The organism is Enterobacter sp. JBIWA003 (genome assembly GCF_019968825.1).
Classification (GTDB): domain Bacteria; phylum Pseudomonadota; class Gammaproteobacteria; order Enterobacterales; family Enterobacteriaceae; genus Enterobacter; species Enterobacter quasiroggenkampii.
Genome location: NZ_CP074170.1, coordinates 3,084,850 through 3,142,520, shown reverse-complemented (window position 1 = coordinate 3,142,520; position 57,671 = coordinate 3,084,850). Strand labels below are relative to the sequence as shown.

Here is a 57,671-nt window from a genome sequence, read left to right as displayed (position 1 = left end):
CTGAATGGTTTACAGTAATAATGACCGCCGCGTGAGTTAAGCTGAGGGAATAACGATGCAACGCACCTTTTCGGCATTCTGGATGATTCTGTTTTTATTCGTCGCACCGCTTCAGGCCGAGCCCAACGTCTATGGCGAGCAACGCATCAGCGGCTGGTGGAATGCGTTGACGGAAGACATTTCGCAAACCTGGGCGCAGCCTCAGCGTTACGATCTGTACCTGCCGTTTCTGAGCTGGCACGCTCGCTTTATGTACGACAAAGAAAAAACCGACAAGTACAACGAAATGCCGTGGGGAGGTGGGCTGGGCGTTTCCCGCTATAACGAAGAGGGTAACTGGAGCGCGCTTTTCGCGATGATGTTCAAGGACTCGCACAACGAATGGCAGCCCGCGATGGGCTATGGCTGGGAGAAGGGCTGGTATCTGGATAATGCCAGAGATTTCCGCCTTGGGCTTGGTGCCGCCGCGGGCATCACGGCGCGAGATGATTTTGCGAACTATGTCCCGCTACCGTTCATCTTCCCGCTTTTTTCGGCCAGCTATCAGCGCGTTACCGTCCAGTTCACCTATATTCCCGGGACTTATAACAACGGCAACGTGCTCTTTGCCTGGCTGCGCTTAGGCTTTTAAAGGGTGATCACCTTTTTTGCCACGGCGTTAGACAATACCAGCATGGAGAAGAGAACAGAGGTGACGAACGTAAGTACAATCAACGCCAGCTTCATACCGAGCGACGTCACCGGTATCAGCGCCGTCAGCAGATGAAACACCGAGTAGTGCACAATATATACGCCAGTCATCGTTTTGCTGATGGCGGCCAGTATGGACTCCTTAAACTCAGCATTGCGGCGAAAGCGCACGCCGTTCGCCGCAATCACCAGGGCAATAATCAGGATGTAGATCTGCGAGCCGGTGAGGATAAAGGCGTTTCTGTCGGCCTTAAACAGGGCAAAAAAGAAGTGGCGCTCGTAAAACCAGGTGAAGAGATAGATAAACGGGATGGCGATAACCGCCGCCCGGACTACATTTTTGCGGCTTATCCACTCGGCGATTTTAGGATCGCAGAAGAGTTGCCCCGTCAGATAAAACAGCAGCCACGTCCACAGCCGATACTGCGGTGAAAGAGAAAGAACGTGCGTTTCAGGATAAAGCGCCGATAACAGATCGTATCCGTAGGAAAAGAACAGCAGGGCAGCAATCGCGCCGCAGAACAGCGATCTCCGCTGGCTAAGCCACTCTACCGCCGGGTGGAAGGTGTAAATCACGACAAAGGCGAACACGAACCAGGGCTGGATTAAATACCCGCGCTGATAAGGCTCCCACAGGTAGTAGATCGTTACCCAGAACAGAAAAACAATCACAATACTTTTAATTTTACCCAGCTGCCAGCGCGTGCCGTGCCGGGATTGTCCGTCGAGATAGCCCGACACCACAAAAAACAGCGGTGTAGCGATCGTCGAGATAAAGGTTAAAAACCCCAGGATCCAGTGATAGTCATAATCATAATGATCCCAGGTATTGTAGATGGTGAAGAAGGTCACCGCCGTCATACAGCCCAGCGTCTTGATAATGTTCAGCCCTGTCGCATTCATTGTTGTTTGGCTTCGTCCTTACGATGGAAACACGCATAGATCACGGGGAGTACCAGTAGCGTCAGGATTGTAGCAAACCCCAGTCCAAACATAATTACAACGGCCATGCTCTGGAAGAAAACATCCAGCAGTAGCGGAGCCAGGCCAAGTACGGTCGTGAACGCGGTGAGCAGGATAGGGCGCAGGCGCGAGGTGGCGGCATAAACGATCGCGCTGTGCTGATCCTTTTGCGTTTTCTGCTGTTCGATCTCTTCCACCAGCACGATGCCGTTGCGGATGAGCATTCCGCTCAGGCTCAGCAGACCAATCAGCGCCATAAAGCCAAAGGGAATGCCGGTAATTAAAAATCCTGGTGTGACGCCAATCAACGCCAGCGGTACGGTCAGCCAGATTGCGACGGCATTTTTTACCGAGCTGAACATCAGCACCGTAATGACAAACATCACCAGATACCCGAGAGGCAGCGTTGTGAACAGCCCTTGCTGCGCTTCACTGGAGTTTTCCGCATCGCCCCCCCACTCGATGCTGTAGCCGTGTGGCAGGGGAAGGGCATCTACCTGCGGCTTCACGCGGGCGAGAATATCGCCGGAGGTTTGCTGGGTCAGCGGATCCGGGTCCGTCTGAACCGTCAGTACCCGCGAGCGGTCGCGTCGAAGAATGAGCGGATCTTCCCACTCCAGAGAGAAGCGACTGACGACGTTACTCAGCGGGATATACTGCTGCCGCGCCTGGCTCCACACCAGCACGTTGTTCAGGTGGCTGGCATCCAGCCTTTCGCTTTCCGGGGGCCTCACCACCACGGGCAGCAGGTCGCTGCCTTCCCGATACAACCCCGCCCGGCTGCCGGAGAAATTCATCTCCAGCGCGTTGTCGACATCCTGTTTATCCACGCCAAGCTCGCGTCCCAGCGCGGCGACGTACTGCGGGCGGATCACTTTGCTGCGGTTTTGCCAGTCGTTTCGGACGCTCCCCGTAGCCGGATCGCGCGCCAGAATATCGTCCACCTGGCTGGCAATCAGACGCAGCCTGTCAGGATCCGGGCCTTTAATGCGCACTTCAATGGCGCTGTCGCCGGAAGGGCCAAACATCACCCGTTTCGTGCTGGCGTTCACCTGCGGGTAGTTTCGCGCGATGTACTCGTCAACGTGGCGGGTCAAGGGGGAAATGTTACGCTGGTCATCCATGCGCACCATGATCTGCGCATAGTTGCTGTACTGCCGCTGTCCGCTGTAGGTCAGAATAAACCGCATGCTTCCCTGACCGATGGTGGATACGGTGGTTTCCACGCCGGGCTGGCCCTTGATGGTTTTCTCAATATCACCGGTCATTTTCTCGGTCCATTTGATATCGGTCCCGTAGGGTAACCACAGGTCGACAAAGAAAATCGGCGTATTGGACGACGGGAAAAAGTTTTGCCGCACCGCGCCAAACCCCCAGACAGACGCGGCCAGCAGGGCGGCCATCACTACCAGCGTCGGTGCCTTATGGTGCAGCAGCGTGTTAAGCAGGTGCTGATAGAGGCGGTAGAGACGTTTGTCGTAAGGATCTGACTCGTCAGTGATGTCCGGCGCGCTGTCGTTTTTAAACAACCACCACTTAATCATCACCGGGGTGAGGGTGAGCGCCGAGAACCAGCTCAGCATCAGGGAAATCAGCAGCACCTGGAAGAGGGATTTACAGTATTCCCCGGTGGAATCCTGCGACAGCCCGATAGGCGCAAACGCAAGGATAGCGATCACCGTCGCCCCCAGCAGCGGCAGGGCGGAGCGACGGATGATCGTGTTAACGGCGGTTAATAGCGGGGAGCCCTGCTGTCGGGCAATCAACACCCCTTCGACAATGACGATGGCGTTATCCACCAGCATGCTAAGGGCGATAATCAGCGCCCCAAGCGAGATGCGCTGTAGCTCAATGCCCCAGAGATACATAATCAGCAGCGTGCCCAGCACGTTAAGCGCGAGGGAAAACGCGATGATGATCCCGCTGCGTACGCCCATAAAGATCAGCAGCACGCCGATGACAATCGCCAGCGCCATCAGGAAGTTAATAATAAAACCGTTAACAGAATGGCCCACTTCGGCTGCCTGATCGTAAAACAGATCTATCTGTATGCCTGCCGGTTTTTCCGCCGACATCTGGTTTAGCTTCGCCTCCAGCGCGTGGCCCACGTCGATCACGTTCACGCCGGGAATAAACGAGACGCCCATGGTGACGGCTTTTTTGCCGTTGGCATGGTAGATACTGGCTGGCGATTCGTTCAGCCCGCGCGACAGCGTGGCGATATCCCGCAGACGCGTCGCCGCCCCGGTGCCGGAAGGCGTGATGATGAGATCCGCCAGTTCATCCAGATTCTCGAACTCACCGGTCGGGTGCAGACGAATGGATTCGCTGCCGGAGGTGATTTCTCCGGCGCTGGAAACGACGTTAAGCCTGCTGAGCAGGGCGGAAAGCTGGTTCAGGGTAATGCCGCGCGCGGCCATTTTGGTCAGGGAAATATCGATATTGACCTGTTGGCTTATCGCTCCGCCGATGGCAACCTTCGCGACCCCGGGGACCAGAATCAACTCGCGGCGCAGCTGCTCCGCGTACCTCACCAGTTCAGGATTACTGAATTCATCCCCGGAAATGGCGAAGAAGAAGCCGAAAACGTCGCCGAAATCGTCATTCACAAAGGGCGTGACGACGCCGGGCGGGAACTGACGCGAGGCGTCGCCCACACGGCGGCGCAGTTCATCCCAAATCTGCGGCAGTTCGTTTGAGTGATAGCGTGACGCGATGTTAACGGTGATTTGTGACAAACCGTTTGAAGAGATGGAGCTCACGTTGTCCAGATAAGGCAGCTGCTGAAGGGCATTCTCCAGCGGCAGCGTCACCTCTTCTTCGACCTGCTGAGCGGATGCGCCGGGGTAGTGAGTGACCACCACTGCGGTTTTGATGGTAAAGGCGGGATCTTCCAGCCTGCCGATATTCAACAGCGCGAAAATACCCCCGATGCCCAGCAGCAGAATCGTTAGCCAGACGCGAACAGGGTTATTAATAAATTGACGAGAGATATCCATTACAGTCCCCGTTCACGCGTCCAGATACGCACCGGCTGGTTAGCATGCAGCTCCCCAACGCCTGCGGCTACCACGCGCTCACCCGCCTTAAGCCCGCTGGTGATCACCACGCCTTCGGTAATCACTTGCCCCACGCTGACCTTGCGGTCTTCAAGATGGAGCGTGTCGCCTTCTCCTGCCACAACCCAGACGTGCGGCTCATTGCGCGGGCTGTTGTCCGGGTTAAAGACTGCCTCAACCGGTACGACCAGCGCCTGAGTGCCCGCGCCAGCCGGGAGGTTAGTTAAATTAATGGTAACCGTACCGCTTACGCCACCGACGGCGGGAAAATCATCTGGCCGCGGCATGGTCAGTATTACCTGCCAGGTCAGGGTATTACTGTCGCTGCTGCCCGAGTGTTCTTTATAAACGGCGGTAAATTCCCGATCCGGAATGGCGTTAATTCTCACTACCGGGCGATACTGCGCGTTGCGAATATCAAAGGTCTTAAACAGGTTTTCAGGGATGCTGAACACCACGTCAAGCAGATCGGTGCGGGTTAACGTCGCGATGGGCTGACCGGCAGACACTACCTGATGGTTTCGGACATGTACGCTGGCCGCCGTCCCGCTGAAGGGGGCGACAAGCGTCATTTGATTCAACTCTTCTCGGGCGATCTGTAGCGCCGCATTCGCCGAATCGCGGTTCGCACGCTGCACGTCCATTTCGGCTTTCGAAATCGCCTGGCGGCCCGCCAGCGTCTGGAAGCGATCGAATTGCCTCTGGGCCAGCGTCGCCGCCGTTTGTCTGTCATTAACCCGCTGCTGGGCTTCACGGGCATTCAATCTTGCAAGCTGTTGACCCTGCTTGATGACTGCGCCCTGACGCACATCGAGCGCTTCAATTTGACCTGCGCGCTTGAAGGAAAGGTCTGTGGCATCGCCCGATTCAATGCGGGCGGGAAAAACGCGCTGCTGGGCGTTACCGGGAACCGTCACCTCCGCTACTTTTACCATTCTGGGCAGGGGGGAGACGTCTTTGGGTTTCGGGTCGCACGCTGTGAGCGTTAATAAAACGAACGGTAAAAGAGAGAGGTAGCGGTTCACTGTATTCCCCTAATAAATAACTGTTTTATTTATTCCATAACCTGGACAGGGGTGACACTATTCTGCCAGAACAGTGACGACCATATAGGTAAATAAACCAATCGCCGTGCTGGCGATAATGGCAAGCGCAATAAACATACCCAGTCGGATCAGGCTTATACCATACATACATTCCTCCATGAGCCGGAAGCGGTGGCTAACTATGAGCATAGTCGGCGAAAAGATAAATGTTAAATAACCATTAGCAGTGGGGAAGCGCTAAACCTGATATTCCTGTGCTACGTTTAATATTATTCATCTCTTTTTACCGTAACTGGCATTAAGGGCAACCCCCTGCATTTAATGCGTTTTTATGCTTCATTCACTCTCATGTTGGTTATAAAAAGGATGCTCGATATGTATAAAAACATTCTCGTTCCGGTGGACGTCTACGAGACAAGCCTGGCGGATAAAGCGTTGCAACATGCACAGTTTCTGGCGCAAAGCGCATCGGGTGACATTCATTTGCTGCACGTCATGCCCAAATTTTCAGCCGAACTGACGCGCGGTTTTATTTCAGATGCGCGCAAGATGGATGAATATATGATTAATAATTCGAAAGAAAAACTGTCTGACCTGGTCAAAAAATTGAATCTGCCAGAAGAGCGGGTTCATCTCCATGTTCGTAGCGGAAATGTTCGTGATGAGGTTATTAAGCTGGCGGATGAACTTGCTGCTGGCGCGATTATTGTCGGCTCTCGAAATCCAAATATTCAAACCCATTTGTTAGGATCGGAGGCGGCAAGTATTGTCCGTTACGCCCATGTTCCTGTTTTCGTTATTCGTTAATTACATGAAAGCAAGGTGATTTCTGAATAGAACCTGAGGAAGGAACGATGAAAACAGGAAAATCTGAACGTCCATATTATCAACAAACCGTTGACGAAACCCTGTCGAATATCCACTCCACTCTGGAAGGACTTAGCGGCACTGAGGCATCAGCCCGACTTCAGCAGCATGGTGAGAATGCATTGCCGCAAAAAAAGGGCAAACCCGCCTGGCTGCGCTTCCTGGCGCATTTTAACGATGTATTGATTTACGTTCTGCTGGTGGCCGCGTTGCTTAAGCTCTTTATGGGCCACTGGGTAGATATGTTCGTGATCCTGGGGGTTGCCATCATTAACGCGCTGATTGGCCATATCCAGGAGAGCAATGCTGAAAAATCGTTGCAGAGTATTCGCAATATGCTCTCCAGCGAAGCCGTGGTGGTACGACAGGGGAATCATGAAACGATCCCCACCACGTCGCTGGTCCCGGGGGATATCGTGGTGATCCGCGCCGGGGATCGTATTCCTGCGGACCTGCGTGTGATTGAAGCGCATAACCTTCGCGTGGAGGAGGCCATCCTGACCGGCGAATCCACCGTTGTTGAAAAAAACAGCGATGCGTTAAGCGGAGAACTGCCTTTAGGTGACCGGTATAATCTGCTTTACTCAGGCACCACCGTCAGCTCCGGCGGCGGTAAAGGCGTGGTGGTGGCAACCGGGGGCGAAACCGAGCTTGGCCACATCAATCAGATGATGTCCGACATTGAAAAGCACCGCACGCCGCTGATGGTGCAGATGGATAAGCTCGGTAAAACCATCTTCATTACTATCCTGGTCATGATGGTGGCGCTGTTTGTTTTCAGCCTCTTGTTCCGGGATATGCCGGTTTCTGAACTGGTGCTGTCGCTTATCAGCCTCGCCGTTGCCGCCGTGCCGGAAGGCCTGCCGGCCATCATTTCCATCATCCTTTCGCTTGGCGTACAGGCCATGGCGCGTCGCAAGGCCATCATTCGTAAGTTGCCCACGGTGGAAACCCTGGGCGCAATGACGGTCATCTGCTCGGATAAAACCGGCACCCTGACGATGAATGAAATGACGGTCAAAGCGGTGATTACCGCTGAGACGACCTATCGCGTGGAGGGCGACAGCTACGAACCGGTGGGGAATATTCACCCCGTAGATGACCCGACGCCCGTCAGCGTGACGCAGGGTTCCCTGCTGGAACGCTACCTGCGCACCATTGACCTCTGTAATGACAGCCAGCTGATCAAAGACGAGCAGGGGCTGTGGAAAATCACCGGGGGGCCGACCGAGGGCGCCCTGAAGGTGCTGGCGGCGAAAATCCCGCTCCCTGCGCTTGATACCGAAATGCGCAGTAAAATCCCGTTTGATTCGCAGTATAAATACATGTCCACGCTATACCGGCTGGGTGAAGAAGAAGTGATTTTAATCACTGGCGCGCCGGACGTCCTGTTCCGCCTCTGTCAGTACCAGCAGACGAATAACGAACTGCAGCCGTTCGATCAACCTTACTGGGAAGGCAAGATCGAAGAGTATGCCCGGGAAGGTTTGCGTATGGTGGCTGCGGCCTGGAAACCTGCCCGCGAGGGACAGCGCGAGCTGGATCACCCGGACCTGCGTGATGGCGTGATCCTGCTGGGTATTGCGGGAATGATGGATCCGCCGCGTCCGGAGGCCATTACCGCGATTGCCGACTGTCTGCAGGCCGGGATTCGCGTGAAAATGATCACCGGCGACCACCCGCAAACGGCCATGAGCATTGGGCAAATGCTGGGGATTGGTAACGCTGCAAGCGCTATCACCGGACGCGAGCTGGAGGCGATGGATGACCGTCAGCTGAGCGACGCCGCGCAGCAGTACGATATTTTCGCCCGAACCAGCCCGGAGGATAAATTCCGCCTCGTGCAGGCCCTGCAAAGTAAACAGGAAGTGGTGGGCATGACCGGGGATGGCGTAAATGATGCCCCGGCGCTCAAGCGGGCGGATGTGGGTATCGCCATGGGGATTAAGGGGACAGAGGTCACCAAGGAAGCCGCCGACATGGTGTTAACGGATGACAACTTTGCCACCATTGCCAGTGCGGTGCACGAGGGGCGTCGTGTTTACGATAACCTGAAAAAAACGATTCTCTTCGTTATCCCGAGCAACATTGCGCAGGCCCTGTTAATCATCATCGCGCTGCTGGCGGGGAACCTGATCCCGCTGACGCCGGTGCTGATCCTGTGGATGAACATGGCGACGTCGGCAACGCTGTCGTTTGGCCTGGCGTTTGAAGCGGGTGAGAAGGACATCATGAACCGGCCACCGCGTAAGGCGAATCTGCATGTGATGGACGGCTATGCCATCTGGCGCGTGGTGTTTGTCGGTCTGATGATTGCCATCAGCGCTTTCGTGCTGGAAGCCTGGCTACAGCCGCGCGGTTACTCAGCGGAATTTATCCGCACCGTGCTGCTGCAAACCCTGGTGACCGCGCAGTGGTTTTACATGCTTAACTGCCGCGTTAATGACGGCTTCTCGCTGAGCAAAGGCTTGCTGGCGAATAAAGGGATTTGGATCGTGAGCGGTGTACTGCTGGCGCTACAACTTCTTATCATTTACGCACCGTTCATGCAGATGCTGTTTGGCACCGAAGCACTGCCGTTCCGCTACTGGGTCATCACCTTCCTGATTGGTTTTGTGATGTTCCTTATTGTCGAGGCGGAAAAAGTGCTGACGCGCAGATGGCGCAAAACCGAGGCGTAATAGCGTAAACTGAGAAAGCCTGCCTGAGTCGAGGCTTTCTCTTTTTTGAGCACAGGAAATTATGATGCGATTTACCTGGTTCGTCCTTACGCTGTGTGCCGCTGTACCCGGCGCGTTTGCCGTAACCTATACCTTACCGCCGGAAGGCAGTCGTCTGGTGGGAACCCCGATTATCATCACCGTTCCCGAGCGCAATACGTTACCGCTTGAGGCCTTTGCCGCGCAGTACGGGCAGGGGCTAAGCAATATGCTGGAAGCGAACCCGGGGGTGGATCCTTTCTTGCCCAAATCCGGCACCCGGCTGGTGATTCCCCAGCAGCTGATTTTGCCCGATACCGTCCGCGAGGGGATTGTCGTTAACGTGGCGGAAATGCGTCTCTACTATTATCCACCGGGCAGCAATACCGTTGAAGTGCTGCCCATCGGCATCGGTCAGGCCGGGCGCGAAACCCCGCGTAACTGGGTAACGGCGGTTGAACGTAAGCAGGTGGGGCCAACCTGGTCTCCGACGCCGAATACGCGCCGTGCCTATGCGGCAGAGGGAAAAACGCTGCCAGCCTTCGTGCCCGCCGGACCGGATAATCCGATGGGGCTGTATGCGATCTATATTGGCAGGCTGTATGCCATACACGGCACAAACTCGAATTTCGGCATCGGACTGCGGGTGAGCCAGGGCTGTATTCGTCTGCGCAATAACGACATCAAATACCTTTTCGATAATGTCCCCGTTGGAACCCGCGTACAGCTTATCGATCGGCCCGTTAAAGTCACCACGGAACCGGACGGCAGCCGCTGGGTGGAGGTTCACGAGCCATTATCACGTAACCGTGCGGAGTTTGAATCGACCCGGAAAGTGCCTCTGCCAATGTCAGCCGCGCAGCGGACGCAGTTGATAAACGAGGGGGCGGGAGCCGAACTGGAACGGCGGTCAGGGATGCCGGTGAAGCTTGCTTATTGAGGCTGTGTTGCCCTGAGGCGCTGCGCTTACCGGGCCTACAGTCCTGTAGGTCGGGTAAGGCGAAGCCGCCACCCGACAATTTTACCCGACGCAGAAAAGCAAAAAGCCTGCTTTAAAAGCAGGCTTTTCAAATTTGGCTCCTCTGACTGGACTCGAACCAGTGACATACGGATTAACAGTCCGCCGTTCTACCGACTGAACTACAGAGGAATCGTGTGAACGGGGCGCATATTATCGACCTGCGTTCACCTTGTCAAAGGGTGGATCGCCGCCTTTTGATCGTTTGCTGACAAAATCGGCAAAGTGATGTTTTTGACAGCGGAATGCACCGCTTTGGTGCGGGTATACCTCTAATGGGGCAGATCATAAACTGCTGTTTCGGTAATAAAACCCCCCTCCATGATTAGGTTTCCTTATTTTCAGGCGCTTAGCGCCCAATTCAGACCGCCTGGTAAAAGTGGCATTCATATTGCAAAACCTGTTCAACAACGACAGCCGGTTCCGGCACAGCATTTCGAACAGGGGGCAAAATGAACTTAAGACGACTGAAATACTTCGTAAAAATCGTCGATATCGGCAGCCTGACTCAAGCGGCAGAAGTGCTGCATATCGCGCAGCCTGCGCTGAGCCAGCAGGTGGCTACTCTGGAAGGCGAGATGGATCAGCAGCTGTTGATCCGCACCAAACGCGGCGTCACGCCAACTGAAGCCGGTAAGATCCTGTATACCCATGCGCGCACCATTCTTCGCCAGTGTGAACAGGCGCAACTGGCGGTAAATAACGTGGGGCAGACCCTGAGCGGGCACGTGTCCATCGGGCTGGCGCCGGGAACGGCGGCATCGTCCATTACCATGCCGCTGCTGCAGGCCGTCCGCGCTGAGCTGCCTGAAGTGCTGGTCTATCTGCACGAAAACAACGGTTCTGTCCTGAATGATAAACTGCTCAGTGGCCAGCTGGACATGGCGGTCCTTTACGATCGCTCCCCGGTTGCCGGGATCACCAGCCAGCCGCTGCTGAAAGAAGATCTCTACCTCGTGGGCACCCGCGACTGCCCGGGCCAGAGCGTCGACCTTACCGCCGTGGCAGAAATGAACCTCTATCTGCCGCGCGACTACAGCGCCGTGCGCGTGCGCGTGGACGAAGCGTTCTCCCTGCGCCGCCTGACGGCCAAAATCATCGGCGAAATCGACTCGATCTCCACGCTGACCGCAGCCATTGCCAGCGGCATGGGGGTGACCGTTCTGCCGGAGTCCGCAGCACGCTCGCTGTGCAGTGCGGCAAACGGCTGGATGGCGCGGATCACCACGCCTTCCATGAGCCTGCCGCTGTCGCTGAACATGTCCGCACGCGGTTCGCTGTCGCCACAGGCGCAGGCGGTAAAAGAGATTTTGATGTCGCTGGTCAGCAAGCCATCGCTTGAGAACCGTGAACTCCAGCTCGTGAGTTGATATTCCATAAAAGCATAAGATGCTGGTTTTTATTATTTGTTCTGCAGCACGGCTGACTCTAACAATAGAGCTATGTCAGATGCGCCGGAGTGAATCGTGAATTTCCAGCAACTTAAAATTATCCGTGAGGCGGCCAGGCGGGACTACAACCTGACCGAGGTCGCCAATATGCTTTATACCTCCCAGTCCGGCGTCAGCCGCCATATCCGCGAGCTGGAAGAGGAACTGGGCATAGAGATCTTTATCCGTCGCGGCAAGCGGCTGCTCGGCATGACGGAGCCGGGTAAGGCTTTGCTCACCATCGCTGAGCGGATCCTCAACGAGGCCAGCAACGTGCGTCGCCTGGCGGATCTCTTCACCAATGACGCCTCGGGCGTGCTTACCATTGCCACTACCCACACCCAGGCGCGCTACAGCCTGCCGCCGGTGATTAAAGCGTTCCGCGAACTTTTCCCTGACGTCCGTCTGGAGCTTATCCAGGGCACGCCGCAGGAAATTGAAGTGCTGCTGCAAAACGGTGGGGCGGATATCGGCATTGCCAGCGAACGCCTGAGCAACGACCCGCTGCTGGTGGCTTTCCCCTGGTTCCGCTGGTACCACAGCTTATTACTTCCGGTCGATCATCCGCTGAATCAGGTTTCTCCCCTGACGCTGGAAGACATTGCTAAATGGCCACTCATTACCTACCGCCAGGGGATCACCGGACGCTCGCGTATTGATGAAGCCTTCAACCGCAAAGGGTTAACGCCGGACATCGTGCTGAGCGCGCAGGATTCTGACGTGATCAAAACCTACGTTGAGCTGGGGCTGGGCATTGGGCTGGTGGCGGAACAGTCCAGTGGAGAACGCGAAGACGGGAACCTGGTGCGTCTAGACACGCGTCATCTGTTTGACGCCAACACCGTATGGCTTGGCCTGAAGCGTGGACAGCTGCAGCGTAACTATGTGTGGCGCTTTATCGAGCTCTGCAACGCCGGGCTGTCCGTCGATGAGATTAAACGCCAGGTGATGGAGCCGGAAGAAGTGGCGATTGATTATCAGATTTAGGTGCGGTTTTGCCCGGTGGCGAGTGCTTACCGGGCTCATTGACTGAATAAACGTGCCGATAACCGTACTGGTGACGGCAACCCGATCGGGAGCGTAGGTGGTCGGACGCGTCTTTAGCAGCGCATTCCATTCCCTGCAGGCCGCCAGCAGCTGGACTGTAATGCGATCGACCCAGCCACCGTGCTGCTTTTCTTCCGGGCGTAGGTTGTGCTCATACACATTTTGTACCCCTTTCACTGCGCCGTATCCCTGGCCTTACTGGCTGGTGACATCGCAGTTAACGGAGGCGAAGCCGGAGGTGGCTCTCTTTGTCGAGTGGCTGGATGAGGAAGTGGCGGCCTGGCGTCAGCTCACGGAGTTCTGAACTCTTTTTTACGGTACTGCTCGCAATGCGGTGAATGCCTGACGGGTGATTCATCGAAATACTCCTGCACGTCTTCAGCTTTCGCGTAAAAACACATGAATCATGCACATTCTCTCAGGATAATTGCTGCTATAGCTTTACTGCTATATAGCTTTTGATCTATATTTCACGGAGGAAGTGTGTGGACAATTAACACGACGGACAGGTTTGATTGCTGGTTTCGTTCACTTGACGATACTGACCGGGCCTGCGTGCTGGCAGCACTGCTTGTTTTGCGAGAAAAGGGGCCGGCTTTGTCGAGACCCTATGCCGATACGCTTAAAGGCTCTCGTCACAGTAACATGAAAGAGCTGCGCATTCAGAGTAAGGGCGATCCGTTGCGGGCATTTTTCGCGTTTGACCCAAATCGAACCGGCATTGTGCTTTGTGCTGGCAACAAGGCAGGCAACGAAAGACGATTTTACGATGAGATGCTTCTGGTGGCTGACCGGGAATTCACTCACTGGTTGAATACATTAAAAGAGAGGACGTTGCGCGATGGGCAGAAACCTTGAGCAGCTTATAGCGGATGAAAAACCGGATGTTGTTGCCAGCGCTCAGGCAATGGCGGCCGACATTTTGCTTAACATTCACCTGGCAGAGCTACGTGAAAAGGTGCAAAAAACGCAGGTTGAAATGGCGCAGGCGCTGGGCATCAAGCAGCCCACCGTCGCGATTATGGAAAAGCCAGGGCGCGATCTGAAACTCTCTTCACTTAAGCGCTACGTTGAGGCAGCGGGTGGAAAGCTTAAGCTTGACGTTGAGCTGCCGGATGGCTCGCACTATGAGTTTGTGCTGTAGGGCAAAAGCAGCTTTTTCAAATTTAGCTCCTCTGACCGGGAGCGCCTTTGCCAGTAACGGGCGAATAAATAAGCTAAATCTCATTTCCCTTTCTATTGGTGTTGGGGACATGCTGCTGCATCAATTCAACGATCCAATCAATAAAAACGCGCAGCCTGGCGTTGACATGGCGGTTAGGCGGAAATGCCAGGTACAGGGGCATTGGGTTAATACGCCAGTCTTCAAATAGCGGAATCAAAGAGCCAGCAGCCTGATGCGCTGCCGCCATATAGACCGGCAGCGCAATCACGCCTATCCCGGCTAACCCAGCTTCGAGGTAAGCATTGCCATCATCCACGGCAAGCACATAGCTGCCCTTGATTTCAATATGTTCACTCTCTCTGTGCAGTACCAGAGGATCAATCTTACCGGTGCGTGAGGACAAGAATCCCACTATGCGATGGTCGGTGTTTTCCAGCTCACGCGGATGCGCAGGGGAGCCAAGGCGTTCCACATAGCTCGGTGCGACGTAAACACCGATTTGCAAATCGCCGACATGACGTGCGATCAGGGACTGGTCGTTGATTTCGCCACCGCGCAGGACGCAATCCACGTTGTCGCCGATCAGATCCACCACCCGGTCACTCACGCCCATGTCGAACTGGATATCAGGATAGCGTGCGTGAAAAGCTGGCAGCGCGGGCACCAGCACCAGGCGGGCGAGAGGAGTGGGCACATCTATCCGCAGGCGTCCCCTGGGGAGCATCGTCGCACTGGAAAGGCTGTTTTCAGCATCTTCCATGTCCGCCAGCAGGCGGATGACGCGCTCGTAGTAGATCGCGCCATCGGGAGTGACGCCGAGCCTGCGGGTGGTGCGATGGAGCAGCTTGACGCGCAGGCGCGCTTCCAGCTGCTGAATGAGCTGCGTCACCGTGGTTTTGCTCATATGAAGCGTTTGGGCAGCCTTTGTGAAACTGCCTGCCTCCACCACGCGAGCAAAGGCGCGCATCGCATCGAAACGATCCATCACTTGTCCTCTCTTTTCACCGATTGTTTGGATATTACAAACAATAATGAACAAAGTCGCTTGTTTATCCGCCCGATCTGGCGCCTGTAAAGTGTCTGTATGTTCACCGGGCAGATTTCGCCCCATTACAAAGGTACAAACATGACAGCACGCGAAGCAGTTTTCCCCTCCGGTCGGCAGGCGCTCTATGAGCGCAATCGGTATTCACCCGCCATCAAATCCAACGGTTTCTTGTTCGTTTCGGGGCAGGTGGGTAGTCGCGAGGATGGTTCGCCTGAGCCCGATCTGAAAACGCAGGTCAGGCTGGCCTTCGATAATCTTAATGCTGTCCTCGCGGCTGCGGGCTGCACGTTCAGTGACGTGGTTGACGTGACCCTCTTTGTCGTCGACCCCGAGTCAAACCTCGACGCTATCTGGAGTATCCTGCCAGAATATTGGGGGGAAGCGCCTTACCCTACGTTGACGGGGATCGGCGTGACGTGGCTGTACGGATTCCAGTTTGAGATAAAGGTGATTGCCCGGCTGCCCTGAGCGTTATGAGCTTTCCGCCAGTCGAAAATAAGACAGAGGAAAAATGATGAAAGCAGCGGTTTATTGCCCGGTGGCGCTGCGCTTACCGTGCCTGCGGTCCCGTAGGTCGGGTAAGGCGAAGCCGCCACCCGACAATTTTACCCGACGCAGAAAAGCAAAAAGCCTGCTTCAAAAGCAGGCTTTTCAAATTTGGCTCCTCTGACTGGACTCGAACCAGTGACATACGGATTAACAGTCCGCCGTTCTACCGACTGAACTACAGAGGAATCGTGTGAACGAGGCGCATAGTAGCGACCTCACTACGCCTTGTCAAAGGGTGAAAACGCACTTTTCGTTCGTTTGCCGACAATTTCAGCAAATCGCTGATTTTATAGTAAATTTGCTTCGAAATTACACAGCAAATTGCGCCGCCCGCAGGCGGCGCGCAGGATTAGAACAGAACGGAGTAGTTCAGACCAAACGTCCGTCCACGGCCTTTGTAGGTATACAGACCTGGTGCACCGTAGGTTGGGCTATACAGCCCCGGCGCGCGCTGACCCCAGGCGGTGGTGTAGTCTTTGTCCAGCAGGTTTTCCACGCTGAAGCTGACTTTACCCACCGGCAGGGCGTAGCTGCCCAGGAAGTCGACCGTGTTGTAGCCATCGATCTTCTTGCCGTCGGCGTCAGAGACGTCAAAGGTCTGCGTGCTCTGTACGCGCAGGGTCCAGTCGCCCGGCGCCCAGTTGACCCACGCGCTGGCTTTTGACGGGCTGGCGCTGTCAACCGTCAGCTTCTCCCATTTCCCGTTTTCGCGGGTTTCAGACTTAATGGCGTTAAAGTTCGCCCCGGTGCTCCAGTCGCTGTCGGTGAAGAAATAGTCCACCTGACCTTCCACCCCGTAGATACGACGCTTGTCGTCTTCCAGGTTGATGGTCATGTCCGTCTTGTTGATGGTGATGGTTTTATCCGAGAGCGAGTAATACGCCGCAACCTGCGTGCGCAGGTTATCCCCGGTGTAGCGCCAGCCCAGCTCATAAGCGTTGACCTTGATACCGTCCAGCTTCGAGTCGTTCACGTTGACGCTGTTCAGCAGGCGATAGTGACCATTGCTGAGCTGATAGGTCCCGGAGCCGTAGTACTTCGCCAGGTCCGGAATTTCGAAGCCCTGAGAGAAGTTAAACCACACCTGCTGCTGTTCGGTCAGGCGACCAAGGATCCCGGCGTTAAACAGGAAGTTGTTGTAATCGGTTTTCCCACCCGGCACCGCGTCGGCGGAGGTGGCTTTCCCGGTAGCGATGGCCTGCTGCTGGGTGTAACCGACAAAATCGTCTACCTTGTTCTCGGTGTACTGGTAGCGCACGCCGCCGCTCAGGGTGATGGCGTCAATATCGTAGCTGGCCTGCAGGAACGGGGCGAGGTTGGTGATGCTGTAGCCCGGGTAGCGGCCCACGTTGTAGGCGTTATCCAGCTCCATGCCGCCGCTCGCTGCAGCTTTGCTCAGGTTAAAGAACTGCTGGTTGGCGTCGAAGGTTTCGTGGTCGGCATCCATACCCCAGGTCAGCGTTAAATCGTCCACCGGCTTGCTGTTCAGCGTCAGCTTGCCGCCGTAGAAATCAGTTTTCTGCTGCGACGCGCCGATGCTGCTGACCACGCCTTTGGTCAGGGTCGGGAACGGATAGTAGGTCAGGCTCTCGTCGCGATAGTAAATCTGCGCGACCAGATCCTGGCCCCAGAAATCGGTATTGGAGTACTGCAGGTTGATCAGATGGCGCTCGGTACCCGGCACGCGGTCAGAATCGAGGTTACCTTTGTTGTACGCGGTCGCATCCCCCGTGACCGCCGAGAAGTTCTTCCCGAGATAGAGACCATGCTTGCCGTCGGACTCGCTCTTGTAGTACTGAGTGGTCAGCTGCAGCTGCTGGTGATCGTCAATATTGAGGGTGCCTGTGCCCATCACATCGATACGGTCGGAATACTGTAAGCCGGTCTGGGTGTTATCAATGATCACCTCGTCGCCGTTGCCGTCATACCAGCCGCCGTAGCGCTGATACGACACCGACAGACGACCGGAAGCGTTATCGTTGCCGCCGCTGACCGCTGCCGATACGTTCTCATCATGGTCGTTGTGGCTGTTAAACCCGCTTTTAGCACCTGTCTGGAACTCGACTTCAGTCTCAGGCTGGCCCTTTTTGGTAACGATGTTCACCAGACCACCGGTGCTGCCACCGCCGTAGAGTGACGTGGCGCCGGAGATAACTTCGATACGGTCAATGTTGAACGGATCGATAGAGTCGAGCTGGCGGCTGTCGCTGCGGGACGAGTTCAGGCGCACGCCGTCCACCATCACCATCATGGAGCGGCCGCGCAGGTTCATGCCGTAATTGGTACGCCCCTGGCTGCTGACGTCCATACCCGGGATCAGCTGTGCCAGCACTTCTTTAATCTCTTTCCCGCCCTGAACCTGCTGCTCAATTTCAGCCCGTTCAATGACCCAGGTGGTCTGTGCCATCTCCGCCACGCTGCGGTGCGCACGACTGGCGGAGACCACGATATTTTCTTCCTTTTGTTCTTCCGCCCACGCAGAGGTAGAAAGCATTGCAAGCAAGCAAGGATTTAAAACCCAAAGATGAGAACGTTTCATTGTTATGTTGACCCTGATTGTGTGTGTCAGTACTCGGTGGTTTTTGCTAATGATTTAAAAACCTGACTGTTCTCCGGGCTGGTGGTGCTTCGCCAGTGGATAACGCCAGGCGTGGTAGCCAGCTCAAACGGCTCGTCAGCGTGCGCGCGATTCAGAATGCGCGCCGCGCGCCAGGCCATCAGGCTGAGCTGGGGTTCGGCAATGCCGAGACGGTGCATCCCGGCATTCACGGCGAACAGGCGGTTGCTCTGCGGACCGTCCCATTCGAGGGTGAAATCGTTGTTGATGCAGAAGGCTTCGTCCGTATCCAGATGCAGGCGGTGAGACAGCGGCGCCAGGAACGCAGGCTGCACGGCGCGATAGCCGGTGGCAAAGATCGTCACGTCGCTCTCCAGCTGCTCTCGGCCGCCGTCAAGGTGATGCTGTATGCTCAGGCGCTGGCCGTTTTCCAGGCGCGTCAGGGCTGTCACCGAGCGGGACGGCATCAGGTGCGCCCAGGGTTTTTCACGCAGTACTTCGAAGCGGTGATACATCGCGCGGTAAATCGCCAGCAGTGACTCGGTGGTGATGCCGTCGGAGGTCATCTTCTGCTCGTGCAGCATCTGCCGACGCGCCTCTTCACCGAGCGTGGAGAAGCTGTCCACGTACTCCGGCGTGAAATACTCGTTAGCAAAGGCGGCTTCATCCAGCGCGTTGTAGTTGTTGCGGCGCGAGACCCAGTTCAGGCTCAGCGGCTGGCCCCATTCGCCACGGAAAATATTCAGGAACAGGTCGGCGCCGCTCTGGCCGCCGCCGACGACGGTGACTCGCTTGCCCGTAAGATCCGGCGTGCGCAGCATCATCTCGCTGGCGTGGAAGCAGGTATCGTCCTGCACGGTGACGCAGTCCGGCAGGTTGATCTGCTTACCGATCCCTACGCAGACGTGGCGCGCCAGGAAGCGGTCGCGCTGGGTCACCACCTCAAACAGGCCGCTTTTCTCATCAAAGCTCACCTGCTGCACCTGCTGGCTAAAGGACAGGTTGGTGAGGTTGTCCGCCGCCCAGCACAGGTAATCGGCAAATTCTTCCCGCGAAACGGTGCGCTGTTCGGTGGTCAGGAAGCGGTAGAACTTTTTACGCTGCACCAGGTAGTTCAGGAAGCTGTGGCGGTTGGTCGGCTCCACGGCGCTGACCAGATCCTTCAGGAAGCTGGTCTGCATGTGGCAGTCCGGCACCATCATCCCCGGGTGCCAGGAAAAGTGCGGTTTACGCTCAAGAAACAGCGAGCTAAAACCGTCCAGCCCTTCTGCGAGGGCGGCGATGCTGAGGTTAAACGGGCCAATACCAATGCCGATGAAATCATAGGTTTTCATTGCGCTGACTCCCGGGAGGCCAGAAAAAGAGGGTTATCAAGGTCGGTGACGTAGTTCGGCAGCATGCGGCTGCCGCCGTCGTGTTCGGAGAAGGTCAGTTTGACCGGGTTGAGGATCACGCGAATAATCTGCGGCTTAAACAGGTCGAACTTCGCGAAGCGATCGGCAAGCTCGGGGTGAGCGGCCATATAGCGGTGAAGAACCCCGGCGAGGATCTGATAGAAACGCGTTTCGCTGACGCCGCTTTGCAGCGTGAGGCGTGAGATAAAACGCAGCACCGTCACAAAGTTGCCGGTTTGCAGATCGTGAATGATGTAATCCGCGCTCAGGCGTGCCGTAACGGCCTTCACCTGTTCCGGCAGGCTCTGGGCCTGCGGGAAATCTTCATCCACCAGGCGCATATCGCCCTGAAAATCCTTCAGCAGGATGCGCTGCGGGATAGAGTCCTTCATCACCAGCGTCACGTTCTGGCCGTGGGCGATCAGCGCCACGCCGTAGCGGCAGAGCAGGTGATAGAACGGGATCACCGATGCCTCAAACAGCTTTTCCAGCCATGCCTCGGCGCTTAACCCGGAGCGGCTGATCCACGCGTCGATCAGCGCACACCCGGCGTTGTCGGTTTCCATTAGCGCCGCCAGCAGCAACGCCTGTTCGCCGTCCTGCAGATAGCAGGACGGGTTCTCGCGCCAGATCACGCCCAGCATCTCCTGATAGCGATAGGGCGCTTTCGGCAGCGCCGCATAGCCCGGGTGCGACAGGTATCCAGCAGCGGGCTCACCCAGCACCTGCGCTCCAGAGCGGGCAAGCGTGGCGTCGCTGGCGAACTGCTGCTGCAGCCAGCGCGAGGCCAGCGGCCCGGCGGCAATGTATTTGCCCGGAATACCGCGATAGCAGGAGGTGTTGTAGATTGTCAGCGGGAGCTTGATGTCAAACGGCGCGCGACGGCTGGCGTTGGTGAGCGTGCGCAGGGACTGCTGCGCCAGGTACTCATCGCCAAACTCGCCCAGCTCAACCATCTCACCGCGTGCCAGTTGCGCCAGGAAATGAATGGCGATCTTCTGCTGCCACTGCCACGGGTGCAGCGGCACCGGCAGCCAGCTCTCGTCGAGACCCAGCGCCTGCCAGCGGGCGTCAAAGCGGGCGCGCTCGGCGTTGTCCATGGCGCTGGCCAGCAGGGCGCTGATATCGCAATCGACGTCGCTGCTCCAGACCAGATGCTCCCGCTGAACGGCAACCCAGTGCAGACGAAAACGTCCGCGATACTCCGGTGCGTACTGACGCAGCGCGTCCAGGCCCCAGCCGCGGCGGCCTTTGTTGAAAATAAACTTCGGGTGACCGCGCATCAGGCACTGTAATTCGTCCGGATCGAGGTGGATCAGCGCGTCCGCGTCCAGCGCTTCACGCGCCTGCAGCAGCTGCATGTCGCCGCGCAGCGTGGCGTAGAGATCTTCCATGTGCTCCGCCGTCTGCGCGTCGCTCATCTCCAGCACCTTCGCCAGCTGCAGCAGCGCGCTCTCCGCCTCCACGGCGGCACCGCTGGCGGTGGTCAGGCTGTCCGGGTCGATATGCAACCAGCCCCAGATCCCGCGCGTGGCGCAAAACTGCCAGGACTCGTTGCCCATGGTGATGCGCCAGGCGTCAGACGCAAGCGGCTCGGCGCGCAGGGTGCGTTCATACTCCAGCTCGGCGAGGATCTTCGCCACCATCTCGCGGTTCACTTTTTCCCACTGCGCGTTCACAGGCCCACCTCGCTGAAGAAGCGGTGACGCTGGCTCATAATGAGGCGCGAGCGTTTATGCGGGAAGTCGAACTCTTTCACCGTGTCGAAACCGGCAGAGTCCAGATGGCGGAACAGGCGCTGGTTATCGAAGCGCGGCTCGGCGACAATCCGCGTGGTGCGCGGTTCATCCAGATACAGGTAGTGGCTCAGACCGCGCAGCCAGCTGCGGATATACTGCGCACCGCGCCAGTTTTCTTCGCCCACCAGCATGTGTAGCCCGCGGTCAAACGGCTGCCAGCGGTAGTGGCGGCCAATACGGTCTTCCGCCGCCCAGTAGAGTTCAAAATAGCCGAACGGCTGGTCGTCGAAGCAGCCGATAACCGGGTAGCAGTAGGTCGAGTCGAGCTGACGGCGCAGGTAGTTTTCCTGCTCGGCCTGCGGGCCCGCCATCTCCCAGAAGGCGTTCACGCGCGGGTTGTTCATCCAGCGGGTAAAACGTTCGCCGTCCAGCGCGACGTCGGCCACGCGGAAGCTGAGGGTGCGTTTAATTTGCGGATCGTAACGGCGATACACTTCGCCCCGCGGGCGGTGAGGGCGCAGCGGGAAGTACAGTTGACGGCTCTCGTCAAACTGCATTCCGCCGCTCGCCTGATGCCGTTCGCCTTTCAGCCACAGCGGCAACTGCCAGAAGGCATTGCGCGCCAGATAATCACCGTGGGCCAGGCCAAACAGCGCCTGCGCCTGGGGTTCATCCTGCCAGTCCGCCCACGGTAACGTAATGCCGGTCAGCGCGGGGGCGGCCACAAACAGCTGATCCAGAGCTTCCATCAACCAGCCGTCCGGGATCCCCTTCAGACGCTCCAGCACCGCGCTGCCGTCGAGACCCAACGCCAGCGGCAGGGGGCGATCCGTTGCGGTGCAGTGAAAGCCGTAGCCGGAATGGACGATATTCGCGATAGCCATCACGCCTTCTCCTTGTAGAACGGGTTGCTAAAGTCGAAATAGATCACCGCCGGATCGGCGATGGTGTTTTCATTGCGATCGTGCAGGTAGCAGAAGAAGTTGCCTTTGCAGTTCCAGGTCGGGCTGTCGAGCACGTAGTCGAGGCAGCGGGTCTGCTTCGCCGTGCGGCGCAGTTCTGCCAGCGCGTCGCGCACCCGGGACATCAGGCTCTCTTCGCTGTCAAATCCGGCGGCGGCAAGGGCGGCGGTAACGGCAAGGGTAGAGTTCAGCAGCAGGTAGTAAGGGAAGTAGCGCAGCAGCTGGCTCTCGCCAAAGCGGTTTTCCACCTCAGTTTCGCCAGCTTCTTTCAGCCACGCGTCGGCGCTTTCGGTCCACGCGCTGCCCTGGCAGTCGCGATAGATCAGCCCGACCGGGAAATCCTGCTGCATCTCAACGAGGATATTTTGCTGGTGCGCCAACAGGACCAGACCGTAGTCCGCTTCGGCGCTGAACAGCGGAAGCAATACGCGGTCGCAGTAGGCGTCCAGCCAGCAGCGGGCGGCCTGAGCGAGCGGTAAATCAAGACGCTGGCTCAGACGGCGCACCGCCGCAGCGAGCAGGCTGTCACCGCCGTCCGGCGCGGCCTGCGTCAGGCTCACCAGCACGTTGGTCTGGATGTCTGGCGTATCGAACAACAGATTAACGCGCAGGGCCATCAGGCTCTCTTCCTGAACGACGCCGTTGTCATCGCGCAGTCCCGCCCAGCCGTCTTCCTGCATCACGCGCATGGTCGGGTAGCGCGCCTGTAATTCCTGCCAGCGTTTCGTTTTTGCCAGACGCGCCAGGCGCATGCCGCGCTTCACCTCTTTCACCGACAGCGTGCGCACGGAGTTGGTCAGGCGCACGCTGAGGGAGAACTTAATCATGTCGCTGTTGGTCTCGCTGTACAGCGAGCGGGAGGAGCTGGTGGGCAGCCACTGTGCGCCTGCTTCACCCAGATCCTGCAGTGAACCGTCTTCCGCCAGACGCTGGCACCAGTCCTGCTCCAGCAGATAGTCGGCCTGCCACGGGTGCATCGGCAGCAGCCAACGGGTGTCGGTGAAGTGGCCGAGCAGCTCGGGCGCGCTCTGGGCCGCAAAGCGCAGCAGACGTTCACGCAGGGAGACGTTCAGGCTGTCGCCGGCAACGAGTGTGCTCTCAACGGCAAACCAGCGCAGCGGGAAGCGGGAAGCGAAATCAGGCAGGTAGCGACGCGCCTCGGTTTCGTTGAACGGCTCGTGCGACTTCGGTGCCGGATGAAACGCATGGCCGACCAGCAGCGCCTGTTCCGCGTCGGCAAACGTCAGCGGCTTATCGCGCAGGGTTGCCCAGCCGTGGCGTAAATCAATCGCCTGCCAGGTGTGGGCATGGCTTTCGAGAACGCGCTGCTTAAAACGCGCCAGCGTATCGGCATCCAGCGAGCCTTTTACGGACGGTTTTTCAAGAATTAAATCAACCAGTTGAGAGAATGTGACAGCGTCACTGCGGTCGCTCTTGCTCTGAATAAGCGTTGCCGGGAAGCGGTACTGATGATGCTGGGTGGGAGAGAAATAGCGTACCGGCACCCGAAGCGCCTGGGTTTGGGAAAGCGGGATATGGATCTCAGATAGCGCATCCGCATCGGTAGCGGAGTGATAACGCCAGTCCTTCGTTTCGCGCAACAGGGCGTTTAAAAAACACTGGGCTGCAACGTCTGTACCGGCGGCGCGGAGCAGAGCACGCATAGATGTACCTCATTCCATGATTGATAATAATTCTCGTTATGATATTCATTCTGTTTACAGTCGCAACCATTTTTGCAATATTTGTTTTCATAAACTTCATAATTTCCACACATTTATTGACACTATGTTCACATTCTCATGCGCGCTGACTCTGAAATCTTGACGGAAAACGTCACCTCAAAAGCTAACTGGCCCCTGGCGCTATCTGCGGGTTTACTGGGCATCGGGCAAAACGGTTTACTGGTGATGCTCCCGCAGCTGGTCACCCTGACCGGGCTGTCACTCTCAGTCTGGGCCGGGCTGCTGATGTTTGGATCCATGCTCTTTTTACCGGCATCGCCCTGGTGGGGGCGTCAGAGCGAGCGGAAGGGGTGTAAGTCCGTCATGCTGGCCTCACTAAGCGGCTATCTGGCCAGTTTTGTTGTGATGGCGCTGGTGGTCTGGGCGATGGCGGCCGGAAGGCTGGATACGGTCTGGGGGCTGGCGGGGCTTATATTCTCGCGCCTGCTCTACGGACTGACGGTCTCGGGGCTGGTGCCTGCGGCCCAGACGTGGGCGATTCAGCGTGCGGGACTGGAGAAAAGAATGGCGGCGCTGGCGACGATCAGCTCCGGCCTCAGCTGCGGGCGTTTGCTCGGCCCACCGCTGGCGGCGCTGATGCTCAGCGTTAATCCGGTAGCACCGCTCTGGCTGATGGCGGTTGCACCGCTTCTCGCTCTGATGCTGGTGCTTCGCGAAGTCGCTGACCCGCCGCTGCCGCCGGTAGCCCTCCAGGCAACCCGCCTGCAGGCCTCCATGCTGCCGTTCCTGCTGCTGGCGCTGCTGCTGGCGGCGCTGGTGAGCCTGATGCAGATTGGCCTGTCACCGCATCTTAGCCCGCTGCTGGACGGTAACGCCCGGGAGATCAGCCATCATGTCGCGCTCCTGCTGAGCCTGGCCGCGCTGGCCACGCTCGCGGCACAGTTTCTGGTGGTACGCCCGCAGCATTTCAGCCCGGTGACATTGCTCTGTATCGCGGCGGTGCTGATGGTGGCAGGGCTTGGGCTGATGTCTGTTGCCGGTTTAATGTTGTTCTACGTGGGGATTGTTATCACGTCACTCGGGGCGGCGATGGCCACGCCGGGCTACCAGCTTCTGCTGAACGATCGGCTGACGACGGGGAAAGGCGCGGGCGTCATCGCCACTAGCCACACGTTAGGCTACGGCGTCAGCGCACTGCTGGTGCCGGTCGTGACGCGCTTTTACGGGGAGCAGGCTTTAATGGTGGCCGCATGGGGAATGGCAGTGCTGTTTTTAGCCCTGAGCATAGGGGTATGGTCAACTGAGCGTACCCCTGCTGAAAAAGCTTAATGGACCTGGCGGGAGGAATGCCCGCCAGACCCCTCATTCTGCCGCAGGCGCTGGAGCGGATCCTGCTGATAAAACTGGCAGAAACGTTGCCACAGAGCCGGGAAACGGGGCGCGAAGAGCTCTGGCGCGCTGAAGAAATACTCGGAGAGCACCGCAAAGCACTCAGCGGGGTCGGTTGCCGCATAGGCGTCAATGCTGGCCGCGCTCTCGCCCACAAGGTCTATTTCATCCTGGATGTTATCCATCGCCGCGTGCAGGTCGTGCTCCCAGCCCGCGACCTCGCGAAGCGGGATCAGCGGAACGCCGCTGGCGCGATCGCCGTTGCGGGTATCCAGTTTGTGCGCCACCTCATGGATAATCAGATTAAAACCGGAGGCGTCGAACGAGTCCTGAATATCGAGCCAGTTGAGGATTATCGGCCCTTGCTGCCAGCTTTGTCCGGATTGCACCACGCGCTGGTTATGCACCAGCCCGATGTCGTCCTGCCATTCGTCATCCACCACGAACGGCGCGGGATAGATAAGCACTTCGTGGAAACCGTCCAGCCACTCAATGCCGAGTGCAAGCACCGGCAGACAGAACAGCAGGGCGATGCGGGCGTTTTTCAGGGGATCGAGTTCAAACCCCTGCAGTGGCACCAGGCGTTTTTGCTGCAAAAAACGATCCGCCAGTTGAACCAGCTTCGATTGTTCATCCGGGGTTAGATTAGCCAGAACAGGGATCGTCAGCGCGTCATCCCATGGCAGCGCCACATCCCGGCCAGCCTCATTCGTTTTCCAGGGCCACTTTATCATCGCTTTGCTCGCAAACTCGTCATTTGAACAAAAATGGGAAAGTCAGGTTCGGTTAAGATGCCAGAAAATCGCTCACTGCGACAAATCCAGCCTGAATAAACTATCATTTCGTACGTAGCGGTGGGTAGCGGTTTGCGGGCATCACCTTCATTTTGTGAAGTCTGTCGTGGCCTTTATCCGCAGGTGGGGTGAATTAATCAGTGCGGTATTGAAAAGATGAGCGATTTCAAAGGTAACAAGCAGGACCTGCCCAGTCGACTGTGTGTGCACTGCCAGCGGCCCATGACGTGGCGCAAGAAATGGGCGAAATGCTGGAATGAGGTTAAATACTGTTCTGAGCGTTGCCGCAGGAGCCACCGTTGACCGAGCTGCGTCTGATCCTGGGCGATCAGCTTAATCCGCATCACAGCTGGTTTGATACCTGCAGTCCGAACGTCATTTACGTGATGCTGGAACTCCGGGCAGAAACCGCCTACGTGCTTCATCACGCCCAGAAAGTTATCGCTATCTTCGCCGCCATGCGCGCGTTTGCCTCTGCATTAAAAGAGAAGGGGCATCGGGTGAGGTATGTCCGACTCTCCGATGGCTCAAACCGCGGCGCGCTGGAAGACAATCTCAACGCGCTTGTCGCGCATTACCGCGCGGACAGGGTGATATGGCAGGAGCCCGACGAATGGCGTCTTGATACGCAGCTGCAGGCGTGGGCGAAGACGGTCTCCGTTGAAACGGCCTGCGTCAGTAGTGAGCATTTTTTCACCACTCGGGAACAGGTCAGCGCGTTCTTTGCGTCACGCAAAAGCTGGCGAATGGAGTACTTTTATCGGGAAATGCGTCGTCAGCACGGCGTCCTGTTAACCGCTGAAGGCGAGCCGGAAGGGGGGAAATGGAATTTCGATGCTGAAAACCGCAAGCGCTGGTCCGGCGAGCCTCCCGCGCCGGTGGACGCGCGTCCCTGCCACGATCGTTCCGCCTTATGGGCGGAGATCCAACGCTGCGGCGTAAAGACCTTCGGCGAACCGCAGGCCGACAATTTTCGCTGGCCGCTCAACCGTGCGGAAGCCAAAGCCAGGCTGGATGATTTTATCGCGCACGTGCTCCCGCAGTTTGGAAACTGGCAGGACGCGATGCACGCGGAGGAACCTTTTCTTTTCCACTCGTTAATTTCATTCGCGCTGAACGCTAAAATGCTTAATCCGCGGGAAGTGGTCGCGGCCGCCCAGCAGGCGTGGCGTTCGGGCCACGCGCCGCTGCCTGCCGTTGAAGGGTTTATCCGACAAATTCTCGGCTGGCGGGAGTATGTGCGCGGGATCTACTGGTCGCAGATGCCGGGCTATCGGGAGCTGAATGCCTTAGACCAGCACGCCCCGCTGCCGGACTGGTTCTGGACCGGCAAGACGCAGATGCGCTGCCTGGCGCATGCCGTTGGGCAGTCGCTCACCGAGGCTTACGCCCACCATATCCAGCGCCTGATGGTCATTGGAAACTTTAGCCTGCTCAGCGGCCTGTCGCCGCAGGCGGTCCATGAATGGTATCTGGGCGTCTATATTGACGCCTTTGAGTGGGTGGAACTGCCCAATACCCTCGGCATGAGCCAGTTTGGCGATGGCGGGTTGCTGGCCAGTAAGCCCTACGTCTCAAGCGCGTCATATATTCATAAGATGAGTAATTACTGTCAGGGGTGCCGGTATCAACACAACCAGCGTACCGGCGAACAGGCGTGCCCCTTCAATGCCCTTTACTGGGACTTCTTTGCGCGCAATAAGGCGCGTCTCGGTAACAATCCCCGCCTGGGCATTGTCTTTAAACAGCTAGCGGACATGACGGAAGAGGATCGGCAGGCCATAGCGGACCGCGCCGGGTACGTCCGCCTGCATCTCAACGACCTCTGATCGGTATTTCAACGCCTGGGCGGTTGCGGCAGGTCAATAAGACGCTATTATTTTTGACTTTGTTGCGTATTCCCTGACAGGACATCCAGACGCTATGCCCGTGAATTTTGACCTTAACGATCTTTATGCTTTCAGAGCGTTAGTGGAATACGGTAACTTCCGTGTCGCCGCTGAATCTATCTGTTTATCCCAGTCGGCGCTGAGCCGCAGGATTGAAAAGCTGGAAGCCGCGCTGGGAAACAGGCTGTTCGATCGCACCACCCGCCGCGTGGCGCTGACGCTCTACGGACAAAACTTTGCCGAGCGCTCCGCACAGTTGCTCGACAGCGTTGAGTCAATGCTCGCGGATGTCGATAAGGCCAGTGAAGAGCGGACGGGGCTGATCACGGTTGCCACGGTACCTTCCGCGGCCTGTTACTTTATGCCTGACGTGATCCGGCGTTTTCAGTCTCGCTATCCGCGTGTTCGCATTAAGCTCATCGACAGCAGCGCGGGCAATGTGATTGACGCCGTGGCCCGCAGCCAGGCGGATTTTGGTATCTGCTTTGCAGGAAACCTGCCGTCTGAAATCGAATTTTTCCCGCTGGTGGAGGATGTCTACGTTGCGGCGTGCAGAAAGGATCATCCTCTGGCGCAGAAGAGTCACCTGACGTGGAAGACGTTTTACCAGCAGGATTATATCTCCCTCGATAAAACGTCAGGCAACCGCAATCTGCTCGACCGGATGCTGGGGGATATCGTTCCCGAGCGGCCCAGCGTCTGCGAAACACGTCACGTTACCACGATGCTCGGTATGGTTGAGGCGGGGATCGGCATCGCTGCCGTTCCCGCCATGTCAATGCCGACCTCAGAGCACACGCTGTTGACGCATCTGCCGCTGATGGCGCCGGAAGTGAAACGTACCGTGGGGCTTATCCGGCGCCGGGGGCGCATCCAGTCTTATATTGCGGCTGAACTGGAAAAGCAGATCACCGAGCAGTATCGCCGGACGTAACGGGGATCATCCCCGTCTCCGTAATGACGGCCCTTGAGGGCGGTGAGGCGAGATAGGTCAACAGCGCTTTCCCCTCCCCGGGATGTTCTGCATGGCGGGTAACCGCGCCCGCGAAGCGCGTGATGTATTGCACATTGTCAGGGATTTTCCCGACAAAGGTGACGCCCTGAACCGGCAACAGCTCGCTAACCTGCTGGAAACCGAGGGTGTATTTTCCATTTGCCACTTCTGAGGCGACCGGAATACGCTCGACTTTTGTCGCTTTACCGGCCACCTCTTTTTCTATTCCCAGCTTTTTGAATAACGCCTGGCTGACGTACCTGCCGCTGGCGCTGTCAGAGTAGGCGATGGAGCTGGCCTGCAGCAGCGTTTCACGCAGTTTCGCGTCGCTGCTGATATCCGGTACTTTCGCTCCTTTTTTTACCACCATGCCAACGGGAGAATCCGCGAGTTCCGTTCGCGAACCCGGCTGGGTCTGGCTGGCCTTTTCGAGCTTCTCCAGCGCATCGCCCACCATAATCACCACGTCGGCCTTCTCGCCGCGCGCCAGTCGGTTTGGGATCGCCTGCGGCGTATTGCCCATTGAGGGACCGGGGATGATCACAATTTTATCCCCGGTCCGTTGTTCATATTCCGGGGCCAGCTTTTCAAGGGCGGCTTTAAAACCGCCTGAGATCATCACCTTCACGTCCTGGGCAAAGGCATTGACGCTCAGGAACGTCAGCACCAGCGCGCTGGTGGTATAGCGATAAGTGCGTTTCATACTGCCCCCTCTGACTTGACGGTGTTTTGCAGCGATACCGCGCGGCGGCGGTAGAGGTAGAGCGTCGCCAGCAGGGCACATACCGCGGCGAAGCTCATCCAGTAGCCCGGCGAGGCTTTGTCGCCGGTGTATTCAATAAGCGCGGTGGACATGACCGGGGTAAAGCCGCCAAAGACCGCCGTTGCCAGGCTGTAAGCCAGCGAGAAGCCCGCCACGCGCACTTCAGCCGGCATAATTTCCGTCAGAGCCGGGATCATTGCGCCGTTATAGAGGCCGTAGAGGAAGGAGAGCCACAGCAGCACGCTCAGCATCATCGAGAAGCTGGGCGCGCTCGCCAGCAGCGTCAGGGCCGGGTAGCTGGTCGCCAGCGCCAGCAGGGTCATGGCAATCAGCACCGGCTTGCGCCCGAAACGGTCCGACAGGGCACCGCCCACCGGCAGCCAGATAAAGTTAGAGATCGCCACCAGCAGCGTGACCAGCAGGCTGTCCGACGCACTCAGCATCAGCACCTTTTTGCCAAAGGTGGGTGCGTAGACGGTGATCAGATAGAACGCGGTGGTGGTCATCGCCACCATCAGCATGCCCGCGACCACCACCTGCCAGTTGCCAAGCAGCGTTTTAAAGACCTGACGCATCTCCAGATGATGGCGACGCGCGCTGAACTCTTCCGTCTCTTCCAGCTTGCGGCGCAGGAAGAAGATAAACGGCACGATTAAACAGCCGAACAGGAACGGGATGCGCCAGCCCCATTCGCGGATGGCGCTCTCTTCCAGCATCGCGTTCAGCGCAAAGCCCATTGCGGCGGCGACCATAATGGCGACCTGCTGGCTACCGGACTGCCAGCTGGTGTAAAAACCCTTGCGGCCCGGCGTGGCGATTTCAGCCAGATAGACCGACACGCCCCCAAGCTCCGCGCCGGCGGAAAAGCCCTGCAGCAGACGGCCCGTCAGCACCAGCAGCGGTGCCCATAGACCGATGCTTTGATAAGACGGAATAAGCACGATCAGGAAGGTCCCCGCCGCCATGATGGACAGCGTGACAATCAGCCCCTTTCTGCGCCCCACCTTGTCGATATACGCGCCAAGCACAATTGCCCCTATTGGACGCATCAAAAAGCCCGCGCCGAAGACGGCGAAGGTCATCATCAGCGACGCAAATTCACTGCTCGCCGGGAAGAACGTGTGGGCGATGTAGGTGGCATAGAAGCCGAACAGAAAGAAATCGAATTGCTCAAGAAAGTTGCCGGACGTGACGCGGAGTATCGCGCCCGCTTTCGACCGTACGGTTGCAGGTGAGGTTGAGGAAAACATGGTTATCTCCAGTTTATTGTTGACGTTTTACGCGTCTGTTTCTGAAAACTGGATCAGGATGAGGAATTAGATAAGCGCAAATGCCGCATCGACTGATGCATTTCTTGCATGAATATAAGTCGGTTGTTAAATACAATTAATGGCAACAATAACTTAACAAACCGTTGGCTTTTTATTCACCAATATTCTGTAAGTCTCTGATATTGCGATTTTGTGATGTGGCGCAGAGGCCCCCGTTTCACAATGCGCCGGGTAACCGCTTCATTACCCGGCGGATGCATTTTAGCGCAGCGCCCTGGCAATCGCGCTAAACATAAGAGAAGCTTCCAGCGGCTGGGCGCTGAAGGACGGCTCCGCCTGCGGCCAGGTAGACCACTGGACGATGACCAGATTTTCCTTCGGGTTCACCACGATCATCTGCCCAAAAATGCCCAGCGCCCAGAGCGAACCTTTCAGCGAATCCTGTGCCGTCGGCTCTACGCCCGTGGCGTTCGCGGGCACTTCATTGTTCCACCACTGATAGCCGTACAGCCCCTCGGGATGGGCGTCTGATACCGAGCCTTTGGCCTTCGTCCAGTCTGACGACTGCCGGATCCAGTTTTCCGGCAGGATGGTCTTACCGTTCGGCAGCGTACCGTTGTTCAGGATAAATTGCCCGAAGCGTCCCCAGTCCTCCAGCGTGGCGTTAAAGCCGTGCGCGCCGACGTCGTGCTGGCCTTTGCTGTAGGCATGCCACACGCCGTCGCTCGCCATGCCGTAAGGCTGCCAGATGCTTTTCTCCAGATAGGCTGCGAGCGTCATGCCGGTGGCCCGCTCCAGCACGTCACCCAGCAGCCAGGCGCCACCCGAAGAGTAAGACCAGCTCTCTCCGGCCGGATGCGCTCTGCGTAACCCCTTCACCAGCTTGCGCACGCAGTCATAGGTACCCGGCTTCGCCTCGCACTCGGTGAGCTGCGCAAAGTCGGAGTGGGGGTTGGTGTAATCCTCGTTCCAGGCCACGCCGGAGGTATGGGTGATCAGCTGTCTGAGCGTCACGCCATCCCACGCGGTGCCTTTCAGGTCGGGTTCATACCGCGTGATCCGATCGTCAAGCGAGTGGATCTTTCCCTCTTTGAGGGCCACGCCCACCAGCGCCGATACCACCGATTTCCCAACCGAGCGTGAGGTCCAGAGCGTCGAGTCGGTATTGCCCTCTCCAAGATACTTCCAGGCGATTTTGCCGTCCTTCAGTACCAGCATGCCGCTGACGTTCTGGCGCTGGAGGTACTCCTGAAGGCCGTAGCGCCTGCCGTTGACCTGATAGTGTGCGTCCGTGAGCGGCTTGTCCGACATTTCCAGCGGCACAGAGTTACCGTGGCGGAAAACATCCCCGGCGTAGTTGCGGTAGTCATTGCGAAAGCCCACCACCCGATCGGCCTGACTCCAGGTGAGCATCTTATGGGTGTCAGGCAGCGTGGTGTCGAAGGGGGCAGGGCAGGCGCTGAGGTCGGTGCCTTTACAGGCCGCCACTGCCGCAGGGGAGATCAGGGTGCTGAAGACAAGGCCCGCCAGCAGGGCATGGTTTACTTTTCTGTTTTTCATATCCGTCTCTTACAGGTTAGGAACGGCTTCAGTTTAAAAACCCCGGGGCTATAATAAAAAACGCGTAGCGGGGGAAAATCCCCCTAAAAAACAGAAGGAGCGTAGCGTGGCGGGACTGATTTACTCTTTTGCACAGCTCGAGGCATTTACCGCCGTGGCCGAGAACGGGAGCCTGAGTAAAGCCGCGGTGGCGCTGAAGAAGGACCGAACGACGCTTCGCGATCTGGTTGATTTTCTTGAGGATGGGTTAGGCTACGCGCTGTTTATTCGCGACGGCCGCACCCTGCGACTCACGCCCGAAGGGGAACAGCTTCAGCGCCAGGCGCACCTGCTGATGCGGCAGGTAAAAGCCTTTGAGGCGTTTGCCAGAGAGGTGCCGCACGGTGCCACGCAGGACCTGACGCTGGTCTACGATCCTTTTACGCCCAGAGCCTTTCTGCACGGGGTGATTGCTGAAATGGCGGTGCGAAAAATCCGCCTGAGCCTTATTTGCGCCTCGCGGGATGAATCGGAACGGCTGCTGGCGAACAACGACGCGGATCTCGCCATCTGCCAGGCACGCAACCGCAGCGTGGGCAATGATATGGAGTGGCGCGCCCTGGGTGCCATCGATATGGATTTTTATGCCGCCAGCGGGCTGTTTGCTGACCGTTCTTCGCCTCTGTCGCTGCTCGATCTCTCCCTGGTGCCCCAGGTCGTCATGCACCCCGCCTCGGACGAGCCGGTGGCGCGCCGCCTGCAGATTTCCGGGCATACCCTCTTTACCAATGAACCGGAGATGCTGCGCGGTTTGCTGGAGCGCGGCTGCGGCTGGGGATTCTTACCGACGCATTTTCACGCCGGGCAGTGGCAAAACGTAAAAAGGCTGCACACCGAAGTGGGCAGCCAGGGGATTGGTCAGACGATGGTCACCATCTGGAAGCCGGGAAGCGACAAGCGCAGCACGATCGCTGAAACGCTGTCGCTCTTGCCGGACGTATGGAAGCACTCAGCGCTGTGAACAGCCTTTACACTGCTGGTTCTGGATCTGCTGGAAGAAATCGTTGCCTTTGTCATCCACCAGGATAAACGCCGGGAAGTTCTCGACTTCAATTTTCCAGATGGCTTCCATGCCCAGCTCAGGATACGCGACGCACTCCAGGCTCTTAATGCTGTTTTGCGCCAGCACCGCCGCCGGGCCGCCGATGCTGCCCAGGTAGAAGCCGCCGTGCTTATGGCAGGCGTCCGTCACCTGCTGGCTGCGGTTGCCTTTTGCCAGCATGATCATGCTCGCGCCGTGGGACTGCAGTAAGTCCACATACGAATCCATGCGCCCTGCGGTGGTTGGACCGAGTGAGCCAGACGCGTAGCCTTCCGGCGTTTTGGCCGGGCCTGCGTAGTAAATCGGATGATCTTTGACGTACTGCGGCAGTTCTTCACCGTTGTCGATCAGCTCTTTCAGCTTCGCGTGGGCGATGTCGCGCGCCACGATGATGGTCCCGTTCAGCGACAGGCGGGTAGAGACCGGGTGCGCGGAAAGCTGCGCCAGGATCTCATTCATCGGCTTGTTCAGGTTGATGCTGACCACGTCGCCTTCGCCCTGCTGGCGCAGCGATTCAGGAATGTACTGGCCCGGGTTGTGCTCCAGCTTCTCAATCCAGATCCCGTCGCGGTTGATTTTCGCTTTGATGTTGCGGTCCGCGGAGCAGGAAACTCCCATGCCAATAGGGCAGGACGCGCCGTGGCGCGGCAGGCGGATCACGCGGATGTCGTGGGCGAAGTATTTACCGCCAAACTGCGCGCCGAGGCCGAGGTTCTGTGCTTCCTGGAGCAGTTCCTGTTCCAGCTGAACATCGCGGAACGCCTGGCCGTGTTCGTTGCCTTCCGTTGGCAGCGCGTCGTAGTAGCGCGTGGAAGCCAGCTTCACGGTTTTCAGCGTGGCTTCCGCCGAGGTTCCGCCGATAACAAAGGCAATGTGGTACGGCGGGCAGGCTGCCGTCCCCAGGGTACGCATCTTCTCAACCAGGTAATTTTTCAGCTTAGCCGGGGTGATCAGCGCTTTGGTTTCCTGGTAGAGATAGGTTTTGTTGGCAGAGCCGCCGCCTTTCGCCATGCACAGGAATTTGTACTCATCGCCGTCCACGCTGTAGAGATCGATCTGCGCGGGCAGGTTGGTACCGGTATTCACCTCTTTATACATGTCCAGCGCCGCATTCTGGGAGTAGCGCAGGTTGTCTTCAATGTAGGTGTTATACACGCCCTGGCTCAGGGCCGCTTCGTCACCGCCGCCGGTCCAGACGCGCTGGCCTTTTTTACCCATGATGATCGCGGTGCCGGTATCCTGGCAGGTCGGCAGCACGCCTTTGGCCGCGATTTCGGAGTTGCGCAGGAACTGCAGGGCAACGTACTTATCGTTCTGGCTGGATTCCGGGTCGTTAAGGATGGCGGCAACCTGCTGCTGGTGGGAAGGACGCAGCATAAATGCGGCGTCGTGGAAGGCCTGCTGCGCCAGCAGGGTCAGCGCTTCCGGCTCCACTTTCAGGATTTCCTGGCCTTCGAACTCGGCAACGGAGACGTGCTCTTTGGTCAGCAGGTAGTATTCGGTGTCGTCATGCGAAAGAGGGAAGGGGTTCTGGTAGATAAACGGTTTGTTTGACATAGCTTGCTCCACAAAAATAAAACCGCCGGAGGAAGGCCCCGGCGGTCAGAAATCAGAACATCATGGACATCCACGGATAGCCAATCAGCAGCAGGGCCGCCAGGAAGATGGCACCGAAGATGGTGCCTAGGCGCCAGTAGTCTTTGGTTGGCAGGTAGCCGCTACCGTAGTAGATCGGGCTTGGGCCAGTACCGTACGGGGTGATGATCCCCATCACGCCCAGCGAGGTCACCATCAGCAGAACAAACACTTCCATATTCATGCCCGGGATGGTGGAGGCGATGGTCAGCATCGCTGGCAGCAGCGCCGTGGTGTGCGCGGTGGTGCTGGCAAACAGGTAGTGCAGCAGGTAGAACGCCAGCAGCAGCACGATGGTCGCTACGCCCGGAGAGATACCGCTCATTAACAGACCGCCTTCTTTACCCAGCCAGCTGATAAAGCCGGTAGAGGAGAGGCCGTCCGCCAGCGCAACCAGGGTGGCGAACCAGACGAAGGTGTTCCACGCCGCTTTGTTACCGGTGATATCGTTCCACTCCAGCACGCCGGTCCACAGCATCAGGCCGACGATGAGCAGGGCAGCCATAGCGGGTTCAATCCACGCGGCGGCGAAGATCCACATCAGCAACGCACAGCACACGAACACCAGCAGCAGGATTTCATTGCGGGACAGTTTGCCCAGTTTTTCCAGCTCACGGGTCGCCCACAGCGGCACTTCGTTGTTCACCTTCACTTCTGGCGGGTAGAACCAGTAGGCCAGCAGCGGCATGGCCAGAATCAGCAGGATACCCAGCGGCAGGAAGGCGAGGAACCAGGTGCCCCAGGAGATATCGATCCCAACCGTACTTTTCACCAGCGCCAGCGCCAGCAGGTTCGGCGCGAGGGCGGAGAGGAACATTGAACTGGTGATACAGGCCGCGGTGATCGCCACCCACATCAGGTACGAACCAATTTTACGCGCGCTTGGGTCGTTCGGTTTAGAACCGTACAGCGGCGGCAGGTTAGCGATGATCGGGTAGATGGTCCCGCCGCTGCGCGCGGTGTTGGACGGGGTGAAAGGTGCCAGCAGCAGGTCAGCAAACGTAATCGCGTAACCGAGCGTCAGGCTGCGACGGCCGAGGTATTTCACCAGAATCAGCGCCAGACGGCGGCCGAAGCGGGTTTTGTCATAGCCTGCGGCGAACATGAAGGCACCGAAAATCAGCCAGACGGTCGAGTTACCAAACCCGCTCACCGCCCACTTAAAGGAGGCGCCTGCCAGCTTGAATTTCGGGTCAGCCAGCTGTTCAGGGCTGAACAGCACCCACTGGCTGCACAGGGCAATGGCGACCACGCCGGTCAGACCGATCACCGCGCCCGGCAGCGGTTCGAAGATCAAACCGACGATCACGCCAACGAAGATAGCGAAATAGTGCCATGCGTAAGGAGGCAGACCTTCCGGTACCGGAACAAACAGCAGCAGTACGGCGACGATGACGGGCAGTGCCATCATCAGCAGACGTTTTGCGTTTCCATTTGATGCCTGGTTCGCCACAGGGGGCGTTACAGCAGTTTTTGTATTCATAGTTTCACGTCTTAAGTTGTCAAAGATTCGGTCGTACTGAAAAAACAAAATCACTTTCTTAAGTTTTTTTTGCTTTTTTTAGTTATTAAAGGTGCGGTTTTGTATTTTCAGTAATAGCAATTCAACGCTTTTATGGTGGCGTTAAATTAAAAAATGATGATGTTTTTATATTGCGCTTTTGGATGCCATAACTATTGATCGCGATCAAAAAAACAGAATTGCAGCGTTATTTTTATGCTTTTATTAATAACCACTCAGGCGTATGTGGGTATTGCCTGTTTTATTGGTTTGTTTTATCATTTTCGTAACATCTATTTTTTCTTTGTCTTTTATCTTGTTGTTTTTAATGATTTTGCATGCGTGATGGAAATTGGTTTAACCAATTTTTATTTAACGAATTTTAAATTATTGTGAATGACTGAATTACATTCGCTAACACCAATGTGTTATTTGTGTTATTGCAGGGATTAAATAGTTTTTTAACTAACGTAATAACTTTAGAAACTAAAAAAATCATTATATTAATATCATGACATCGGCAAATAACGACGAACTAAAAACTAATCCGATAACGAATTCTTAATTTTTTAAAAGTTTGGAGTTTCTAATATGAGCACTAACGAACGTATTCTTAGCCCCTTCACATTACCGAATGGCACTGAACTGAAAAACCGTTTGTTAATGGCCCCTATGACCACCTGCACCGGCTATTACGACGGCACCGTTACCAGTGAACTGGTGGAGTACTATCGTGCCCGTTCCGGCAGTATCGGCACCATCATTGTGGAGTGCTGCTTCGTCGACGATCTCGGTCTGGCTTTCCCGGGCGCAATCGGGATTGATAATGATGAGAAAATTGCCGGGCTGGCGAAAATCGCGGAGGCGATTAAATCCAAAGGCTCTAAGGCTCTGCTGCAGATCTACCACGGCGGCCGCATGGTTGACCCGAAACTGATCGGTGGCCGTACGCCGGTTGGCCCAAGTGCCGTTGCCGCGCCGCGTGAGGGCGCAGCAACGCCAGTGGCACTGACTGGCGAAGAAGTCGAAGGCATGATCGGCAAGTTTGGTGAAGCGGTGCGCCGCGCCATCCAGGCCGGCTTCGACGGCGTGGAAATCCACGGGGCAAACACCTATCTGATTCAGCAATTCTATTCGCCAAACTCTAACCAGCGTGACGACGAGTGGGGCGGCAGCCGCGATAATCGCGCGAAGTTCCCGCTGGCGGTTCTGGATATCACCCACAAAATGGTGCGCCAGTACGCGGACGACGCTTTTATTATTGGCTACCGCTTCTCCCCCGAAGAGCTGGAAGTGCCGGGCATCCGCTTTGAAGACACCATGTACCTGCTGGAAAAACTGGCGGCGCGCGGCGTGGATTACCTGCACTTCTCCGTCGGCGCGACCCTGCGTCCTTCCATTGTCGACACCCAGGACCCAACGCCGCTTATCGAAAAATACTGCGCGATGCGTTCTGAAACGCTGGCGCAGGTTCCGGTCATGGGCGTGGGTGGCGTGGTAAATGCCGCCGATGCCAATGAAGCGCTGGAACACGGTTACGACCTGATTGCCGTGGGCCGTGCCACCATCGCCTATCCGGACTGGACCGACCGCATCGCGGCCGGGGAAACGCTGGAGCTGTTTATGGACAGCACCCAGCGCGAGGCGCTGAACATTCCTGAACCGCTGTGGCGCTTCTCGCTGGTGGAAGCGATGATCCGCGACATGAGCATGGGCGAATCAAAATTCAAACCGGGCATGTTCACCGAGAAGGTGCAGGACGACGCGAATGAGCTGGTGATTAACGTCAGCCTGGAGACTGACCGCATTGCGGATATCGAGCTTGCGTCTGGCCCGAGCGAAGACGTTGAGTTCGTCACCAGCTTTGAAGAGATCCGCACCCGCATTCTGGATGCCAATACCCCGCACGTGGATGCCATCACCGGCGCAACCAGCCAGAGTGAAGCGGTGAAGAAAGCGGTCTCTAAAGCGATGCTTAAATCCAGCAAAGCGCGGGCAGCGGAAGAGGGCGTTGACCCGAACGAAACCCGCAGCGTGGACGTGGTGGTTGTCGGTAGCGGCGGCGCCGGTCTGGCGGCGGCGATTCAGGCTCACGACGAAGGCGCGAGCGTGCTGATTGTTGAGAAAATGCCAACCATCGGCGGGAACACCATTAAAGCCTCTGCCGGGATGAACGCCGCCGAAACCCGTTTCCAGCGCGTGAAGGGCATTCAGGACAGCAAAGAGCTGTTCTACCAGGAAAGCCTGAAAGGTGGCGGCAACAAGAACAACCCTGAACTGCTGCGCCGCTTCGTCGAGAACGCGCCGCAGGCAATTGAGTGGCTGGCAACCCGCGGCATCATGCTGAACGATATCACCACCACCGGCGGGATGAGCATCGACCGTACTCACCGTCCAAAAGACGGTTCTGCGGTGGGCGGTTACCTGATTAGCGGCCTGGTGCGTAACGTCAACAAACGCAACATCGAGGTGATGCTGGATACTTCCGTCAGCGACATCCTCTTCGAAAACGGTGAAGTCACCGGCGTGCGCCTGACCACCGAAGAGAATGAAACCATCACCGTGGCAGCGAAAAGCGTGATTGTGGCAACCGGCGGCTTCAGCGCCAACAGCCAGATGGTCGTGAAATACCGTCCGGATCTGGAAGGTTTCGTCACCACCAACCATAAAGGGGCGACCGGTGGCGGTATCGCGCTGCTGGAGCGCATTGGGGCAGGCACTGTCGATATGGGCGAAATTCAAATTCACCCAACCGTAGAGCAGAAAACCTCGTACCTGATTTCCGAATCCATCCGCGGGGGCGGGGCGATTCTGGTCAATCAGAAAGGGGAACGCTTCTACAACGAAATGTCGACCCGCGATAAAGTCTCAGCGTCAATCATCGCCCTGCCGGAGAAATACGCTTACATCGTCTTTGACGAGCACGTACGCGCCAAAAACAAAGCCGCGGATGAGTACATTGCCAAAGGCTTCGTGACCAGCGCCAGCTCGCCGAAAGCCCTGGCGGAAGCGCTCGGCATGGATTACCACGCTTTCCTGGCGACCCTGGAACGTTACAACGGTTTCGTTGAAAAACAGCATGATGACGACTTTGGTCGTACCACCGCGCTGCGTGCGCCCATCAATGAAGGGCCATTCTACGCCATTCAGATTGCGCCGGGCGTGCACCACACCATGGGCGGCGTGACCATCAACACCGAAACCTGCGTGCTGGATAGCAACCACAACGTGCTGCCAGGCGCGTTTGCTGCCGGTGAAGTGGTCGGCGGGATCCACGGTGCTAACCGTATCGGCGGTAACGCGGTGGCAGATATCATTATTTTTGGTACCCTTGCAGGACATCAGGCGGCTCTGCGTTCGAAAAAGAGGTAAGGCTCCTGCTTCCCAGGCCGGATACGCGCAGCGTTATCCGGCATTTTCCCCGGCGGCGCGGTGCCAGCCGGGGGCTACAGCTGAGGACTCCTGCCATGCCTGATAGCCATCGCGTTTACTGTTACTCCGCCGTCCTGATGGGGTCACCCATCCTCCTGAAGCTCTTCTCCCATGACGAAGCCCTCGCGTCCCGCGTGTTTCGCCTGATCAAACAGTACGAAGACCTGCTCACCGTCAACCGCGCGCACTCGCAGGTGATGGACATCAACCATGCGGCCGGCCAGCATCCGGTCACCGTCAGTCGGCCAGTGTTTGATCTGATCCGCTGTGCAAAAGCGGCAAGCCTGTTCAAGGACAGCGCCTTTAATCTGGCGATCGGTCCGCTGGTGAAGCGCTGGAAGATTGGTTTTCAGGGAGACAGCGTTCCGCCTGCCGATGAAATCGCGTCGCTGCTGGCAATTACCCGCCCAGAGGATGTTCTCCTTGATGAGGCCAGCAGCAGCGTGTTTCTGACCCGGGCGGGGATGGAGATCGATCTGGGGGCGATTGCCAAAGGCTATATCGCCGACAGGGTGCGGGATTACCTGCATAAAGAGGGCGCTGAGCTGGGGCTGATCAACCTTGGCGGAAACATTCAGACCTTAGGCTCCCCGGAAGGGGGCTGGAGCGTCGGGCTGAAAAAACCGTTCGCCGGGGATGCGCTGATCGGCACGATGATAGTCGAGAACCTGTCCGTCGTGACGTCGGGAACGTACGAGCGCTACTTTGAGCACAACGGCAAACGCTATCACCACATTCTCGATCCGCGCACCGGGTATCCGCTGGACAACGAACTGGACAGCGTGACCATCATTTCAAAAGATTCCATCGACGGCGATATCTGGACCACGCTGATGTACGGCATGGGCGTGGAGAAGGGCTGCGCCGCGCTGCGTGCGCGTCCAGACATAGAAGCGATCTTTGTGACCAAAACAAAAGAAGTGGTGTTCTCTTCAGCACACCACTTCCGCTTTACCCTGCTGGACGATACCTACCGCGTTACTGGCAGTATTGCTTGAGCAGGCCCGTCTGCTCCGGCTGGAGACGGTAGCGATACACCGGACGCCCGGTGGCGCCGTAGTGAATGCTGGTGAACAGAATATTGATTTGCGCCAGCCAGATCAGATATTTGCGGCAGGACACGCGGGAAATATTGACCGCGTTTGCCAGGTCATCGGTTGAAAACTCCGTCTCCGGGTGTGCGTCAATCCACTGGCAAATCGTGCGCAGCGTTTGCGGCGTTAACCCTTTCGGCAGCTTTTTGCTGTCTGCCAGTTCCGGTGCCCCGCCGTGGATCAGACGGTCGACGTCCGCCTGCTCGTAATACTGATGCGACCCCATCAGGCTGTGCTTTGCCTTCCAGCCGTTCAGCGCCTCTTCAAAGCGCGGGAACTGGAACGGCTTTATCAGATAATCCACCACGCCATAATGGATGGAGGTCTGGATCGTGGCGGCGTCGGCGGCCGAGGTGATCATGATCACATCGATTGGGCGGCCGGATGCGCGAATGACGGGCAGCAGATCCAGGCCGTTATCCTGCTGCATATAGACATCCAGCAGCACCAGATCGACAGGATGGCTGGGGTCATTAATGATGGCCTCGGCCTGGTTTAGCGTGGAGGCGACGCCACAGCAGGTAAAGCCTTCAACACGGTTGACGTACAGACGGTTGAGGTCGGCCACCATGGCGTCATCATCGACAATTAATACATTTATCACGCGATATTCCTCTCGCTATCCCAGGGGATGTGAACAAAAAATTGGGTAAATACGCCGGGCTCAGACTCGACGCTGATATCGCCGCCAAGGTTCTGAATCTGCTGGCGAGCAAGGAACAGCCCAACGCCGCGGTTGTCGCCTTTTGTTGAGAAGCCCTTTGTAAAAATAGACTCCAGCTGAGTGGGATCAATGCCGGGGCCATCGTCGCTGACTTCACAGCTGAGCCAGCCATTTTGATAATGCAGCAGCAGGCCAATCTCACCTTCCTGCTGTCCTTCCATCGCGTCGAGCGCGTTTTCAATGAGGTTGCCCAGCGCGGTGATCAGCACCGCGACCTGCTCTTCACTTGCGGTATCCGGTATCTGGCTTTCATCCGCCAGCGTCAGGGTGACGCCCGCTTCTTTCGCCCGGTTGATTTTACCCAGCAGGAACCCGGCTACCACCGGGGATTTTACCTTGCTCTGTATCGTACCGATATCCGTCTGGTAATGATGTGCCGTCTGCAGGATGTACTCTTCCAGCTTGTCGTAGCGCTTCATGTGCAGCAGGCCCAGGATCACATGCAGTTTATTCATAAACTCGTGTGTATGGGCGCGCAGGGCATCGACGTAATTCACCATGCCATCAATACGCTGCATCAGCTGGCTGATTTCCGTTTTATCACGGAAGGTGGTGATGGCGCCGATCACCCGATCCTGACTTTTCACCGGGACCATGTTGCACAGCAATAGCCGGCCGTTGCAGCTGATCTCCTGATCCTGGCGCGCGACGCCCGTCTTCGAGACGTCACGCAGGCTGGCCAGCAGGGGGGCGCTGGTGTTTTCGGTCTGCTTGCCGGACGGGAGAAGCAATATTTCTCTGGCGGTCTGATTAATCATCGTCACGCGCCCGTGAATATCAACGGCCAGCACCCCCTCACGAAGCGACTGCAGCATCGCCTGGCGCTGTTCGAACAGGGCGGAAATTTCGTAGGGTTCGAGTCCGAACAGGATGCGTTTCAGGACCCGCACCAGACCCCAAATCGCCATCGAACTCATAAAAATGCTGAACAAAATGGTCCAGACGGCGTTTAGCCGCCCGCGGGTAATCTGCTCTTCCACCTTATTCAGGGAGATACCGACCACTACCACGCCAATCTGCTCGTGCTGGCCGTCGTAGACGGGGGTAAATACGCGCAGCGCTTCGGCGAGCGCGCCCCGGTTAACCGATACGTTCTCTTTGCCTTCCAGCGCGGGCGTTAAATCGTCGCCGATAAAATGCAGCCCCAGCAGCGCCTCGTTCGGGTGAGAATAGCGGATCCCGCGCATATCGGTGACCACGGTGAACAGCAGATCGTTTCGTTTCGTCACCGCCTGGGCGATGGGCTGAATAATATTCTCCTGCGGCGCCTGCATCAGGCCGCGCTGTATCTCGGGGCTGTCGGCGAGGGTGCGGGCAATGCCGAGCGCGGTGTCTTTGACATCATCGCGTGTGGCGCGGGTGATTTGCACCGAATAGAGCGCAAAGACCACCAGCAGCACTGAACCGATAATCGCGCATACCATCAGCGTGACCAGCGTATTGAGTTTCATGGGGCGCTTGCGCGTCGGAAGGAAAGGCTGCAAATCGCTCATCAATACTCCGCGATGATTAAGTAAGGGGGTAATTATCGCCGATGACGCGCTTTTCTTAAAGCCATGTAAAGGCGTGGATTTGGTCCTCTTTTCGTGACCCTCCTCGCAGGTCATCTATATAAAACACTTTATAGTGTGTGGGTACTCATAATAAGGAGGCTGTTTATGAGCATTCTGCTTACCGGTTCGGTCAAGGAAAGACGGCACGCCAGCACGATGAATATCGATCGATTGTCCACGCTGGACATGCTGAAAGTCATTCACCAGGATGATGCACTCATTTCTGCTGCACTCACCCCTTGCTTACCTGTGATTGCCCGCGCGGTGGATAACGCTGCCGCGACCCTCAATCATGGTGGCCGTCTGGTGATTGTCGGGGCGGGACCGTCTGGTCGGGTCGCGCAACAGGTTGCCGATGACTATGCGCCGGGCAAAACCCCCGTGGTGGCCGTCACGGCAGAAGAGGGGGAAGGGAGCTACGAGCGCGGCGTTGCCGATCTGCTGGCCATTAAGTTTGGTGAACACGATATGATGCTGGCCGTGACCGTCAGCGGAAAAACGCCGTGGGTGTGGGGGGCAATGCGCCATGCATGGTCGCTGGGGGCGCCGGTCGCCGTCATTACCGGTGATGCGCAAAGTGAAGCCGCGCAGCTGGCGAGTATGGTTATTGCTCCAGAACTGGGTGCCGATGTGGTGGCCGGCTATCTCAACACCAAAGCGGGGATTGCGCAGAAAATGATCCTCTCGATGATCGCTACCGGGCTGGCCGTTCGGACCGGGCGCGTTTACAGCAACCTGCGGGTGGATCTTGAGGCAAGCAGTACCAAATGGGCTGAACGCCAAATCGCCATTGTGATGGAAGCGGGGGGATGCTCCCGGGCGGAGGCAAAAGCGGCGCTGGAGAGCTGTAACCATCACTGTAAAACGGCGGTATTGATGGTGCTGACAGGGCTGGATGCGTGGAAAGCCCATGAACTGCTGGCGCAGAATAACGGGTTCATCCGCGTGGCGCTGCAGGAAGCGCCATAACACAGACCGCGAAGAAATAAAAAAGGCCGCAGATGCGGCCTTTGGTATTTTTAAAGATTAGAACTGGTAGGTCATGCCGACGCCAACGATGTCGTCGGTGGAAATACCGTTGGCTTCGTAGAAGCTTTCATCGTTATCCAGCATGTTGATTTTGTAGTCAACATAGGTGGAGAAGTTCTTGTTGAAGCTGTAGGTCATACCCAGGTCGATGTAGTTAACCAGGTCCATGTCTCCATGCTGACCCTGAGGGTTGCTGGCGTTGCCTGGATAGGTCATGTCCTTGCCCTTGGAGTAAACCCATGCCAGGGATGGACGCAGGCCGAAGTCGAACTGGTACTGTGCTACCGCTTCGAAGTTCTGAGTCTGATCCGCGATACCATAATCACCGTATGGCGTCATGTTGCGGGTTTCAGCGTACATCATCGCCAGATAGACGTTGTTGGCGTCGTATTTCGCGCCAAGGGTCCACGCTTCAGCTGTTTTACCGCTCGCGTAACGCGCGCTGTATTTGCCTGCCGCTTCCTGTTCATTAGTACGATCAGAAGAAGAGTACGCCGCACCCAGGCTCAGGCCGGAGAGATCGCCAGAGAAGTCATAGGAGGTAGACATACCGAAGCCGTCGCCGTTCTGGAAACGAACGCTGTTATGTCCGTTTTTGGTGCCTTCCTGATTTTCATCAGCGTTAGCACCTTCATTCGCACCCTGATACTGCAGCGCGAAATTCAGACCTTCAACCAGACCGAAGAAATCGCTATTACGGTAGGTTGCCAGACCGTTGGCACGGCCATTCATAAAGTTATCGGTCCAGGTGTAAGAATCACCGCCAAATACCGGCAGCATATCGGTCCAGGCTTCAACGTCGTACACGACGCCGTAATTACGGCCATAATCAAATGAACCGTATTCGCCATATTTCAGGCCAGCGTAGGCCAGACGGTTAAAGGATTTGTCACCCGCGCCTTCGGTATCGTTAGCGAACGTTTTATATTCCCACTGACCGTAACCGACCAGATCGCGAGTAATCTGGGTTTCGCCTTTGAAACCAACCTGTACATAGGTTTCATCGCCATCATCACCAGGGTTGTCAGAGAAGGTATGACGCGCGTCAACCTTACCGTACAGGTCAACTTTGTTGCCATTTTTGTTATACATTTCAGCCGCATTCGCTGCGCCTGCCATTAATAACGCGGGTACCAGAAATGCCAGAACTTTTCTTTTCATTATATATTCCCTTTAAAGATAATTTATATGAATATATGTAATCACCCTCCGTAATTACAGGCTCGATACTATTCTATGGCTTGTGATTTAGTTTCAAAAATAAATGTAATTAAATTCGATGAAATATTTCAAATTATTTCTATTAATCTCTTTATTTTTCTTGTGAATTATTGGGGTGGATTTATAAGGAGTAATTATTATTAAATATTTCTCAGCGCTATTTTTAAATCCATTTAATTTGGCTATGTTATAATTCACCCTCTTTTAAACAACAGGACATGATGATGGAACTGGCCCGGTGGCAGCATGGCTTTGAGCGCTGGCTCAAGGAAAATCACCAGAACGACGATACCGCACATGATATTTCGCATTTTCGTCGGGTGTGGATGACGGCGCAAAAAATCATGGTTCACCACACGGCCGAGCCGCGGGTGATTCTGACCGCCTGCTATTTTCACGATATTGTCAGCCTGCCGAAGAACCATCCTGAACGCAGCCAGTCGTCACGGCTCGCTGCTCGCAAGACGAGCGAGATACTGCGCCGCGACTTCCCGGACTTTCCGCCCGAGCATATTGCCGCCGTCGCGCACGCGATTGAGGCGCACAGTTTCAGCGCCGGCATTGCGCCGCAAAGTATAGAAGCCAAAATTGTGCAGGACGCTGACCGGCTGGAAGCATTAGGCGCTATCGGCCTGGCGCGCGTTTTTGCCGTCTCGGGCGCACTGGGCGTGCCGCTATTTGACGCGGACGATCCCTTTGCCGATGCGCGTCCCCTCGACGACCGCGCGTTTGCCCTCGACCATTTTCAGACCAAGCTGCTGCGTTTGCCTGATACAATGCAAACGGACATGGGCCGCGAACTGGCACGTCACAATGCCGATTTCCTGATCCAGTTTATGGCGAAACTCAGCGCCGAATTACACGGCGACTGCCTCGGGCTGGATAGCCAGGTGCTGAGCCGCTTCCGTCGCAGTTTGCGCAACTGAACTGTGGTAATCTGTTCCCAGTCTTTACTCTCCGGTTAAAAGAATGCAGGAAAATCGATCAGTGACAGAGCCCGCGCCCGCGCAGGCTGAGAAATCAACGGCAACGGTGCAGGCCTTACTGCGCCAGCTGTTGGATATCTATGATGCTAAAACGCTGGCCAGCCTGCTGGTGGCGCACGGCGAGAGCCACTGGAGCCCGGCGATCCTTAAACGTCTGCTGACCAGCGAGCGAGCAGGGCGTCGCCTGAGTGAAGGCGAGTTTCGTTATCTGCAAAACCTGCTTCCGCGTCCTTCTGCCGCGCACCCGAACTATGCCTTCCGGTTTATCGATCTGTTTGCTGGTATCGGCGGCATTCGTCACGGTTTTGAAGCCATCGGTGGACAGTGCGTGTTTACCAGCGAGTGGAACAAGCACGCCGTGCGCACCTACAAGGCAAACTGGTACTGCGATCCGCACGAGCATCATTTCAACGCGGATATCCGCGATGTGACCCTGAGCCATAAAAGCGGCGTGAGCGATGAACAGGCCGCCGAGCACATTCGTCAGACGATCCCGGCGCATGACGTGCTGCTGGCAGGCTTCCCGTGTCAGCCTTTCTCGCTGGCCGGCGTCTCCAAAAAGAATGCCCTTGGACGCGCCCACGGTTTCGCCTGCGATACGCAGGGAACGCTGTTTTTTGACGTGGCGCGCATTATTGACGCCCGTCGTCCGGCCATTTTTGTACTGGAAAACGTCAAAAACTTAAAAAGCCACGACGGCGGGAAAACCTTCCGCATTATCATGCAAACGCTGGATGAGCTGGGTTATGACGTGGCCGATTCAGAGGACATGGGCGCGGACGATCCTAAAATTATTGATGGAAAACATTTCCTGCCCCAGCATCGCGAACGTATCGTGCTGGTGGGCTTCCGCCGCGATCTCAATCTGAAAGGCGATTTCACTCTGCGGGATATTCCTTCTCTGTATCCCGAGCGCCGCCCCACCGTGGCCGATCTGCTGGAACCCGTCGTCGACGCGAAATTTATCCTGACCCCGGTGCTGTGGAAATACCTCTACCGCTATGCCAAAAAGCACCAGGCGAAAGGCAACGGCTTCGGCTTTGGGATGGTAAACCCGAACGATCCGCACAGCGTCACCCGTACGCTGTCTGCTCGCTACTATAAAGACGGCGCGGAAATCCTGATCGACAGAGGCTGGGACAAGGCGCTGGGTGAAAAAGATTTCGACGATCCGCACAACCAGCGCCATCGCCCACGGCGCTTAACGCCGCGCGAATGCGCCCGGCTGATGGGCTTTGAGACGCCGCAGGGTTATCGCTTCCGCATCCCGGTGTCGGACACCCAGGCGTACCGCCAGTTTGGTAACTCGGTCGTCGTTCCTGCGTTTGCGGCTGTCGCAAAACTGCTGGCCTCGCGCATCCGACAGGCGGTGGCTCTTCGTCAGGGTGAGGCCGTCAATGACGGATGTTCACGATAAGGCGACGCGCAGTAAAAACATGCGTGCCATCGGCACGCGTGACACCGCCATTGAAAAGCGCCTGGCCGCGCTGCTGACGCAGGCGGGGTTTGACTTCCGCGTACAGGATCCCACCCTGGCGGGACGCCCGGATTTCGTCATCGACGCCTGGCAGTGCATCATCTTTACCCACGGCTGTTTCTGGCACCATCACGACTGCTACCTCTTTAAAGTCCCGGCGACGCGCACCGATTTCTGGCTGGATAAGATTGGCAAGAACGTCGAGCGCGACAGGCGGGATCTGGCCACGCTGATGGCGCAGGGCTGGCGGGTGCTGATCGTCTGGGAGTGTGCGCTGAGAGGCAGATTAAAGCTGAACGATGCCGATCTGAGCGAACGGCTGGAAGAGTGGATCTGCGGCGGCGGCCAGACCGCGCAGATCGACACGCAGGGCATTCACCTGCTTACGGTTTCTCCACCTCGCAAGGCGTGACCACCGGTTTTGCCGGCAGCAGATATTTGCCCAGCGTGACCAGCACGACGGCAAACACGATGATCCCAAGAGCAATCCATTCCACAGGTGAGAGCGTTTCTCCCCCCAGTCCCGTTCCGAGCAGCACGGCCACGACCGGGTTGACGTAGGCGTAGCTGGTGGCGACAGCCGGAGAGACGTTGCGGATCAGGAACATATAGGCGTTAATGGCGATGATAGAGCCAAACAGCGCCAGGTAGCCTACCGCGAGAAAGCCCGACAGGTCCGGCAGCGCGGTCAGCTTTTCTCCCGTCAGCGCCGAGGCCAGCAGCAGGACAATCCCCGCGGCAAGCATCTCAATCGCACCGGCCATCATGCCGGTCGGCAGTTCGATACGCGACCCGTAGACGGAACCCAACGCCCAGCTCATCGAGCCAATCAGGATAATCACCGCGCCCCACGGATTCCCGCTCAGGTTGCCGCCGCTGTTGAGCAGAACAATGCCGGCCAGGCCAATCCCAATCCCCAGCCATTCCAGCTTGCGTGTGCGGATGCCGAAAAGGCGGCTAAAGCAGAGGGTAAACAGCGGTACGGTGGCAACGACCACGGCGGCGATCCCGGACGGGACGTTCTGGTGCTCGGCAATCGTCACAAACCCGTTACCCACCGCCAGCAGCAGCAGGCCGATCAGGGCGGCATTCAGCAGCGGGCGTAGCGGGGGAAGCTTATGCCCGCGCAGGAGCAGGAAGGCCAGCAGCAGGATGCCCGCCGAGAGGAAGCGAATGCCCGCCATCATCAGCGGCGGCCAGCTCTCCACGCCGACGCGAATGACAAAGTAGGTTGACCCCCAGATGATGTACAGCGAAAAGAGTGCCCCGATAAGCGGTAGCAATTGCCGGAAACGCATAATCCCTCACGACGAAATAAAAAGTTCGCTGATAGTAAACGCGAAAACTATCTCGCTGGCGAGCCCTTTAATTGTGTGGCAGATGTGAATTTTTTGTTGACGTAAGGTGCCTGTTTCCGGGTTGGCGCTTTTGCTCCATACTATTCACTTAATTACCAAAAAATGAAGGATTAAGATTTTGGCAGGAAGTAGCTTATTAACATTGCTGGATGATATTGCCACCTTACTGGACGACATTTCAGTGATGGGGAAACTGGCGGCGAAGAAAACCGCAGGCGTGCTGGGCGATGATTTATCGCTTAACGCCCAGCAGGTGAGTGGGGTGAGGGCAAACCGTGAACTGCCGGTGGTGTGGGGCGTGGCGAAAGGCTCCTTCCTGAACAAGGTGATTCTGGTGCCGCTGGCGCTGCTGATCAGCGCGTTTATTCCCTGGGCCATCACGCCGTTACTGATGATTGGCGGGGCATTTCTCTGCTTCGAGGGCGTGGAGAAGGTGCTGCACTCCTTTAGCGCGCGTAAGCAGAGCGATACGCCGGAGGTGCGCCAGCAGCGTCTTGAAGCGCTGGCCGCGCAGGATCCGAAAACCTTCGAGCGCGATAAGGTCAAAGGCGCTATTCGGACCGACTTTATCCTGTCTGCGGAAATCGTCGCGATTACGCTGGGCATTGTCTCTGACGCGCCGCTCCTGAATCAGGTGCTGATCCTCTCCGGCATCGCGATTCTGGTCACCGTGGGCGTGTATGGTCTGGTGGGGCTGATCGTCAAGCTGGACGATATTGGCTACTGGCTGGAGGAAAAATCGAGCGCGGTAGCAAGAGGCATCGGCAAAAGCCTGCTGGTGCTGGCCCCGTGGCTGATGAAGAGTTTGTCGGTGGTGGGCACGCTGGCGATGTTCCTCGTGGGTGGCGGAATTGTGGTTCACGGCATTGCGCCGCTGCACCATGCCATCGAACATTTCTCCTCCACGCAGGGGGCCGTTATCGCGGCGATTCTGCCTACGCTGCTGAATCTTGTGCTGGGCTTTATCATTGGCGCTATCGTCGTCGCGGCGGTGAAGCTGGTTGAGAAAATTCGCGGCACGTCGCACTAATTGTTACCCGCGGCAGGATGCAAAAAGACCATTCCTCGTCTAAATTGAAACAGTTTCACCCTGATACAGGAGGCAGGTATGGTCTTTTTGGTCAGTGATGAAGTTAAGCCTAAGAAGGGCGGCCCACGTATGATCGTCACCGGGTATTCCAGCGGAATGGTGGAATGTCGGTGGCACGATGGCTATAGCATCAAGCGGGAAGCATTCCGTGAAGATGAGCTTCAGCCGGGTGACGGGCAGCACCAGCGGGACAAGGCTTAATCACATAACGCCCGGCTTTGCCGGGCGTTTTTATCTCAGGTTTCGGGTAAAGAGCAGTAATCAGGGAGTGTGTGTGCAGCGCGATACCTTTGTTGTAAGACAAACTTTTTTGCAATGGCTGCATAAGCGTAGCAATCCGGGGCGGATTGTTAATCTCTGTTTTCTGATCGTTCTGGTGTTTTCCACGCTCCTGACCTGGCGTGAGGTGGTGGTGCTGGAAGAGGCGTACATCTCCAGCCAGCGCAACCATCTGGATACGGTGGCCAGTTCGCTGGACAGGCAGTTACAGAACAGCGTCGACAGGATGCTGTTATTCCGCCAGGGCATGCATGATGCAATCGAGACGCCGCTGGCCTTTGATGTCTTACAGGATGCGGTGTCACGCTTTAATACCGTCCGCATGCTCCCCACCTGGCAGCTTGCCGTTGATAAAAAGCGCACGCTTCCCCTTAACGGGGTCTCGGATGCATTCGTGGATAAAACCACCCTTCTGAACCGGGACGCTGAGCGCATCAGTCATGAAATTTCTGCCGCACTCGAAGTGGGGTATCTGCTCAGGCTGGCGTCATCGAGAGCACAAACAGAAGCGCGGGTGATCTACGTCTCTCGCGCCGGTTTTTTCCTTTCCACGGATACGCCGGACCGGGCGGGCGATATTACCGCCCGCTATTATCATCTGGTCACGCAGTCCTGGTTTACCCAGCAGTCAGAACGTAACAATCGCGCGCGCGCCGTGCGCTGGTTTATCTCTACCCCTTCATCCTGGACCGGGGATGAACGAACGATCACCGCCAGCGTCCCCATCTATTTCGATCACTACTGGTACGGCGTCGTGGCGATGGACTTTACCTTAGACACGATGCAGCGTCTGCTGACCGACGCGACGGAAGACCGGACGGAGGGGGAGTATCAGCTGTACGATACCCGGCTTAATATGATAGCCACCTCTGCCCACGCGGGAAGCCTGGTTAACCATTTTGACGAACGCGAAACGGCGCAGATTGCCCAGGCGATTGAGCATGATACCGGCGGCGGGATCCGCCTCGGGAGCCGGTTTATCACCTGGGAGCGGCTCGATCACTTCGATGGCGTCGTCCTGCGGATCCACACCCTGCATGAAGGGGTGCAGGATGATTTCGGCAGTATCAGTATCGTGCTGGCGCTGCTGTGGGCACTCTTTACCGCCATGCTGTTGATCTCGTGGCTGGTGATCCGTCGGATGGTGAGTAACATGTATACGCTTCAGCACTCCCTCCAGTGGCAGGCCTGGCACGATCCGCTGACACGGCTCAATAATCGCGGCGCGCTGTTCGACCGCGCAAAATTGCTAGCGGAAACCTGTCGTCAGCAGTCGCTGCCGTTCTCGGTGATTCAGATCGATCTCGACCATTTTAAAAGCATTAACGACCGTTTCGGCCATCAGGCCGGTGATAAGGTGCTTTCCCATACGGCAGGCGTGATTGCCAGCGCGTTACGCAAGAATGATGTGGCCGGGCGCGTCGGCGGAGAAGAGTTTTGTGTGGTCCTTCCCGGCATTGGTCTGGAGGAGGCGAGAGGCGTCGCTGACCGCATTCGTTGCCGAATCACCAGTAAGGAGATCCTGGTGAAGAAGAGCACCACCCTGCGCATCAGCGCGTCACTGGGCGTCAGCAGCGCGGATGAAACGGGCAACTACGATTTTGAACAGCTGCAGTCCGTGGCGGACGTCAAGCTCTATCAGGCTAAGCAGAGCGGGCGTAACCGGGTCGTGTGGCGGGATCAGGACAGGAAGTGATCCAGCCCCTCCTGCCAGCCTGCCGGGCCGGTCTGTTGAGTGTGATAGACCCGCTCGGGGTTATCGTCCCGTAGCGTGATGCCCTGGCGGTTAATCCCCTTGATGACCACCGCGAAATCCATGCTGTCGAGCAGCGGTGCATCGTTAGGGCCATCGCCGAGCCCCAGCGTGGTGGGCTCGATCTCGTCCTGCTCGAGATACTGTTCAATCAGCCAGCTAACCGCCACGTCTTTACCGCAGCGGGCGTCGAGAATATGCCAGAAGCGCGCCCCCTGCACACACTTGAGGCCGATGTGCGCCAGCTGCTCTTCAAACTGGACCAATTTCTCGTCGGTATCGCGCCAGATGAGCGTGACGGAGGCTTCATGCTTGCGGGCAAGCGTCGAACGGTAGCGCGTCAGTCCGGTCCACTCGCTGATAACGTGCTCATCCACATCGTCAAAGGTGGTGAATTTAAAGCCCGTCTGCAGACGAATCTGCTCGATTCGCGGGCGAATATCCCGGTGTGTCATCCCCCGGATCTGACGCTGGACCTTGTCCCAGCGCACGTCAGGCTGTATTACCGCGCCGTTCTCGGCAATAAACGGCAAGCCTTCCAGCCCCAGATCCTGTTGAATATCCAGCATCTCTGCCGCGGTTTTGCTGCTGCAGAGAATAATCGGAATCTGGTTATCCTGTAGCCTGTCCAGCCAGGGCATTGCGGGTTGCCAGTCGTAGGTATGAATATCCAGCAACGCGCCATCCAGGTCAGAAAAAATCAGCAAGGTATCCCGCAGTGAAGGCATAGTGACTCCCGATGACGGTAGCGTTTCGTTCTAAGAAAATTCCTAAAAAATAACCGAATTGTTAACAGATGAAATGGGAACAATCCCTGGCAAACCCGCATTCGGCGTAAGTTATTGCTCATAACGAAAAGCATTATGTTAAAAATATTATATTCATCATAAGAATATATGCTTGTCAGACAAATTCGTTGGGGATAGTGTGGCTTGTACATCAGATTTCCTGGTGTAACGAATTTTCAAGTGCTTCTTGCATAAGCAAGTTTTGATCCCGGTCATCCCCATGACCGGGATTTTTTTCGCCCTAACGATTGGCTTCCGACACGCTAAAGTCGTGAATATCGAGCTCGAAGGCCTCCGCCAGCTCACGATAGGTGTGATAATCCCTTCCGTTAACAATGACGTGGTCCGAATTGTCGTCCGTCCTGCGGACTTCTGACTCGCTAATCTCATTGATGGCGGCCAGCAGGGCATCGACATCCACCTCGACTTCGCGCTTGATGGTGTCGCTGTACTCTTTATCGGTCTTCATTGCGGGGTTCCTCATTCAGCCGGGTCCATCGCTAAGTATAGACTGTAGATAAAAACGCCATTCACACCGGCCGGCGATGTGCGATTTTGCGTTTTGTTCTACACTGGCTCAAAACCAGAGGAGGAATGTATGAAGGTCAACGATCGGGTAACCGTTAAAACGGACGGTGGGCCGCGCCGCCCGGGTGTGGTGCTGGCAATTGAAGAGTTTAGCGAAGGGACAATGTACCTGGTATCACTGGAAGACTACCCGCTCGGCATTTGGTTTTTTAACGAACTGGGGCATCCGGACGGTATTTTTGTTGAGAAAGCAGACTAACACGGCGTCGGGTAGCACATCGCGTGCCCGACACCCTCTGCAGAAGCAAAAATCTCTGGCCAGGCCAGAGATCAAAGGTAGGGTGCACAGGGTCTTAAGCGACTAACGCATGTTGACGAAAATCCCGTTCGTCACATTATCGGTCAGGCGTACCACGTGGTAGATCACTTGCTTATTATGCGTTTTAATTTTCCGTTTAATATTTCCTTTGTGTGATGAAACGGTTTTCGCTTTAATATTCATCTGGTCGGAGATCTGAATAGTTCCTTGTCCCGCCATCCACATTCGCAGCATACTTGATTCAGTCCTGCTTAATGATAGGGTGGGTAAGTTAACCGCTCCTACATTTTTAACTTCTTTATTCAAATAATCACCCAAAATGTCATCCAGCGACTCGGGTTTAATCGATTTAGAACTGATCAATAAATTTTTACGGACCAACAAATACTCATCGAAATGGATATTCGCGATCGCCATAAAAACAATAAACAGGGTTTTTGGATGCTGATTAATGATTTGCTTAATGTGCTGACTGTTGGCTGGATCGTGAATGAAACAGTCCTCATTAATAAACACCACGCCTGGTTTTAGTTCGTCACAAGCGGCTGCGAGTTCGTCAACGGTGTGTGCATCGTTGATGTCTCTCTTTCTTACCCCTCTGCTTGCCAGGTACCCGGTTAACCCTAGCCGGGTGTAGCTGCATAAATCCATAATGATCGTTGACATGGCATACCCTCACTCAATGCGTAACGATAATTCACCATCTGCCTGAGAGCTCAAAACAGCCATACGGGATGGAAAAAAATAATAAACCTGTGAGCATGACAAAGACTTTCAGGCGGACTCACTATCCCGTAAAGTTACGTATAATTTGCCAGGAATCTTCTTAAAGTAAAGTAAATATTAAGTATTGTGAGGTGGTTAGAAACAATTAAACCGCGTCAGATATATCCTGGAAGATGTTTTTCGCGTTTTATTTTAGGAATATCCTCAGAAAGACAGTAGCAACAGTACGGTCTATTATTTACGAGGCAGTTCGCTGACAATATCCGCTAACAGGTTGAATATCTCGCCGAATAAATGTTCACAGAAGGGAGCGATAAGTGGCATCAGTAATGACATTAATAAAATTCCGACCGTCAGCGTCAACGGAAAACCAATGACAAACACCGAAAGCTGCGGCGCCATTCGGTTCAGTAAACCTAATGCCAGGTTGACGGTCAGCAGCAGGGTGATGATCGGCAGCGCCAGCATCAGCCCGTTCAGGAAGATCAGCCCCGCGGCGCGGGTGAGCGCCAGGAAAGCGTTGCTGTTTACCGGGTTTTCGCCAATCGGCAGCGTATGGAACGTGTCCACCAGCATGGAGATAAGCCACAGATGGCCGTTGAATGACAGGAACAGCAGCATGGCGAGCAGATCGATAATGCGCGCCAGCACGGGCATGTTGAGATGACTGCCGGGATCGACAAACGTGGCGAACGATAACCCCATCTGCAGGCCAATCAGTTCTCCCGCGGTACGCACGGCGGCAAAAGCGAGTTGCATGGTAAAGCCGACGGCGACGCCAATCATCACCTGCTGCAGGGCGACCCACACCGCATTTGCCGAGAAGATCGGAATATCCACGGGAGGGAGAGACGGTGCGACGATAATGGAGATGATAATCCCCAGCCCCACTTTGACACGCTTGGGTATCGATTTCTCGCTGAGAATAGGGGCGGTGGAGATCAGCGCCATGATGCGTAGCATCGGCCAGAAGTAGACGCCGAGCCACTGAACCCACTGGTCGCTGGTGAAGTGCAGCATCGTCAGGTCAGCCGATGATGTACGGCAGATTGGTAAACAGGTTGCGCATATAGTCCAGCAGCAGGTTCAGCATCCACGGTCCGGCCACGATAATCGCCACGAACACGGCGATGATTTTCGGGATGAACGACAGCGTCATTTCGTTAATCTGCGTGGCGGCCTGCAGAATACTGATAATCAGACCGGTAACCAGCGCGACAAGCAGCAGCGGAGCGGCAACGGCAATGGCGATTTTCATCGCCTCCGTGCCCATCATCATGACCGATTCGGGTGTCATTGCCGTTCCTTAACTGTAGAAACTCTGCGCCAGCGAGCTGACCAGCAGCTGCCAGCCGTCGACCAGCACAAAAAGCATGATCTTAAAGGGCAGGGCGATGGTCGCGGGCGGCACCATCATCATCCCGAGCGCCATCAGGACGCTGGCGATCACCAGGTCGATAATCAGGAACGGGATAAAGATGGTAAAGCCGATCTGGAACGCGGTTTTCAGCTCGCTGGTCACATAGGCGGGCAGCAGAATACGCATGGGCACCGCTTCCGGTCCCTGCAGCTCGCCGGTGTTGGACAGGCGGGCAAAGAGGGCCAAATCCGCTTCGCGCGTCTGGCGCAGCATAAACTCCCGCAGCGGCTGCGCGCCTTTATCCAGCGCTTCCTGCATGGAGATTTTATCTTCGCTGAACGGCTGGTAGGCGTCGGTGTAAATCTTATCGATCACCGGCGACATAATGAAAAAGGTCAAAAACAACGCCAGTCCGAGCAGAACCTGGTTTGGCGGAGCGGAAGGGGTGCCCAGCGCGTTTCGCAGCAGACCAAAAACGATGATGATGCGGGTGAAGCTGGTCATCATCAGCAGGATAGCCGGAATAAACGTCAGCGAGGTGATGAATACCAGCGTCTGCACCGGAAGCGACCAGCTTTGGCCGCCGCCTGCGAGAGGGGTTGACACCAGACCGGGCAGTTGCGCATAGACCGCGGGAGCAAACAGGCCAACGCCCGCAAGCGTCAGGGATAACAAACGGCGCATCAGGATCTCCCGGAACGCTTAAGCAAACTCTTCATCACGGACTGGAAATCCGCAGGGGCCTCTGCACGCTCGTCCACCACAGCAGGGGCGGGCGGCAGCTTATGTAATACGCTGATGTTTGACGCCGTGACGCCCAGAACCAGACGCGCATCGTCCACCTCGACGATGACCACGCGTTCACGTGGTCCCAGGGTGGTGCTGGCGCTGACCTTCAGCCCGCGGGCGCCGGCGGTTTTCCCCGCCAGGCCAAAGCGCTTCGCCAGCCAGGCGGCGATAAGAATAAAGGCAATAATACCGAACAATGCCCCGCTCACCTGGAGCAGAGGTGAGCCGGGAACGGCAGAAGGTTGCGATAGTGTTGCCTGGGTTTTCATGCTTAACGGCTCAGACGACGCATACGTTCAGACGGGGTAATGATGTCGGTGATACGTACGCCGTATTTATCGGCTACCACCACCACTTCACCCTGAGCAAT

Annotated in this window: 50 protein-coding genes, 2 tRNA genes and 3 pseudogenes (1 of these 55 running past the window's edge); 25 read left to right on the top strand and 30 right to left on the bottom strand. The window is 56.6% G+C overall.

The features are described from left to right. Nucleotides 1-55 precede the first annotated feature (55 nt). Complete coding sequence (gene pagP, locus KGP25_RS15145; RefSeq protein WP_045908122.1) at nt 56-631, top strand: lipid IV(A) palmitoyltransferase PagP; 576 nt, start codon at nt 56-58, stop codon at nt 629-631. Here pagP and KGP25_RS15140 read toward each other — a convergent pair. From KGP25_RS15140 to KGP25_RS15130, 3 genes are read right to left on the bottom strand one after another with little or no spacing between them, the layout of a single operon-like run. Next, nucleotides 628-1,593, bottom strand: coding sequence for an acyltransferase family protein (locus tag KGP25_RS15140; RefSeq protein ID WP_223539220.1), 966 nt, complete (start codon nt 1,591-1,593; stop codon nt 628-630). The genes pagP and KGP25_RS15140 overlap by 4 nt on opposite strands. Beyond that, nucleotides 1,590-4,652, bottom strand: coding sequence for an efflux RND transporter permease subunit (locus KGP25_RS15135; RefSeq protein WP_223539219.1), 3,063 nt, complete (start codon nt 4,650-4,652; stop codon nt 1,590-1,592). The genes KGP25_RS15140 and KGP25_RS15135 overlap by 4 nt, the downstream gene beginning before the upstream one ends. After that, nucleotides 4,652-5,737, bottom strand: a complete 1,086-nt coding sequence (locus tag KGP25_RS15130) for an efflux RND transporter periplasmic adaptor subunit (RefSeq protein WP_181575591.1) — start codon at nt 5,735-5,737, stop codon at nt 4,652-4,654. The genes KGP25_RS15135 and KGP25_RS15130 overlap by 1 nt, the downstream gene beginning before the upstream one ends. Before the next feature lie 396 nt (nt 5,738-6,133). Here KGP25_RS15130 and KGP25_RS15125 point away from each other — a divergent pair, with 396 nt between their 5' ends. The 3 genes from KGP25_RS15125 (at nt 6,134) to ldtA (ending at nt 10,264) form a co-directional block, all read left to right on the top strand. Continuing rightward, entirely contained in the window at nt 6,134-6,565 is a 432-nt protein-coding gene (locus KGP25_RS15125) for a universal stress protein (RefSeq protein WP_028019628.1), read from the top strand. Nucleotides 6,566-6,612: 47 nt separating this feature from the next. Further along, entirely contained in the window at nt 6,613-9,306 is a 2,694-nt protein-coding gene (locus KGP25_RS15120) for a cation-transporting P-type ATPase (RefSeq protein WP_223539218.1), read from the top strand. A gap of 61 nt (nt 9,307-9,367) precedes the next feature. After that, nucleotides 9,368-10,264, top strand: coding sequence for a L,D-transpeptidase (gene ldtA, locus KGP25_RS15115; protein WP_196365069.1), 897 nt, complete (start codon nt 9,368-9,370; stop codon nt 10,262-10,264). A gap of 134 nt (nt 10,265-10,398) precedes the next feature. Here ldtA and KGP25_RS15110 read toward each other — a convergent pair. After that, a tRNA-Asn gene (locus KGP25_RS15110) sits at nt 10,399-10,474 on the bottom strand. 320 nt (nt 10,475-10,794) lie between these two features. Between KGP25_RS15110 and nac the strand changes: the two genes are divergently transcribed. Together nac and cbl are read left to right on the top strand one after the other, a co-directional pair. Next, nucleotides 10,795-11,712 carry a nitrogen assimilation transcriptional regulator NAC gene (gene nac, locus KGP25_RS15105; RefSeq protein ID WP_223539217.1) on the top strand — a complete coding sequence of 306 codons (918 nt, stop codon included), beginning with the start codon at nt 10,795-10,797 and terminating at the stop codon, nt 11,710-11,712. A 96-nt stretch (nt 11,713-11,808) separates the two neighbouring features. After that, complete coding sequence (gene cbl / locus KGP25_RS15100) at nt 11,809-12,759, top strand: HTH-type transcriptional regulator Cbl (RefSeq protein ID WP_028013741.1); 951 nt, start codon at nt 11,809-11,811, stop codon at nt 12,757-12,759. Between the two features lie 30 nt (nt 12,760-12,789). Here the strand turns inward: cbl and KGP25_RS15095 are convergent. Next, nucleotides 12,790-12,993 (bottom strand): annotated as a pseudogene (locus tag KGP25_RS15095) (glutathione S-transferase); the annotation flags it as partial. Here KGP25_RS15095 and KGP25_RS15090 point away from each other — a divergent pair. The 3 genes and pseudogenes from KGP25_RS15090 to KGP25_RS15080 form a co-directional block, all read left to right on the top strand. Further along, nucleotides 12,986-13,123: pseudogene (locus tag KGP25_RS15090) on the top strand (transcriptional regulator); the annotation flags it as partial. The pseudogenes KGP25_RS15095 and KGP25_RS15090 sit on opposite strands and share 8 nt — an antisense overlap. Before the next feature lie 179 nt (nt 13,124-13,302). Then, nucleotides 13,303-13,677 carry a type II toxin-antitoxin system RelE/ParE family toxin gene (locus KGP25_RS15085; protein ID WP_069718932.1) on the top strand — a complete coding sequence of 125 codons (375 nt, stop codon included), beginning with the start codon at nt 13,303-13,305 and terminating at the stop codon, nt 13,675-13,677. Beyond that, complete coding sequence (locus KGP25_RS15080) at nt 13,661-13,963, top strand: XRE family transcriptional regulator (RefSeq protein ID WP_069718933.1); 303 nt, start codon at nt 13,661-13,663, stop codon at nt 13,961-13,963. Before KGP25_RS15085 ends, KGP25_RS15080 begins: the two co-directional genes overlap by 17 nt. Before the next feature lie 73 nt (nt 13,964-14,036). On the opposite strand, the gene KGP25_RS15075 is transcribed toward KGP25_RS15080, so the two are convergent. Beyond that, nucleotides 14,037-14,969, bottom strand: a complete 933-nt coding sequence (locus KGP25_RS15075; protein WP_223539216.1) for a LysR family transcriptional regulator — start codon at nt 14,967-14,969, stop codon at nt 14,037-14,039. A gap of 141 nt (nt 14,970-15,110) precedes the next feature. On the opposite strand from KGP25_RS15075, the gene KGP25_RS15070 reads away from it, so the two are divergent. Next, on the top strand, nt 15,111-15,500 hold the full coding sequence (locus tag KGP25_RS15070; RefSeq protein WP_045908132.1) for a RidA family protein: 390 nt from the start codon (nt 15,111-15,113) through the stop codon (nt 15,498-15,500). Nucleotides 15,501-15,690: 190 nt separating this feature from the next. On the opposite strand, the gene KGP25_RS15065 is transcribed toward KGP25_RS15070, so the two are convergent. From KGP25_RS15065 to KGP25_RS15040, 6 genes are all read right to left on the bottom strand, one after another. Continuing rightward, nucleotides 15,691-15,766, bottom strand: a tRNA-Asn gene (locus KGP25_RS15065). 164 nt (nt 15,767-15,930) lie between these two features. Next, entirely contained in the window at nt 15,931-18,120 is a 2,190-nt protein-coding gene (locus KGP25_RS15060; protein WP_111968096.1) for a TonB-dependent siderophore receptor, read from the bottom strand. 26 nt (nt 18,121-18,146) lie between these two features. Then, complete coding sequence (locus KGP25_RS15055; protein ID WP_223539215.1) at nt 18,147-19,472, bottom strand: SidA/IucD/PvdA family monooxygenase; 1,326 nt, start codon at nt 19,470-19,472, stop codon at nt 18,147-18,149. Then, a complete protein-coding gene (iucC, locus tag KGP25_RS15050) occupies nt 19,469-21,211 on the bottom strand; it encodes an aerobactin synthase IucC (RefSeq protein WP_282441151.1) in 1,743 nt (580 codons plus the stop codon). Before iucC ends, KGP25_RS15055 begins: the two co-directional genes overlap by 4 nt. Then, a complete protein-coding gene (locus KGP25_RS15045; RefSeq protein WP_048029373.1) occupies nt 21,208-22,155 on the bottom strand; it encodes a GNAT family N-acetyltransferase in 948 nt (315 codons plus the stop codon). Before KGP25_RS15045 ends, iucC begins: the two co-directional genes overlap by 4 nt. Beyond that, complete coding sequence (locus tag KGP25_RS15040; protein WP_223539214.1) at nt 22,155-23,897, bottom strand: IucA/IucC family protein; 1,743 nt, start codon at nt 23,895-23,897, stop codon at nt 22,155-22,157. Before KGP25_RS15040 ends, KGP25_RS15045 begins: the two co-directional genes overlap by 1 nt. 138 nt (nt 23,898-24,035) lie before the next feature. Here KGP25_RS15040 and KGP25_RS15035 point away from each other — a divergent pair, with 138 nt between their 5' ends. Continuing rightward, nucleotides 24,036-25,247 (top strand): MFS transporter, encoded by a 1,212-nt coding sequence (locus tag KGP25_RS15035; RefSeq protein WP_048223909.1) that lies wholly within the window; start codon nt 24,036-24,038, stop codon nt 25,245-25,247. On the opposite strand, the gene mtfA is transcribed toward KGP25_RS15035, so the two are convergent. Further along, complete coding sequence (mtfA, locus tag KGP25_RS15030) at nt 25,244-26,041, bottom strand: DgsA anti-repressor MtfA (protein WP_223539213.1); 798 nt, start codon at nt 26,039-26,041, stop codon at nt 25,244-25,246. The genes KGP25_RS15035 and mtfA overlap by 4 nt on opposite strands. A gap of 216 nt (nt 26,042-26,257) precedes the next feature. Between mtfA and KGP25_RS15025 the strand changes: the two genes are divergently transcribed. From KGP25_RS15025 to KGP25_RS15015, 3 genes are all read left to right on the top strand, one after another. Continuing rightward, nucleotides 26,258-26,404, top strand: coding sequence for a DUF2256 domain-containing protein (locus KGP25_RS15025; protein WP_071530926.1), 147 nt, complete (start codon nt 26,258-26,260; stop codon nt 26,402-26,404). Beyond that, on the top strand, nt 26,401-27,930 hold the full coding sequence (locus KGP25_RS15020) for a cryptochrome/photolyase family protein (protein ID WP_223539212.1): 1,530 nt from the start codon (nt 26,401-26,403) through the stop codon (nt 27,928-27,930). The genes KGP25_RS15025 and KGP25_RS15020 overlap by 4 nt, the downstream gene beginning before the upstream one ends. A 94-nt stretch (nt 27,931-28,024) precedes the next feature. After that, on the top strand, nt 28,025-28,924 hold the full coding sequence (locus KGP25_RS15015) for a LysR family transcriptional regulator (RefSeq protein ID WP_045908141.1): 900 nt from the start codon (nt 28,025-28,027) through the stop codon (nt 28,922-28,924). On the opposite strand, the gene KGP25_RS15010 is transcribed toward KGP25_RS15015, so the two are convergent. The 3 genes from KGP25_RS15010 to KGP25_RS15000 all read right to left on the bottom strand — a co-directional run bounded on the left by KGP25_RS15010 (nt 28,899) and on the right by KGP25_RS15000 (nt 32,578). Beyond that, complete coding sequence (locus KGP25_RS15010) at nt 28,899-29,687, bottom strand: substrate-binding domain-containing protein (RefSeq protein ID WP_048223901.1); 789 nt, start codon at nt 29,685-29,687, stop codon at nt 28,899-28,901. The genes KGP25_RS15015 and KGP25_RS15010 overlap by 26 nt on opposite strands. Further along, nucleotides 29,684-30,997 carry an MFS transporter gene (locus KGP25_RS15005; protein WP_048223899.1) on the bottom strand — a complete coding sequence of 438 codons (1,314 nt, stop codon included), beginning with the start codon at nt 30,995-30,997 and terminating at the stop codon, nt 29,684-29,686. The genes KGP25_RS15010 and KGP25_RS15005 overlap by 4 nt, the downstream gene beginning before the upstream one ends. Nucleotides 30,998-31,279: 282 nt before the next feature. After that, on the bottom strand, nt 31,280-32,578 hold the full coding sequence (locus KGP25_RS15000) for a serine hydrolase (RefSeq protein WP_223539211.1): 1,299 nt from the start codon (nt 32,576-32,578) through the stop codon (nt 31,280-31,282). A gap of 106 nt (nt 32,579-32,684) precedes the next feature. Between KGP25_RS15000 and KGP25_RS14995 the strand changes: the two genes are divergently transcribed. Then, nucleotides 32,685-33,578, top strand: coding sequence for a LysR family transcriptional regulator (locus tag KGP25_RS14995; RefSeq protein WP_048029380.1), 894 nt, complete (start codon nt 32,685-32,687; stop codon nt 33,576-33,578). Here the strand turns inward: KGP25_RS14995 and fumA are convergent. Together fumA and KGP25_RS14985 are read right to left on the bottom strand one after the other, a co-directional pair. After that, nucleotides 33,567-35,216, bottom strand: a complete 1,650-nt coding sequence (fumA, locus tag KGP25_RS14990; RefSeq protein WP_223539210.1) for a class I fumarate hydratase FumA — start codon at nt 35,214-35,216, stop codon at nt 33,567-33,569. The genes KGP25_RS14995 and fumA overlap by 12 nt on opposite strands. Nucleotides 35,217-35,268: 52 nt before the next feature. Further along, entirely contained in the window at nt 35,269-36,777 is a 1,509-nt protein-coding gene (locus KGP25_RS14985; protein WP_008500292.1) for an anion permease, read from the bottom strand. 609 nt (nt 36,778-37,386) lie between these two features. On the opposite strand from KGP25_RS14985, the gene KGP25_RS14980 reads away from it, so the two are divergent. Then, nucleotides 37,387-40,167: a flavocytochrome c gene (locus KGP25_RS14980; protein ID WP_069718953.1), complete on the top strand. Its 2,781-nt coding sequence runs from the start codon at nt 37,387-37,389 to the stop codon at nt 40,165-40,167. Between the two features lie 95 nt (nt 40,168-40,262). After that, on the top strand, nt 40,263-41,225 hold the full coding sequence (locus KGP25_RS14975) for an FAD:protein FMN transferase (protein ID WP_223539209.1): 963 nt from the start codon (nt 40,263-40,265) through the stop codon (nt 41,223-41,225). Here KGP25_RS14975 and dcuR read toward each other — a convergent pair. Next, nucleotides 41,206-41,925, bottom strand: coding sequence for a two-component system response regulator DcuR (gene dcuR, locus KGP25_RS14970; protein WP_045908149.1), 720 nt, complete (start codon nt 41,923-41,925; stop codon nt 41,206-41,208). The genes KGP25_RS14975 and dcuR overlap by 20 nt on opposite strands. After that, entirely contained in the window at nt 41,922-43,538 is a 1,617-nt protein-coding gene (locus tag KGP25_RS14965) for a sensor histidine kinase (RefSeq protein WP_048029384.1), read from the bottom strand. The genes dcuR and KGP25_RS14965 overlap by 4 nt, the downstream gene beginning before the upstream one ends. Before the next feature lie 165 nt (nt 43,539-43,703). Here KGP25_RS14965 and KGP25_RS14960 point away from each other — a divergent pair, with 165 nt between their 5' ends. Continuing rightward, a complete protein-coding gene (locus KGP25_RS14960) occupies nt 43,704-44,567 on the top strand; it encodes an N-acetylmuramic acid 6-phosphate etherase (RefSeq protein ID WP_223539208.1) in 864 nt (287 codons plus the stop codon). 57 nt (nt 44,568-44,624) lie between these two features. On the opposite strand, the gene ompC is transcribed toward KGP25_RS14960, so the two are convergent. Then, the gene (gene ompC, locus KGP25_RS14955; protein ID WP_126533624.1) at nt 44,625-45,788 is read right to left on the bottom strand and encodes a porin OmpC; all 1,164 of its coding nucleotides are present in this window, start codon (nt 45,786-45,788) and stop codon (nt 44,625-44,627) included. 284 nt (nt 45,789-46,072) lie between these two features. On the opposite strand from ompC, the gene KGP25_RS14950 reads away from it, so the two are divergent. From KGP25_RS14950 to KGP25_RS14940, 3 genes are all read left to right on the top strand, one after another. Further along, complete coding sequence (locus KGP25_RS14950) at nt 46,073-46,774, top strand: phosphohydrolase (protein WP_048029387.1); 702 nt, start codon at nt 46,073-46,075, stop codon at nt 46,772-46,774. A 61-nt stretch (nt 46,775-46,835) separates the two neighbouring features. Beyond that, entirely contained in the window at nt 46,836-48,251 is a 1,416-nt protein-coding gene (locus tag KGP25_RS14945; protein ID WP_045908154.1) for a DNA cytosine methyltransferase, read from the top strand. Beyond that, nucleotides 48,232-48,723 carry a very short patch repair endonuclease gene (locus KGP25_RS14940; RefSeq protein ID WP_048029388.1) on the top strand — a complete coding sequence of 164 codons (492 nt, stop codon included), beginning with the start codon at nt 48,232-48,234 and terminating at the stop codon, nt 48,721-48,723. The genes KGP25_RS14945 and KGP25_RS14940 overlap by 20 nt, the downstream gene beginning before the upstream one ends. Here KGP25_RS14940 and yedA read toward each other — a convergent pair. Further along, on the bottom strand, nt 48,695-49,609 hold the full coding sequence (yedA, locus tag KGP25_RS14935) for a drug/metabolite exporter YedA (protein ID WP_223539207.1): 915 nt from the start codon (nt 49,607-49,609) through the stop codon (nt 48,695-48,697). The genes KGP25_RS14940 and yedA overlap by 29 nt on opposite strands. Nucleotides 49,610-49,787: 178 nt before the next feature. On the opposite strand from yedA, the gene KGP25_RS14930 reads away from it, so the two are divergent. The 3 genes from KGP25_RS14930 to dgcQ all read left to right on the top strand — a co-directional run bounded on the left by KGP25_RS14930 (nt 49,788) and on the right by dgcQ (nt 52,734). Next, nucleotides 49,788-50,699 (top strand): DUF808 domain-containing protein, encoded by a 912-nt coding sequence (locus KGP25_RS14930; protein ID WP_008500306.1) that lies wholly within the window; start codon nt 49,788-49,790, stop codon nt 50,697-50,699. A 78-nt stretch (nt 50,700-50,777) separates the two neighbouring features. Beyond that, a complete protein-coding gene (locus KGP25_RS14925) occupies nt 50,778-50,960 on the top strand; it encodes a DUF2158 domain-containing protein (RefSeq protein WP_023618677.1) in 183 nt (60 codons plus the stop codon). Nucleotides 50,961-51,033: 73 nt separating this feature from the next. Beyond that, nucleotides 51,034-52,734: a cellulose biosynthesis regulator diguanylate cyclase DgcQ gene (gene dgcQ, locus KGP25_RS14920; RefSeq protein ID WP_223539206.1), complete on the top strand. Its 1,701-nt coding sequence runs from the start codon at nt 51,034-51,036 to the stop codon at nt 52,732-52,734. Here dgcQ and KGP25_RS14915 read toward each other — a convergent pair. Next, nucleotides 52,719-53,519, bottom strand: coding sequence for a mannosyl-3-phosphoglycerate phosphatase-related protein (locus KGP25_RS14915; protein ID WP_223539205.1), 801 nt, complete (start codon nt 53,517-53,519; stop codon nt 52,719-52,721). The genes dgcQ and KGP25_RS14915 overlap by 16 nt on opposite strands. 301 nt (nt 53,520-53,820) lie before the next feature. Next, a complete protein-coding gene (yodD, locus tag KGP25_RS14910) occupies nt 53,821-54,048 on the bottom strand; it encodes a YodD family peroxide/acid resistance protein (protein WP_148769029.1) in 228 nt (75 codons plus the stop codon). A gap of 129 nt (nt 54,049-54,177) precedes the next feature. Between yodD and dsrB the strand changes: the two genes are divergently transcribed. Beyond that, the gene (dsrB, locus tag KGP25_RS14905; protein ID WP_008500312.1) at nt 54,178-54,366 is read left to right on the top strand and encodes a protein DsrB; all 189 of its coding nucleotides are present in this window, start codon (nt 54,178-54,180) and stop codon (nt 54,364-54,366) included. Between the two features lie 102 nt (nt 54,367-54,468). On the opposite strand, the gene rcsA is transcribed toward dsrB, so the two are convergent. The 6 genes and pseudogenes from rcsA to fliN form a co-directional block, all read right to left on the bottom strand. Continuing rightward, a complete protein-coding gene (rcsA, locus tag KGP25_RS14900) occupies nt 54,469-55,092 on the bottom strand; it encodes a transcriptional regulator RcsA (RefSeq protein WP_008500313.1) in 624 nt (207 codons plus the stop codon). A gap of 287 nt (nt 55,093-55,379) precedes the next feature. Continuing rightward, nucleotides 55,380-56,172, bottom strand: a pseudogene (gene fliR / locus KGP25_RS14895) (flagellar biosynthetic protein FliR); the annotation flags it as partial. 7 nt (nt 56,173-56,179) lie between these two features. Next, nucleotides 56,180-56,449, bottom strand: coding sequence for a flagellar biosynthesis protein FliQ (gene fliQ / locus KGP25_RS14890; protein ID WP_008500315.1), 270 nt, complete (start codon nt 56,447-56,449; stop codon nt 56,180-56,182). Nucleotides 56,450-56,458: 9 nt separating this feature from the next. Next, entirely contained in the window at nt 56,459-57,196 is a 738-nt protein-coding gene (gene fliP / locus KGP25_RS14885) for a flagellar type III secretion system pore protein FliP (RefSeq protein ID WP_008500316.1), read from the bottom strand. Next, nucleotides 57,196-57,570 (bottom strand): flagellar biosynthetic protein FliO, encoded by a 375-nt coding sequence (fliO, locus tag KGP25_RS14880; protein WP_028016024.1) that lies wholly within the window; start codon nt 57,568-57,570, stop codon nt 57,196-57,198. Before fliO ends, fliP begins: the two co-directional genes overlap by 1 nt. Before the next feature lie 2 nt (nt 57,571-57,572). Beyond that, nucleotides 57,573-57,671: the 3' end of a flagellar motor switch protein FliN gene (gene fliN, locus KGP25_RS14875; RefSeq protein ID WP_008500318.1), read on the bottom strand. It continues 315 nt past the right edge of the window; the window shows 99 of its 414 coding nt (coding positions 316-414); its start codon lies beyond the right edge, outside the window — the gene reads right to left on this strand; its stop codon occupies nt 57,573-57,575.

Coding starts and splice junctions, on each gene's coding strand:
- pagP (WP_045908122.1), top strand. CDS start 56: ATGCAACGCACCTTTTCGGCATTCTGGATGATTCTGTTTTTATTCGTC.
- KGP25_RS15140 (WP_223539220.1), bottom strand. CDS start 1,593: ATGAATGCGACAGGGCTGAACATTATCAAGACGCTGGGCTGTATGACG.
- KGP25_RS15135 (WP_223539219.1), bottom strand. CDS start 4,652: ATGGATATCTCTCGTCAATTTATTAATAACCCTGTTCGCGTCTGGCTA.
- KGP25_RS15125 (WP_028019628.1), top strand. CDS start 6,134: ATGTATAAAAACATTCTCGTTCCGGTGGACGTCTACGAGACAAGCCTG.
- KGP25_RS15120 (WP_223539218.1), top strand. CDS start 6,613: ATGAAAACAGGAAAATCTGAACGTCCATATTATCAACAAACCGTTGAC.
- ldtA (WP_196365069.1), top strand. CDS start 9,368: ATGATGCGATTTACCTGGTTCGTCCTTACGCTGTGTGCCGCTGTACCC.
- nac (WP_223539217.1), top strand. CDS start 10,795: ATGAACTTAAGACGACTGAAATACTTCGTAAAAATCGTCGATATCGGC.
- KGP25_RS15080 (WP_069718933.1), top strand. CDS start 13,661: ATGGGCAGAAACCTTGAGCAGCTTATAGCGGATGAAAAACCGGATGTT.
- KGP25_RS15075 (WP_223539216.1), bottom strand. CDS start 14,969: ATGGATCGTTTCGATGCGATGCGCGCCTTTGCTCGCGTGGTGGAGGCA.
- KGP25_RS15070 (WP_045908132.1), top strand. CDS start 15,111: ATGACAGCACGCGAAGCAGTTTTCCCCTCCGGTCGGCAGGCGCTCTAT.
- KGP25_RS15060 (WP_111968096.1), bottom strand. CDS start 18,120: ATGAAACGTTCTCATCTTTGGGTTTTAAATCCTTGCTTGCTTGCAATG.
- KGP25_RS15055 (WP_223539215.1), bottom strand. CDS start 19,472: ATGAAAACCTATGATTTCATCGGCATTGGTATTGGCCCGTTTAACCTC.
- KGP25_RS15045 (WP_048029373.1), bottom strand. CDS start 22,155: ATGGCTATCGCGAATATCGTCCATTCCGGCTACGGCTTTCACTGCACC.
- KGP25_RS15040 (WP_223539214.1), bottom strand. CDS start 23,897: ATGCGTGCTCTGCTCCGCGCCGCCGGTACAGACGTTGCAGCCCAGTGT.
- KGP25_RS15035 (WP_048223909.1), top strand. CDS start 24,036: ATGCGCGCTGACTCTGAAATCTTGACGGAAAACGTCACCTCAAAAGCT.
- mtfA (WP_223539213.1), bottom strand. CDS start 26,041: ATGATAAAGTGGCCCTGGAAAACGAATGAGGCTGGCCGGGATGTGGCG.
- KGP25_RS15025 (WP_071530926.1), top strand. CDS start 26,258: ATGAGCGATTTCAAAGGTAACAAGCAGGACCTGCCCAGTCGACTGTGT.
- KGP25_RS15015 (WP_045908141.1), top strand. CDS start 28,025: ATGCCCGTGAATTTTGACCTTAACGATCTTTATGCTTTCAGAGCGTTA.
- KGP25_RS15010 (WP_048223901.1), bottom strand. CDS start 29,687: ATGAAACGCACTTATCGCTATACCACCAGCGCGCTGGTGCTGACGTTC.
- KGP25_RS15005 (WP_048223899.1), bottom strand. CDS start 30,997: ATGTTTTCCTCAACCTCACCTGCAACCGTACGGTCGAAAGCGGGCGCG.
- KGP25_RS15000 (WP_223539211.1), bottom strand. CDS start 32,578: ATGAAAAACAGAAAAGTAAACCATGCCCTGCTGGCGGGCCTTGTCTTC.
- fumA (WP_223539210.1), bottom strand. CDS start 35,216: ATGTCAAACAAACCGTTTATCTACCAGAACCCCTTCCCTCTTTCGCAT.
- KGP25_RS14985 (WP_008500292.1), bottom strand. CDS start 36,777: ATGAATACAAAAACTGCTGTAACGCCCCCTGTGGCGAACCAGGCATCA.
- KGP25_RS14980 (WP_069718953.1), top strand. CDS start 37,387: ATGAGCACTAACGAACGTATTCTTAGCCCCTTCACATTACCGAATGGC.
- KGP25_RS14975 (WP_223539209.1), top strand. CDS start 40,263: ATGCCTGATAGCCATCGCGTTTACTGTTACTCCGCCGTCCTGATGGGG.
- KGP25_RS14965 (WP_048029384.1), bottom strand. CDS start 43,538: ATGAGCGATTTGCAGCCTTTCCTTCCGACGCGCAAGCGCCCCATGAAA.
- KGP25_RS14960 (WP_223539208.1), top strand. CDS start 43,704: ATGAGCATTCTGCTTACCGGTTCGGTCAAGGAAAGACGGCACGCCAGC.
- ompC (WP_126533624.1), bottom strand. CDS start 45,788: ATGAAAAGAAAAGTTCTGGCATTTCTGGTACCCGCGTTATTAATGGCA.
- KGP25_RS14950 (WP_048029387.1), top strand. CDS start 46,073: ATGGAACTGGCCCGGTGGCAGCATGGCTTTGAGCGCTGGCTCAAGGAA.
- KGP25_RS14940 (WP_048029388.1), top strand. CDS start 48,232: ATGACGGATGTTCACGATAAGGCGACGCGCAGTAAAAACATGCGTGCC.
- yedA (WP_223539207.1), bottom strand. CDS start 49,609: ATGCGTTTCCGGCAATTGCTACCGCTTATCGGGGCACTCTTTTCGCTG.
- KGP25_RS14925 (WP_023618677.1), top strand. CDS start 50,778: ATGGTCTTTTTGGTCAGTGATGAAGTTAAGCCTAAGAAGGGCGGCCCA.
- KGP25_RS14915 (WP_223539205.1), bottom strand. CDS start 53,519: ATGCCTTCACTGCGGGATACCTTGCTGATTTTTTCTGACCTGGATGGC.
- yodD (WP_148769029.1), bottom strand. CDS start 54,048: ATGAAGACCGATAAAGAGTACAGCGACACCATCAAGCGCGAAGTCGAG.
- dsrB (WP_008500312.1), top strand. CDS start 54,178: ATGAAGGTCAACGATCGGGTAACCGTTAAAACGGACGGTGGGCCGCGC.
- rcsA (WP_008500313.1), bottom strand. CDS start 55,092: ATGTCAACGATCATTATGGATTTATGCAGCTACACCCGGCTAGGGTTA.
- fliQ (WP_008500315.1), bottom strand. CDS start 56,449: ATGACACCCGAATCGGTCATGATGATGGGCACGGAGGCGATGAAAATC.
- fliP (WP_008500316.1), bottom strand. CDS start 57,196: ATGCGCCGTTTGTTATCCCTGACGCTTGCGGGCGTTGGCCTGTTTGCT.
- fliO (WP_028016024.1), bottom strand. CDS start 57,570: ATGAAAACCCAGGCAACACTATCGCAACCTTCTGCCGTTCCCGGCTCA.